At 71.1% G+C, this 49,684-nt stretch carries 48 protein-coding genes (1 of these 48 running past the window's edge); 31 read left to right on the top strand and 17 right to left on the bottom strand.

Features of this window, described 5'->3' with window-relative positions; genetic code table 11:
- The coding region (locus tag AB0K82_RS10365; RefSeq protein WP_364395044.1) for a condensation domain-containing protein at positions 1–1,428 on the top strand (1,428 nt) is incomplete at its 5' end.
- Positions 1,425–5,168 carry an amino acid adenylation domain-containing protein gene (locus tag AB0K82_RS10360; RefSeq protein ID WP_364395042.1) on the top strand — a complete coding sequence of 1,248 codons (3,744 nt, stop codon included), beginning with the start codon at positions 1,425–1,427 and terminating at the stop codon, positions 5,166–5,168. The genes AB0K82_RS10365 and AB0K82_RS10360, both read left to right, overlap by 4 nt.
- A 39-nt stretch (positions 5,169–5,207) precedes the next feature.
- Here the strand turns inward: AB0K82_RS10360 and AB0K82_RS10355 are convergent, their stop codons facing one another.
- The gene (locus AB0K82_RS10355; RefSeq protein ID WP_364395040.1) at positions 5,208–6,398 is read right to left on the bottom strand and encodes a transposase; all 1,191 of its coding nucleotides are present in this window, start codon (positions 6,396–6,398) and stop codon (positions 5,208–5,210) included.
- Between the two features lie 92 nt (positions 6,399–6,490).
- Between AB0K82_RS10355 and AB0K82_RS10350 the strand changes: the two genes are divergently transcribed.
- Genes AB0K82_RS10350 through AB0K82_RS10340 form a run of 3 tightly spaced genes read left to right on the top strand, consistent with a single transcriptional unit; the run spans position 6,491 to position 7,818 of the window.
- Positions 6,491–6,712, top strand: a complete 222-nt coding sequence (locus AB0K82_RS10350; RefSeq protein ID WP_364395038.1) for an MbtH family protein — start codon at positions 6,491–6,493, stop codon at positions 6,710–6,712.
- Between the two features lies 1 nt (position 6,713).
- Positions 6,714–7,484, top strand: coding sequence for an alpha/beta fold hydrolase (locus AB0K82_RS10345; RefSeq protein ID WP_364395036.1), 771 nt, complete (start codon positions 6,714–6,716; stop codon positions 7,482–7,484).
- Positions 7,485–7,503: 19 nt separating this feature from the next.
- A complete protein-coding gene (locus AB0K82_RS10340) occupies positions 7,504–7,818 on the top strand; it encodes a GNAT family N-acetyltransferase (RefSeq protein WP_364395034.1) in 315 nt (104 codons plus the stop codon).
- A 49-nt stretch (positions 7,819–7,867) separates the two neighbouring features.
- On the opposite strand, the gene AB0K82_RS10335 is transcribed toward AB0K82_RS10340, so the two are convergent.
- Positions 7,868–8,758, bottom strand: a complete 891-nt coding sequence (locus tag AB0K82_RS10335) for a LysR family transcriptional regulator (protein WP_364395032.1) — start codon at positions 8,756–8,758, stop codon at positions 7,868–7,870.
- 106 nt (positions 8,759–8,864) lie between these two features.
- On the opposite strand from AB0K82_RS10335, the gene AB0K82_RS10330 reads away from it, so the two are divergent.
- A complete protein-coding gene (locus AB0K82_RS10330) occupies positions 8,865–9,407 on the top strand; it encodes a YceI family protein (RefSeq protein ID WP_364395030.1) in 543 nt (180 codons plus the stop codon).
- A gap of 135 nt (positions 9,408–9,542) precedes the next feature.
- Here the strand turns inward: AB0K82_RS10330 and AB0K82_RS10325 are convergent, their stop codons facing one another.
- The 3 genes from AB0K82_RS10325 to AB0K82_RS10315 all read right to left on the bottom strand — a co-directional run bounded on the left by AB0K82_RS10325 (position 9,543) and on the right by AB0K82_RS10315 (position 13,323).
- Positions 9,543–9,965 carry a DUF4232 domain-containing protein gene (locus tag AB0K82_RS10325; RefSeq protein ID WP_364395028.1) on the bottom strand — a complete coding sequence of 141 codons (423 nt, stop codon included), beginning with the start codon at positions 9,963–9,965 and terminating at the stop codon, positions 9,543–9,545.
- Positions 9,966–10,379: 414 nt separating this feature from the next.
- A complete protein-coding gene (locus AB0K82_RS10320) occupies positions 10,380–11,726 on the bottom strand; it encodes a sialidase family protein (RefSeq protein ID WP_364395026.1) in 1,347 nt (448 codons plus the stop codon).
- A 352-nt stretch (positions 11,727–12,078) separates the two neighbouring features.
- Complete coding sequence (locus tag AB0K82_RS10315) at positions 12,079–13,323, bottom strand: helix-turn-helix transcriptional regulator (protein WP_364395024.1); 1,245 nt, start codon at positions 13,321–13,323, stop codon at positions 12,079–12,081.
- A gap of 131 nt (positions 13,324–13,454) precedes the next feature.
- Between AB0K82_RS10315 and AB0K82_RS10310 the strand changes: the two genes are divergently transcribed.
- Positions 13,455–13,751, top strand: coding sequence for a hypothetical protein (locus AB0K82_RS10310; RefSeq protein WP_364395022.1), 297 nt, complete (start codon positions 13,455–13,457; stop codon positions 13,749–13,751).
- A 388-nt stretch (positions 13,752–14,139) separates the two neighbouring features.
- On the opposite strand, the gene AB0K82_RS10305 is transcribed toward AB0K82_RS10310, so the two are convergent.
- Positions 14,140–14,361 carry a hypothetical protein gene (locus tag AB0K82_RS10305; RefSeq protein WP_364395020.1) on the bottom strand — a complete coding sequence of 74 codons (222 nt, stop codon included), beginning with the start codon at positions 14,359–14,361 and terminating at the stop codon, positions 14,140–14,142.
- A 103-nt stretch (positions 14,362–14,464) separates the two neighbouring features.
- On the opposite strand from AB0K82_RS10305, the gene AB0K82_RS10300 reads away from it, so the two are divergent.
- From AB0K82_RS10300 to AB0K82_RS10290, 3 genes are all read left to right on the top strand, one after another.
- Positions 14,465–14,611: a hypothetical protein gene (locus tag AB0K82_RS10300; protein WP_364395018.1), complete on the top strand. Its 147-nt coding sequence runs from the start codon at positions 14,465–14,467 to the stop codon at positions 14,609–14,611.
- A 324-nt stretch (positions 14,612–14,935) separates the two neighbouring features.
- Positions 14,936–15,949: a C39 family peptidase gene (locus AB0K82_RS10295; protein ID WP_364395016.1), complete on the top strand. Its 1,014-nt coding sequence runs from the start codon at positions 14,936–14,938 to the stop codon at positions 15,947–15,949.
- 149 nt (positions 15,950–16,098) lie between these two features.
- Complete coding sequence (locus AB0K82_RS10290) at positions 16,099–16,656, top strand: isochorismatase family protein (RefSeq protein ID WP_364395014.1); 558 nt, start codon at positions 16,099–16,101, stop codon at positions 16,654–16,656.
- Between the two features lie 135 nt (positions 16,657–16,791).
- Here the strand turns inward: AB0K82_RS10290 and AB0K82_RS10285 are convergent, their stop codons facing one another.
- The 3 genes from AB0K82_RS10285 to AB0K82_RS10275 are packed head-to-tail and all read right to left on the bottom strand — an operon-like array spanning position 16,792 to position 22,317.
- On the bottom strand, positions 16,792–17,826 hold the full coding sequence (locus AB0K82_RS10285) for an alpha/beta hydrolase family protein (protein WP_364395013.1): 1,035 nt from the start codon (positions 17,824–17,826) through the stop codon (positions 16,792–16,794).
- Between the two features lie 2 nt (positions 17,827–17,828).
- On the bottom strand, positions 17,829–20,564 hold the full coding sequence (locus AB0K82_RS10280; RefSeq protein ID WP_364395011.1) for an MMPL family transporter: 2,736 nt from the start codon (positions 20,562–20,564) through the stop codon (positions 17,829–17,831).
- Positions 20,565–20,577: 13 nt separating this feature from the next.
- Complete coding sequence (locus AB0K82_RS10275; protein WP_364395009.1) at positions 20,578–22,317, bottom strand: fatty acyl-AMP ligase; 1,740 nt, start codon at positions 22,315–22,317, stop codon at positions 20,578–20,580.
- 171 nt (positions 22,318–22,488) lie between these two features.
- Here AB0K82_RS10275 and AB0K82_RS10270 point away from each other — a divergent pair, with 171 nt between their 5' ends.
- The gene (locus AB0K82_RS10270) at positions 22,489–23,616 is read left to right on the top strand and encodes a sensor histidine kinase (protein WP_364395007.1); all 1,128 of its coding nucleotides are present in this window, start codon (positions 22,489–22,491) and stop codon (positions 23,614–23,616) included.
- 73 nt (positions 23,617–23,689) lie between these two features.
- On the opposite strand, the gene AB0K82_RS10265 is transcribed toward AB0K82_RS10270, so the two are convergent.
- On the bottom strand, positions 23,690–24,058 hold the full coding sequence (locus AB0K82_RS10265; protein WP_364395005.1) for an ATP-binding protein: 369 nt from the start codon (positions 24,056–24,058) through the stop codon (positions 23,690–23,692).
- Positions 24,059–24,209: 151 nt separating this feature from the next.
- Between AB0K82_RS10265 and AB0K82_RS10260 the strand changes: the two genes are divergently transcribed.
- Positions 24,210–24,980: a transposase family protein gene (locus AB0K82_RS10260; protein WP_364395004.1), complete on the top strand. Its 771-nt coding sequence runs from the start codon at positions 24,210–24,212 to the stop codon at positions 24,978–24,980.
- A gap of 83 nt (positions 24,981–25,063) precedes the next feature.
- Here the strand turns inward: AB0K82_RS10260 and AB0K82_RS10255 are convergent, their stop codons facing one another.
- Positions 25,064–25,303: a hypothetical protein gene (locus AB0K82_RS10255; protein ID WP_364395003.1), complete on the bottom strand. Its 240-nt coding sequence runs from the start codon at positions 25,301–25,303 to the stop codon at positions 25,064–25,066.
- Positions 25,304–25,703: 400 nt separating this feature from the next.
- Between AB0K82_RS10255 and AB0K82_RS10250 the strand changes: the two genes are divergently transcribed.
- From AB0K82_RS10250 to AB0K82_RS10240, 3 genes are all read left to right on the top strand, one after another.
- Entirely contained in the window at positions 25,704–26,102 is a 399-nt protein-coding gene (locus AB0K82_RS10250; RefSeq protein WP_364395001.1) for a hypothetical protein, read from the top strand.
- Between the two features lie 10 nt (positions 26,103–26,112).
- Positions 26,113–26,589: a GNAT family N-acetyltransferase gene (locus AB0K82_RS10245; RefSeq protein WP_364394999.1), complete on the top strand. Its 477-nt coding sequence runs from the start codon at positions 26,113–26,115 to the stop codon at positions 26,587–26,589.
- A gap of 301 nt (positions 26,590–26,890) precedes the next feature.
- On the top strand, positions 26,891–27,556 hold the full coding sequence (locus tag AB0K82_RS10240; RefSeq protein WP_364394997.1) for a TMEM175 family protein: 666 nt from the start codon (positions 26,891–26,893) through the stop codon (positions 27,554–27,556).
- Between the two features lie 14 nt (positions 27,557–27,570).
- Here the strand turns inward: AB0K82_RS10240 and AB0K82_RS10235 are convergent, their stop codons facing one another.
- Both AB0K82_RS10235 and AB0K82_RS10230 read right to left on the bottom strand, forming a co-directional pair.
- Positions 27,571–29,733, bottom strand: coding sequence for a substrate-binding domain-containing protein (locus AB0K82_RS10235; RefSeq protein WP_364394995.1), 2,163 nt, complete (start codon positions 29,731–29,733; stop codon positions 27,571–27,573).
- Positions 29,734–29,969: 236 nt separating this feature from the next.
- Positions 29,970–30,368: a VOC family protein gene (locus AB0K82_RS10230; protein ID WP_364394993.1), complete on the bottom strand. Its 399-nt coding sequence runs from the start codon at positions 30,366–30,368 to the stop codon at positions 29,970–29,972.
- A 142-nt stretch (positions 30,369–30,510) separates the two neighbouring features.
- Between AB0K82_RS10230 and AB0K82_RS10225 the strand changes: the two genes are divergently transcribed.
- The gene (locus AB0K82_RS10225) at positions 30,511–30,864 is read left to right on the top strand and encodes a sigma factor (RefSeq protein ID WP_364394991.1); all 354 of its coding nucleotides are present in this window, start codon (positions 30,511–30,513) and stop codon (positions 30,862–30,864) included.
- Between the two features lie 278 nt (positions 30,865–31,142).
- The gene (locus AB0K82_RS10220) at positions 31,143–31,817 is read left to right on the top strand and encodes a response regulator transcription factor (RefSeq protein ID WP_364394989.1); all 675 of its coding nucleotides are present in this window, start codon (positions 31,143–31,145) and stop codon (positions 31,815–31,817) included.
- A gap of 26 nt (positions 31,818–31,843) precedes the next feature.
- Here AB0K82_RS10220 and AB0K82_RS10215 read toward each other — a convergent pair whose 3' ends face one another.
- Both AB0K82_RS10215 and AB0K82_RS10210 read right to left on the bottom strand, forming a co-directional pair.
- Positions 31,844–32,545, bottom strand: coding sequence for a hypothetical protein (locus AB0K82_RS10215; RefSeq protein ID WP_364394987.1), 702 nt, complete (start codon positions 32,543–32,545; stop codon positions 31,844–31,846).
- The gene (locus tag AB0K82_RS10210; protein WP_364394985.1) at positions 32,542–33,078 is read right to left on the bottom strand and encodes an RNA polymerase sigma factor; all 537 of its coding nucleotides are present in this window, start codon (positions 33,076–33,078) and stop codon (positions 32,542–32,544) included. The genes AB0K82_RS10215 and AB0K82_RS10210 overlap by 4 nt, the downstream gene beginning before the upstream one ends.
- 309 nt (positions 33,079–33,387) lie before the next feature.
- Here AB0K82_RS10210 and AB0K82_RS10205 point away from each other — a divergent pair, with 309 nt between their 5' ends.
- Genes AB0K82_RS10205 through cydC form a run of 4 tightly spaced genes read left to right on the top strand, consistent with a single transcriptional unit; the run spans position 33,388 to position 39,077 of the window.
- Positions 33,388–34,554: a cytochrome ubiquinol oxidase subunit I gene (locus tag AB0K82_RS10205; RefSeq protein ID WP_364394983.1), complete on the top strand. Its 1,167-nt coding sequence runs from the start codon at positions 33,388–33,390 to the stop codon at positions 34,552–34,554.
- 13 nt (positions 34,555–34,567) lie between these two features.
- Entirely contained in the window at positions 34,568–35,443 is an 876-nt protein-coding gene (locus tag AB0K82_RS10200; RefSeq protein WP_364394981.1) for a cytochrome d ubiquinol oxidase subunit II, read from the top strand.
- Entirely contained in the window at positions 35,443–37,095 is a 1,653-nt protein-coding gene (cydD, locus tag AB0K82_RS10195; RefSeq protein WP_364394979.1) for a thiol reductant ABC exporter subunit CydD, read from the top strand. The genes AB0K82_RS10200 and cydD overlap by 1 nt, the downstream gene beginning before the upstream one ends.
- Positions 37,096–37,133: 38 nt before the next feature.
- Positions 37,134–39,077: a thiol reductant ABC exporter subunit CydC gene (gene cydC, locus AB0K82_RS10190; protein ID WP_364394977.1), complete on the top strand. Its 1,944-nt coding sequence runs from the start codon at positions 37,134–37,136 to the stop codon at positions 39,075–39,077.
- Here cydC and AB0K82_RS10185 read toward each other — a convergent pair.
- Positions 39,061–39,294 carry a zf-TFIIB domain-containing protein gene (locus tag AB0K82_RS10185; protein ID WP_364395061.1) on the bottom strand — a complete coding sequence of 78 codons (234 nt, stop codon included), beginning with the start codon at positions 39,292–39,294 and terminating at the stop codon, positions 39,061–39,063. The genes cydC and AB0K82_RS10185 overlap by 17 nt on opposite strands.
- Positions 39,295–39,423: 129 nt before the next feature.
- Positions 39,424–40,041 (bottom strand): hypothetical protein, encoded by a 618-nt coding sequence (locus AB0K82_RS10180; protein WP_364394975.1) that lies wholly within the window; start codon positions 40,039–40,041, stop codon positions 39,424–39,426.
- Between the two features lie 190 nt (positions 40,042–40,231).
- Here AB0K82_RS10180 and AB0K82_RS10175 point away from each other — a divergent pair, with 190 nt between their 5' ends.
- The 10 genes from AB0K82_RS10175 to AB0K82_RS10130 all read left to right on the top strand — a co-directional run.
- Positions 40,232–41,326 (top strand): hypothetical protein, encoded by a 1,095-nt coding sequence (locus AB0K82_RS10175; RefSeq protein WP_364394973.1) that lies wholly within the window; start codon positions 40,232–40,234, stop codon positions 41,324–41,326.
- Positions 41,327–41,480: 154 nt separating this feature from the next.
- Entirely contained in the window at positions 41,481–42,230 is a 750-nt protein-coding gene (locus AB0K82_RS10170; RefSeq protein ID WP_364395059.1) for an IclR family transcriptional regulator, read from the top strand.
- A gap of 63 nt (positions 42,231–42,293) precedes the next feature.
- Positions 42,294–43,160, top strand: a complete 867-nt coding sequence (locus AB0K82_RS10165; RefSeq protein ID WP_364394971.1) for an NAD(P)-dependent oxidoreductase — start codon at positions 42,294–42,296, stop codon at positions 43,158–43,160.
- Positions 43,161–43,250: 90 nt separating this feature from the next.
- Positions 43,251–44,360: a ferritin-like domain-containing protein gene (locus tag AB0K82_RS10160; RefSeq protein ID WP_364394970.1), complete on the top strand. Its 1,110-nt coding sequence runs from the start codon at positions 43,251–43,253 to the stop codon at positions 44,358–44,360.
- A 236-nt stretch (positions 44,361–44,596) separates the two neighbouring features.
- A complete protein-coding gene (locus AB0K82_RS10155) occupies positions 44,597–45,178 on the top strand; it encodes a septal ring lytic transglycosylase RlpA family protein (RefSeq protein ID WP_364394968.1) in 582 nt (193 codons plus the stop codon).
- 365 nt (positions 45,179–45,543) lie between these two features.
- Positions 45,544–46,656 carry a histidine kinase gene (locus AB0K82_RS10150; RefSeq protein ID WP_364394966.1) on the top strand — a complete coding sequence of 371 codons (1,113 nt, stop codon included), beginning with the start codon at positions 45,544–45,546 and terminating at the stop codon, positions 46,654–46,656.
- Positions 46,653–47,318, top strand: coding sequence for a response regulator transcription factor (locus tag AB0K82_RS10145; RefSeq protein WP_364394964.1), 666 nt, complete (start codon positions 46,653–46,655; stop codon positions 47,316–47,318). The genes AB0K82_RS10150 and AB0K82_RS10145 overlap by 4 nt, the downstream gene beginning before the upstream one ends.
- An 80-nt stretch (positions 47,319–47,398) precedes the next feature.
- Entirely contained in the window at positions 47,399–48,280 is an 882-nt protein-coding gene (locus AB0K82_RS10140) for an ABC transporter ATP-binding protein (protein WP_364394962.1), read from the top strand.
- A 25-nt stretch (positions 48,281–48,305) separates the two neighbouring features.
- Positions 48,306–49,049: an ABC transporter permease gene (locus AB0K82_RS10135; protein ID WP_364394960.1), complete on the top strand. Its 744-nt coding sequence runs from the start codon at positions 48,306–48,308 to the stop codon at positions 49,047–49,049.
- Positions 49,049–49,684, top strand: partial view of a sensor histidine kinase gene (locus AB0K82_RS10130; protein ID WP_364394958.1) — the 5' portion only. It continues 528 nt past the right edge of the window; 636 of the gene's 1,164 nt are visible here — the first part of the coding sequence; the start codon lies at positions 49,049–49,051; its stop codon lies off the right edge, out of view. Before AB0K82_RS10135 ends, AB0K82_RS10130 begins: the two co-directional genes overlap by 1 nt.

The following is a 49,684-nucleotide window of genomic DNA, read 5'->3' as shown; positions in this document are numbered from 1 at the left end:
GTCGGCGATCGCCTTGAACAGCGGAGCGAGCTCCTCGGCCTCACCGGCGGTCAGCGGCCCGCCGGCCGGGACGGCGCGGCGCCGGAGCCGGAAGGGGCGGGCGTCGGGCCGGTGCCGCTCACGCCGATCATGAGCTGGTTCGCCGGGCTGGGCGGCTCGCTGCACCAGTCGGCGCTGCTCACCGTGCCGCCCGGCCTGGGCCTGGACCGGCTGACGCGGGCCGTCGAGACGCTCATGGACCACCACGACGCGCTGCGCCTGCGGTTCGACGGGCGGCACGCCGAGATCACGCCGCCCGGTACGGGACGGCCGCACGTCGCCCGGGTCGCGGGTCTGGACGGCATCGTGGAGCACGCGGACGCGGCGCGGCGGGCCCTGGACCCGGCGACGGGCGCGACGGTGCGGGTGGTCTGGTTCGACGCGGGCGACGCGCCGGGCCGGTTGCTGCTGACGCTGCACCACCTCGTCGTCGACGGCGTCTCGTGGCGGATCCTGCTCCCCGACCTGGTGCTGGCGCTGGAGGGCCACCCGCTCGACCCGGTCCCGGCGTCGTTCCGCGGGTGGGCGCGGCGACTCGTCGCGGCGGCGAACGATCCACAGCTTGTGGACGAGCTCCCGCACTGGGCCGCGCTGGAGGACGATCCGCCGCTGGCCCGCCGGGCGCTCGACCCGGCGCGGGACACCGCCGAGACCGTACGGCACGTGCGGGCGAGCCTGCCGCCCGAGGTCACCGAACCGCTGCTGACGACCGTTCCGGCGGCCTTCCACGGCACCGTGAACGACGTCCTGCTCACCGCGCTGGCCCTGGCCGTGCGCCGCTGGCGCGGACGCGAGGGCGTGCTCGTCGACCTGGAGGGCCACGGCCGCGCCGACCTGGGCGCGGACCTGTCCCGTACCGTCGGCTGGTTCACCAGCCTGTACCCGGTGCGGCTGGCCCCCGGCACCGACGACCCGGGCCCGGCCCTGAAACGCGTCAAGGAACAGCTGCGCGCCGTCCCCGGCGAGGGCCTCGGGTACGGGCTGCTGCGCCACCTCACCCCGGCGACGCGCGGCACGCTCACCGTGACGCCGCAGGTCGGCTTCAACTACCAGGGCCGGGTTAACCCCGGACAGGGCGACTGGTCCACCGCGCCGGAGTCCGACCTGCTCGGCATGGGCCACGGCCCGGGCACGCCGCTGCCGCACGGCATCGACGTCAACGCGGTCACCCACGACCTGCCGGACGGCCCGCACCTGTTGGTGACCTGGTCGTACGCGTCCGGTCTGTACGACGAGGACGACGTGCGGGCGCTCGCCGAGGCGTGGTCGGCGGCGCTGCGGGAGCTGGCCGTCACCGAGGACGGCGGGCACACGCCGTCCGACATCTCCCTGGTCGACCTCGGCCAGGACGAGATCGACGAGTTCGAGGCCGAGCTGGAGGAGCTGTGACCACCGGACGCGGGCGGCTGGAGGACGTCCTGCCGCTGTCCCCGCTCCAGCAGGGGCTGTACTTCCACGCCGCGCTGGACGACCGGGACCTGTACGCGACGCAGCTCGTCCTGGACCTGGCGGGCCCCCTGGACGTCGCGGCGCTACGGCGCGCCGCGGCCGCGCTGCTCGCCCGGCACGCGAACCTGCGGTGCGGCTTCCGCCAGCGCAAGAACGGCGAGCCGGTCCAGCTCGTGCACCGCGAGGTGCCGCTGCCCTGGGAGGAGGCGACCGGCGACCCCGACGCGGTCGCCGAGCGCGAGCGGACCCGGCCGTTCGACCTGGCCCGGCCGCCGCTGCTGCGGTTCACCCTCGTCCCGGAGGGGCCGGAGCGGAACCGGCTCATCGTCACGAGCCACCACATCCTCCTGGACGGCTGGTCGATGCCGGTCCTGGCGGAGGAGTTCTTCACGCTGTACCTCGGCGGCGAGCCCGCTCCCGTCACGCCGTACAAGCGGTACCTCGAGTGGCTGGCCGGCCGGGACCGTACGGCGGCCCGCGAGGCGTGGGGGAAGGCCCTCGACGGGGTCGAGGAGCCGACGCTGGTCGCCCCCGCGACGGCGGCCGGGCCGCCGCTGCCGCCGCGACGGGTCACCGCGGAGGTCGACCTGGACCTGTCCGCCGTCCGGCGGCACGGCCTCACGGCGAACACGCTCGTCCAGGGCGCGTGGGGGCTGCTGCTGTCCCGGCTGACCGGCCGCGACGACGTGGTGTTCGGGGCGGCGGTGTCCGGCAGGCCACCGGAGATCCCCGGTGTCGAGCGGATGGTCGGGTTGTTCGTCAACACCGTCCCCGTGCGGGTCCGGATCGAGGAGGAGCGGTCGGTCGCGGCCCTGCTGACCCGCCTGCAGGAGGAGCAGGCCGAGCTGTTCCCCCACCAGCACGCCGGGTTGACCGAGGTCGGCCGGATGCCGCTGTTCGACACGATGACCGCGTTCGAGAACTATCCCCAGCCTGGGGATATCGCGCTCGGCGACGTACGACTGACCCGCGTGGACCTCTTCGACGCGACGCACTACCCCCTCGCGCTGGTCGCCGCGCCGCTCGGCGGCGGCCGGCTGTGGCTGCGGCTCGACCACCGGCCCGACGCGTACGACGACGCGGAGGCCGGGCTGCTGCTCGCCCGCGTCGAACGGCTGCTGCGCGCGATGGCCGCGCGGCCCGACGCCCCCGTCGCGGACCTGGACGTCCTCCTCCCTGGTGAACGCGACCGGATCCTGGGCGACTGGGCGGCCGGCCCGCCCGCCGCACCGCCCCGTACGCTCCCGGAACTGGTCGAGACCTGGGTCGAGCGCACCCCCGACGCCCCCGCCGTCACGACCGTCGGGGGGTCCGAGACGCTCACGTACGCGGAGCTGTGGGCGCGGGCCGGGGCGCTCGCCGGCGAGCTGGCCGGGCTCGGTGTCGGCCCGGAGACGGTCGTGGCGATCGCGCTGCCCCGATCGGCGGAGTTCGTCGTCTCGGCCCTCGCCGTCAGCCGGGCGGGCGGCGCGTACCTGCCGATCGACCCCGGCTATCCTCCGGACCGCGTCGCGTACATGCTGGACGACGCCCGGCCCGGCTGCGTGATCGCCCACCCCGGCGTGCCGCTCCCGTACGACGGGCCGCGCCTGCCCCCGCCGGCGACCGGACGCGACGTCCCCACCAGACCGGTACGGCCGGAGAACGCGGCGTACGTCATCTACACCTCCGGGTCGACCGGGCGGCCGAAGGGCGTCGTCGTCACGCACGCGGGTCTGGCCAGCCTCGCCACGACCGAGATCGCGGGGTTCGGCCTGGCGCCGGGCGACCGGACGCTGCACTTCTCCTCGCCGAGTTTCGACGCGTCGGTGTTCGAGCTGCTCATGGGCCTCGCCTCGGGCGGGACGGTGACGATCGTGCCCCCGGACGTGTACGGCGGCGAGGCGCTCCGCGACGCGTTGCGGCAGGTGACGCACGGCTTCGTCGCCCCGGCCGTGCTCGCCGGCGTCGACCCGGAGGGCCTGGCGAACCCGCGCACCCTCGTCGTCGGCGGCGAGGCGTGCCCGCCCGGCCTCGTCGAACGCTGGGCGCCCGGCCGCCGGATGATCAACGCGTACGGGCCGACGGAGACGACCGTGGCGGCGACGATGAGCGCGCCGCTCACCGACGACGCCTCGACGATCGGGCTGCCGATCACCGGCACGCGGGTGTACGTCCTGGACGCCAGGCTGCGGCCCGTGCCGCCCGGCGTGCCCGGCGAGCTGTACGTCGCCGGGATCGGCCTGGCCCGCGGCTACCTGAACCGGCCCGCGCCGACCGCCGAGCGCTTCGTGGCGGACCCGTTCGGGCCGGGCCGCATGTACCGGACCGGGGACCTCGTCCGGCGGCGGCCCGACGGCCACCTGGAGTACCTCGGCCGTACGGACGCGCAGGTCAAGGTGCGCGGCTTCCGGATCGAGCCGGGCGAGATCGAGGCGGTGCTCACCGAGCGGGAGGACGTCCGGCAGGCCGCGGTCGTCGTCCGCGAGGACCGGCCGGGCGACCGCCGCCTCGTCGCGTACGTCACCGGCGACGCCGACCCGGCCGAGCTGCGGGAGGCGGCGGCGCGGACCCTGCCCGGCCACCTGGTGCCCTCCGCCGTCGTCATCCTGGACGCCCTCCCGCTCAGCCCGAGCGGCAAACTCGACCGCGCGGCGCTGCCCGCGCCGGAGCTCGCCAGGGCCTCCCGGCCGCCGCTGGGCCCGCTGGAGGAGATCCTGTGCGGCCTGTTCGCGGAGGTGCTCGGCCTCGACCGGGTCGGGGTCGACGACGGGTTCTTCGAGCTCGGCGGGGACTCCCTGCTCGCCACCCGCCTGGCCGGCCGGGTCCGCGCCGAACTGGGCGTCGGCCTGCCGGTCCGCGCGCTGTTCGAGGCCCCGACGGTCGCGGCGCTCGCCCGCCGCCTCGACACGGCGGACGCCCGGACCGCCGGCGGGACGGCCGCGGTCACCGGCGGAACGGCACCGCTCGACGTGCTGCTGCCGCTGCGCGCGGGGGGTGACCGGCCGCCGCTGTTCTGCGTGCACCCGGCGGTCGGCGTGGCCTGGACGTACGCGGGCCTGCTGCGCCACCTTCCGGGCCGCCCGGTGTACGGCCTGCAGGCGCGCGGTATCGCCCGCGACGAGGAACTGCCCGGATCGATGGAGGAGATGGCCGCCGACTACGTCGCCGTCCTCCGCACCGTCCAGCCGACCGGGCCGTACCACCTGCTGGGCTGGTCGCTCGGCGGCCTGATCGCGCACGCCATGGCCGTACGGCTGCGGGCGGACGGCGAACAGGTCGCGCTGCTCGCGCTGATGGACTCCTACCCCCTCGACGGGGCCCCGGACGCCGACGTGCCGCTGCCGGACCTTCTCCGCGACCTCGGGTTCGACGTCGCCGACGACGTGACGGCGGAGGACGTCGCCGCCCTCCTGGAGGGCAGCGCGCTCGGCGGGATCGACGGCCGCCGCCTGGAGGGCCTGTACCGCGCCTACCTGAACGCCCTGCGCAACGGGCGGCGGTTCGTCCCCGGCCGGTTCGACGGGGACCTGCTGCTGTTCACCGCCGCGCGCAACCCCGAGGCGCCGCCCGCCGACGTCTGGACCCCGCACGCCGCCCGCGTCGAGCGGCACCCGGTCGACTGCGCGCACACCGAGATGGCCGATCCCGGCCCGCTGGCCCGAATCGCCGCGAAGTTGAAGGAGAGTCTGGAGACTTGACGTCCTTCCTGCTTGAAGGCAGGAATTCCAACCCGGCCCCTACCCGGAGGTGAGAACAGGTTGAGGTTCGCGGTTCACAGCCCCACCTCTTGGCTGGAGGGCTCCCCGCGCTGTCACGGCACATCCTGCCGCGATGTTCTTGGCCGCGTTTACATCCGCGTGATCGACATGCCCGCAGGCGCGACAGCGAAAAACCGCTTGGCTCTCGCGATTCTCCGCAGCGCAGTGCCCACAGGCATGACAGGTCTGGGAGGTATACGCAGGATTGACCTTTTCCACCCGGCCCGGCGCCTTCTGCTCCAGGCGGGTAGCCAGCAGGCCCCAGCCCGCCGCGTGGATGGAACGGTTGAGTCCGGTTTTGGCCCGCACGTTCGTGCCGGGTGCGGTGAGGGTGCCGCGCGCGGACCGCACCATGTTCTTGATCTTCAGATCCTCGACCCGGATCAGGTCGAAATCGCTCGCGGGACGAGTGGAGGTCTTCTCCACCCAGTCCTTACGCCGATCGACCTGGCGCGCATTGAGCCGGGCAATCGCCGTCTTAAGCTTCGTCCGGCGGTTCGACCCCCGCTTGGCGCGCGCCAGCCTGCGCTGCAGCCGCAGCAAGCGGTCGACCTCGGTGCCGCGCAAGACGGGCACCGACAACCGCTCACCGGTCGACAAGGTGGCCGAGACAGCCACGCCACGATCCACTCCGATGATCTCGCCCGCACCAGGCCCGTTGACCGGTGGCGGAATCACCGCGAACGCCACGTGCCAGCGCCCCGCCCGGTCTCGGCTGACCCGGAAGGACTTGGCCTCGGCAGGAACTGGACGGGACCAGCGCAACCGGATCCAGCCGACCTTCGGGACCCACACCTCACCCGTCTTGCGGGACAGGCGCCGTACCTCCCATTGCCGACCGCGTTGGCCCACGACTCGAAACCCCTCATGGACGCCCGCTTTGCGCCAGGTCGGCCGTCGATGCGTGCCAGAGAAGAAGTTGCTCATGGCCTGAGCGAAGTCACGCAACGCCTGTTGTTGCACCGTCTGCGATCCCGCCGCCAGCCAGGCGAACTCTTTCCTTGCTTCGGTCAACTGGCGGGACTGCTCGGCATACCCCGGCGCACTCGCCCGGCCCGACCGCCAGTGCTGATGCTGCTCAACAGCGAGATTCCACACATATCGGGCGTGGGTGCAGTGGTTCAGCAACGCCTGCTCTTGGGCGGGCATAGGCGCAAGCCGGAACCGCATGCCCGCACCCTAACCACCACCACCGACACTCGAAGGAGGGAGCGGCGTTTCGTCCCTGGCCTGACGGTCGGGCTCGGCATGCCACGCAACTGATGACCAACCCGTTCGAAGACCCCGACGGTCGTTACCTCGTCCTCGTCAACGAGGAGGGGCAGCACTCCCTGTGGCCGACGTTCGCGGACGTGCCCGCGGGATGGACCGTCGCACACGGCGAGGACACCCGGCAGGCCTGCCTGGACTACGTCACCGAACACTGGACCGACATGCGCCCGAAGAGCCTCATCGCGGCCATGGAACAGCACGAGAGGGGCTGACGTGCCGGGCTGGCTCCGCTGCTTCCAGGCCCGGCCGGCCGCGGCGACGCGGCTGATCTGCTTTCCCCACGCGGGCGGCTCGGCTGCGTTCTACCGCCCGTTGGCCATGGCGGCCACGGAGGTCGAGGTCCACATCGCGGAGTACCCCGGCCGGGCGGACCGGCTGTTCGAGCCCCTCGTCGACGACGCGGGCCAGGTCGCCCGTGCCGTCGCCGAAGCGCTCGGCCCGCTGCTGGACCGGCCGGTCGCGCTGTTCGGGCACAGCATGGGGGCGACCATCGCCTACGAGACCGCCCGCCTGCTGACCGCGCACGGGACCCCGCCGACGCACCTGTTCGTCTCCGCCTCCCACGCCGCGCACGACCGTCCGAGCAGATCGGCCAAGGACGTCCTGCACGACAAGGACGACGACGCCCTCGTCGCCGGGCTGGTCCGGCTCGGCGGCACCGACGCACGGGCCCTCGCCGATCCGGAACTGCGCGAACTCGTGCTGCCGTACGTGCGGAGCGACTTCCGGCTGCTCGAGGGCTACCGGCACGAGCCCGGCCCGCTCCTCGACCTCCCGATCACCGCCTTCGCCGCGGACGCCGACCCGGTCGTCACACCGGCCCAGGTCCAACGGTGGGCCGAACTGACCACCGGCGAGTTCACCCTGCGGGTCCACCCCGGCGACCACTTCTACGTGGTCCCGCGCCGGGACGCGGTGCTGGCAGAGATCCAGGGCCGCCTGACCGGCCGATCGACCGACACGGCCGCCGCTCATGGGTGGTGATCGTCCCAAGGCCGATCAGGTGAGGCTGCGCCCGGTCGAGGAGGGCGACCTTCGGATCCTGGAGGACCTGACGCAGGATCCGGAGAAGGCGGGGAAGTTCGCGCGGTTCGGATGGTTCGATCCCGGCCGTTACCGGCGCCGATGGGCCGAGAACGGTCTGATCGGCGAGGGCGGCGGCACGCTGATGGTCATGCGAGGTGACGAGCCGCTGGGCTTCGTGGCCTGGCGCCGCCGGCAGACCACGCCCGCCGCCCACTGCTGGAGCATGGGCATCGCGCTGCTGCCGGACGCCCGCGGCCACGGGTACACGCATATGGAGCGATCATCGTCGTGATCGGCGGCGTGGCATCGCGGCGGTAGTGGGCTGCCGCCCGTCGTCGCCGTCACAGCGCGATGGGGCCGAGATCGACGGCGATCTGGGCCAGCGCGCGGATGGCGGGGCTGTCGGCGGTGGAGCGCCAGGTCAGGGCCCATTGAAGGTCAGGGGCATCGCGCATGGGCAGGAAGACGATGTCGGGAGGGTTGTTGTAGCGGGCGGCTATCTCGCCCAGCGGGTGGACGCACTGTCCGGCGGCGACCAGGGAAAGGACCTCATGGAAGGTCCGCGCGGCGGGCCCGCGCGGGATACGGCGACCGCTCGGCGTACGCATGGGGACCATGGCGGCGACCCAGTACTCGGGGGCGTCGGGGCCGAGGTCGGCGACGTGGTCGTCGGCGAGGTCCTCCAGGGAGGCGGAACCGCGCTCGGCGAGCGGATGGTCGGCCGACACGGCCAGCACGCGGCCTCCGGTCAGCACGGTGGGGCCGACGGTCAGATCCGCTTCGACGACGGGCAGCCACAGCACGTTGATGTCGTTGTCTCCGGTGCGCAGGGAGGTGAACGCGTCGCTGCCGGTGATCTCGTTGAACCGGACATCGCTGCCGGGGTAACGCGTGCGGAACGTGTCGATGAGTGGGCGTAGTTCGTATCCGGCATGGCCGAAGACGCCCAGCCGTAGGGTCTGGCCCGCACCCAGGCCGGCCGCTTCGGCGCGGGCGAGTCCCTCCTGGAGGAGGTCGAGGGCCTGCTGCAGATCTTCGCGGAGGCGCCGGCCGACCGGTGTCAGGCTCACGCGTCGGCTGGTGCGATCGAACAGGGCCACGCCGAGACGCCGCTCTTGTTGGCCGATGGCCTGACTGACGCGGGCCTGGGACACGTGGAGTCGTTCGGCGGTGCGGCCGAAGTGCAGTTCCTCGGCCAACGTCAGGAAGATCTCGATGTCCCGAAGCTCCATCGATAACTCCAGACTTATGGATCGCTCAACGAAGCTTACATTGATCCGCCGTTGACCTGCCTCAATGCTGGATTCCTCACTCATCCTTCTCATGGGAGCGACCAGCATGGCAATCACGGCTGCGCTCGGGGAGCTGAGCGGCGACTACGCCCTCGACACCGCCCACACCCGGATCGGCTTCGTCGCCCGGCACACGATCGGCCCCAAGGTGCGCGGGCGGTTCGAGGAATTCAAGGGCGGAGGGCACTTGGACGGCGACGATCCGCCGAAGTCGCGCGTCGAGCTCACGATCCAGGCCGGCAGCATCCAGACCGGCAACGCCAAGCGCGACGACCTGTTGCGCAGCAAATTCCTGAACCTGAAGGACCATCCGACCATCACCTTCACCTCGACCGGGGTGCGGCAGGTCGACGAGACCGCTTTCGAGCTCACCGGTGACCTGACCATCCGCGGCGTGACCAAACCGGTCACCATGGCCCTCGAGCAGACCGGCACTGACCACGACCCGCAGGGCAAGGCCCGGATTCGCGTCAAAGGCAGCGCCGTGATCGACCGGGCGGACTGGGGGGTGAACTGGACCGGCGCCGCAGGCCTGGTCGGCAGGAAGGTGATGCTGGAGTTCGACGTCACCGCTGTCCGGCCGGCCTGACCGGACAGGCCCGCATCAGCCTCGGCCCGATCGCGGATGGCCGTGGCCTCGGAAGTCGGCATCAAGGGCGGCAAGAAGTACTCGACCCTGGTCCATATCTGACGGCCCGATCCAGATCATCCGGCCGGACGCGCATCAGGTGAAGTTGACGCCGTCCGTGATGGGCTGGACGGTGCCCAGGACGATGGAGTCGCAGATCGGCGGCTTGTGGTCGCCGTCCCCGGAGTACGTGAGCGGGATCCAAGAGCTGTTCCAGGCGACGCCGAGGCCGGAGGTGACCCCACCGCAGTCCGGGCCGGTATGCCACTTCAGTCCCGCGAACGCCGAGGATCCAGCGCGCAGCGCGATCGCCCTCCCCCTGCCGGGGTAGTTCACGCGCGTCGCCGGCAACGGCGTGAAGTTCGGCCCGCCTGCGCCGATCGGCGCCCACCCGGCCGGGATCAGGCACCGGTGATCCGACCGGTTGGTCAGTATCAGCATGCCGATGCCCTTCTCCTCCGAGTTCGAGTTCTGCACCTGAAGATCGGCACGGAGTTCGGCGGCCATGCAGGTCGGCATGCTCCCGTTGGTCGACGGTGCCGTCGCACGGCCCGCCGTTCCGCCCGCGTTCCGACCGCTGCTCCCCGTGGACGAGGCCGACGACGACGCGCTCGCAACGGACGACGCCTCGGGCGAGTCCGGGGCGGATGCCGACGTGTTCCCGCCGACATGGCACCCGGTGACGGAAAGGGCGATCAGACCGCCCCCACAGGCCAGAACGACGGTGGAACGCAGGCGCTTGAGCTTCATTCGGAGCCTCCCAGCGAATCGGAACTCACTGAAGGAGATGTCCGCACCCTGGCCCGGGGTTCGCCGCCCACCCCGGCTGATCAGCGCGATCGTTTTCACATGAACTTCGCGCGCGCCGCCACCGTCCCCCGGCGGAAGACGGCCCGCCGACGCCGGGAGCGCCGACGGGCCGTCACCGGTCGATCAGTTGTAGAAGGTCGCGCTGTGGACGTCCACCGGGTTGGCGGTGTCGCCGGTGGTCACGCCGTACACGGCCACGAAGGCCGAGCCGGTCGAGACCAGGCCGGTGTAGTCACCGATCATCCGGCCGGAGCTCGTCAACGGCGCCTTCCGCGCGTCGAACGAGCCCTCGATGTGCTGCTCGCGCCACGATCCGGACTTCGCGCAGTCCGCCGAGCAGGTCACGGCCCAGAAGTCGGTGGGCAGAGTGGCGGCGGACGTGTTCTTCCGGAAGTCGTAGTACGTGACCGCCACGGTGCCGCCGGGGGACACGGCGATCGCCGGTACCGCGGCCGAACCGGTGGGCGTCTTGTCCACGCGAACCGGGCTGGACCAGGTCTTCCCGTCGTCCGTGGACCGCGCGTACGCGACGTGGAAGGTGCCGTCGGCGTCCTGGCTCTGCCAGACCGCGTTCACCACTTTGCTGTTCGGCTGGACCGCCAGGAGCGGCTCTGTGGCGTTGCGCACCGGGTCACCCGAGTTGTCGGGGTCCGGAATCTTGGTAGCCACGGTGAACGGGGCCGCGACGTCCAGCGTCGGCGCCGACCACGTGTCGCCGCCGTCCGTCGAGCGGATGACCTGGGTGGCGGCGGTGGTGTCGGTCTCCTGGTGCATGCCGAGCAACAGCGTCCCGTCGGCCATCGGTGTCAGCACCGTACCGAGTGCGCCGCTGTTGGTGGGGAAGTCGTACACCTTCTTCGTGGACCAGGTCTTCCCGTCGTCGGTCGACTTCGCCAGGTAGACCGGCTGTCCCCAGTCGCCGTTCGACCCGCTGTAGGACCGGTCCCACACCGCATACACCACGCCCGGGTGGTACGGATCGGCGGTGACCGCCGGGCGGTCGTTGAAGAACTGCGGGTCGTCGTCCCGCTGCAGGGTCACCGGGGCGTCCCAGTGCTCGCCGCCGTCACCGGACCGCGACACCAGCATCGCCGTCACCTCACCGGTACGCGACAGCGAGAACGACGCGGCCACCGCCGTACCGGACGGCGTGATCGTGACCCAGTGGTCCGTCGTGACGTCGTAGTCCCCGCCGTTGGCCGCGGTACCGCCGTTGCACCGGGAGAACGCGGGCTGCGTCGCCGACCGATGCCACGTCGCGCCGTAGTCGTCGGACACGGCGGTGACGGCTCCGTTGCTGCCGTACCGGTTCCACCGGTCCTGCTGGTACACCGCGACGAGGTGCCGCGGCCGCTTCGGATCCCGCGCCACCATGGGCTGAACCTCGGTGTTCGGGTTCAGCACGTAACCGTCGCCCTCGGACAGCCCACAACCCGCCGGCAGCGCGCTGGTACCCGAGATCGGCACCACGCTGGCAGGGTCGGAACCATCCGCGAAGGCGGGCTGAGCCGAAACGGTACAGGCGGCCACGGCGGCCGCCACGGCCAGCACTGACCTTGAACGTCGTTTCAACGGTGCCTTCCTCATCCTCGATGGAGGTGTCTTAGCAGGGAACGCTGCCGCCTAGCCGGGCAGCGTGTTCCCAGCAGACGCCGAACGGCACGACCGACGCTACAGCTTCAAGATCATCTTTGTCTCCCCTCTTGACTCAGCGTGACCAAGCCCTTCACCGCGTCAACCTCGCCCTCCCCCAGGACTCCGCAGCGAGGGTCAGCCACGCTCAGCTCCGATGGCGGACGAACGCGAGTACTGAGGTAAGCACTCAGTGCTCGGTGATCTGTTCTGCGGCTTCGACGACCCATGGGTGCGTGGGCCACTTGGCGGCGATGCGCGCGTGCACTTTGGCGATCTCTCCGAGGGTTCTACTGCATCCGGTCGCCGACGCGATCGCATGCGCATGCCGCAACCTCGCCGACGCGGCGTCCGGTTCACCTCCGGCGACAAAGGCCGCAGCGGCTCGGACGCGATACCAGGCGACCCATTCGGAGTCGCGCACGGCAGCGGGCAGGGTTGTGATGGCGTCCGAGATTGTGTTCGCAGCGTAGAGGTAGGCGGTCGGACTGCCCGCGAGGTAGGCCAAGATGAGGCCCCGCTGCATCCCGAGGTATTCCGGCCCATAAAAATAGAGGGAGTCCGGATCATCGCCGGACTTCCCGCCGGTGAGGACCTGTTCAGCCTCGCCGATGGCGTGTAGCGCGCCGTCCTTGTCGCCCATGATCGCGAGTGCGCGCCCTCGCTGCTGGATCGCCACCGTCCGCGTTCCGGCGCCCATGGCCATCTCTGCGGCTGCACTCGACAGGGCGGCCATCGAGCCGATGTCACCGGTCACCCACGCCAGGTGGCCTTGCATGGACAGGGCTGTGGCCGCCAAGTCCGCTTTGCCAGCCTGGATACCGAGTCGTAGCGCCTGGTCGTACAGGGCGGCGGCGGCGTCATGGCAACCGGTTGCGGTATGAAGCCAGCCATTGAACTGCGAGGTTTCGGACGCGGTCGCGGCCAGATCGTCGGCCAGAGAACCGCGTGCTTCGCGGAGGAGTCGAACGGTGAGCTTGAGTTGTTCCCGGGCCGGTTCGATGATCGCCACGGACCCGATCATGTCCTCGATGCGGCGCTGGCCGGCGAGAGTCCCGCTCAGATCGGCGACGACGGCGGCGTCAACGCGCGATGGATTGCGCGCGGCTCGGATCAGCCGCTCTTCATCATCAGGGGTGCGCTGCCTGTCCTCGCCGTTCCCGCTTACGGCCCAGACCTCGCCTCGGCGAACCGCCCGCGTGATCGAGGCGGCCTCCTCCAGCATGCTCAACTCGACACCGAGCGCGACGGCTAAAGCGGAGAGATGAACGGTCGGGATGCGCCCACCACGCTCATACCGCGAGATGTCCCAACGAGTCAGGTTAGCTCCCGAAATCTCATTAACCCGCTTCGCCAGGTCCGCTTGAGACAACTGCGCTGCGGCGCGGAGGCGCGCGAGAAGTAGCGCGATTGGGACTCGCAAATGTTCGGTCATATCGCGGCTTTCGTTCGGTCGCTGTGGGCCCGTCATCGGCCCACAGTTAGGGCTCCTCTCATGATGCCTTGACGGATGTGAAAGTGGAACACAGAGTTACCCACTCGTCACGCATACGAGGGAGATCGCGGATGGGAAAGGAGATCCCCGCCCGCACGACCTGGAGCCATGCGCAGAAGGTCGATCGGCTGGCCGAGTTGTGCCGGGAGCTGGTCAAGAGCGGGGTCCGGGTTGAAATGAGCGACGCCCGCCCGGCCTTGTCAGTGCGTCTCAGCCTGACAGCGCCTCGCCTATCGATCGAGATGATCGATGGGGCATTCGTATGGCGGCGCGAGGACAAGGACCGGCACGCTGCCGACGATGCGGCCGGGGCAGCGCACCGGATCGCCGCATACCTGAGAGCACGTGACAGGGACGGCGTGTCATGACCGGGGCCGGCTGCGGCGGACCGGCGTCTTCGCCTTTCGACAGTGGTTCGGACGGGCGCCTCCCGCCTGGCCCCAAGCAGCTCATGGTGAGCCCCGACCCCGCCTGGGTGATCTTTCGACGGTTCCCGGGTCTTACCTTCTGGTTCGGACGGTGTACCCGATCGTGGTGGGCCCTGGTGCGGGTTCCGGCCGGGTGGCGGCTGGTCGAGGCCGCCGATACCGATCAACTCACTCGTGCGGTGCTGGAGGCGCGCACGTGGCCGTGGCCTCGGACAGCGGCGGCTGCGGTACCGGACCAAAGGCTCGGCGATCGACGGATCGTGCACCCAGCGCATCCAGATAAATGGTGAATTGCCCGAGGGTCCGGTACCCGTTGACCGAGCTTTTCTCATGCCCCTTGGGGCGGCGAACGATGTTCCAACCGTGGTGGGGCCTGATGTCCGCGTACCGAACGCAGCACGCCCAGGACGCTCACCGTGCCCAGCAGATCGGCTGCGCAGATCACCAGGTGCGGGGGGACCACGGCCGCGACGGCGCCGCCGACGGCCATGCCGCGGCCCTGCAGGGTCATGATGCCGGCGCCCAGCAGGGACATGGGCCGGCCTCGCATCTCTTCGGGTACCGCGTGGACGAACCCACCTGTCCATGCCGAGCGCGTACGCGGCGGACAGCCCGGTGAGCAGCATTAATCCGATCGCGAGCGGCAGCGGTAGATGAAGCGCGAATGCGGCCAGGGGCAGCAGCGATACGGCCGCGAGCGGCAGCGTGAGGCGCTCACGGGCGGCGGGGCCGAGAACAGCACACGGCGGGGCGGATACCGGTCGGCGATGCCGGACGGCGTGATCCCGCTGAGCGCGTAGGGCAGGAAGCCGAGGGCGAAGACGAGGGCCGTCAACGACGCCGAGTGAGTCCGCCGGAAGACCAGGACGGCCAACGAGACCTCGGCGAGGATGCCGCCTCGCACCGAAAGGATGTGAGCTACGAAGCCGATCCCCAGTGAGGGCCCCGGAGAGAATTACAGCAGGTAATGCCCGCATGGACTCAGGGTAAGGGCGAGTAACCACGCCTTACCCTGAGCCGCGGCCGGCCTGGCGCGTCACCACGCTTTTCCGGACATCAATTAAGACGATTTCGTAACAATCAGAATTTTTCGCCGCAAAGAGAACTGGCGAGGTTAAGGTTCCATGATCATCTACTTGATCATGGGAGGCGCGTTGAAGCGTCGGTTGGTCATGGCAGCCGGACTCGCGGTCGGAGCGTCGGCACTCGTCGCCGCAGCTCCGGCGGAGGCGGCGAGCTGGGCAGGACAGAGCAAGAGCGGCGTCGCGTACGAGAGCTGCACGTCCTCTCGCACCTACAACAAGGTCAGCTACGTGACCTGCATCCAGCACTCGTCGGGCTTCGGCAAGGTGCGTGTCGCGATCCGGGTGTCGACGTCGGCGAAGCGGTCCGTCACGGGTCTTCCGTACCTGAAGATCGTCGGCAGATCGCACAACGTCAGCGCGCCGAGCTGCTCGGGCACTCTGGCGAGCGGCGCCAAGAAGCAGTGCGCCACGTCGTGGCTGAACGCGACGCGGATCGTCCAGACCGGCTCTGGAACCGTCACCATCAGCGGTTCCCGGCGTCCTGAGCTGCGGGTCCGCGGGATGCACCACAACGGCAAAAAGCAGGAGAACGCCGAGAAGTACTGCGGCCCCGCCTCCGGCCAGTCCGCGATCTGGACGATGAAGGGCTCCTCGCCGTCGCAGTCCACGCTGGCGAGCAAGATGAAGACCAACACCTACGGGTTCACGCCGCCGAACAAGATCGCGCCGGCACTGAACCAGTACAAGCCGAGCTCTGTCGGCACGTACCACCTGTACGACTTCGGCTCGTCCGGACAGTCGGTGGAGCTGGCCTTCCGTCAGCTGTACCGTTCCATCGACGCGGGCATGCCGGTGGTCTACCTGGTAGACCCGAGCAAGCTGCCGTGGTCGAGCGCAGGGGGCACCAGGGTGCGGCACTACATCGAGCTGCACGGATACACCGCCGTGAAGACCAGCACTGACACGAATCTCAACGGCGGCTGGCTCGTGGACCGCTTCCAGGTCTTCGACCCCGCCAGCGGGTCGGTGCGCAACATCACGCCCCTGCAGCTGCAGAGGGCTTCGGTGGCGTCCGACTACATCGACGACGACATGGTCTTCGTCGCCAAATAGCGTCTTCCGCGCGGCGCGGCCTGCGTCCAGTCGGCGACGCGGCCGCCGCTCGCCCACGGAACAGGGAGTGAACAGCGAGGATCCGGCGCCCGTCGACCAGGCGTCGTCACGCCCCGGTGCCTCCCGCCGGGAGTTGCGATGATGTCCATATGTCCGAGCCAGTGCGCGTGGGCCCCGCGCCCGTCGAGGCCCTCATTGTGATCGATATGCAGAAGGGCTTCCTCACCGGAGACGCAGCGGTCGCAGGGGCCGACGGGCTGGTATATAACGTCTCCGACCTGCTTTTTCGGGCTCGCCAGGCCCAGGCCCTGGTGATCCATCTGCAGAACGACGGCCCCGTAGGGGCGGTCGACGAACCGGGAAGCCCCGGCTGGGAGCTCTGCCTCACGAACGCGGATGAGGCCGTCGTCCGCAAGACCTCGGACGACGGCTTCTCCGATACGCCGCTCGGCGCGCTACTCGAGCGGCGCCAGGTGCGGCGCATCGCCCTGGGCGGTCTCCTCTCGGAGATGTGTGTGAGCGCCACCGCCCGCACCGCTCTGGCGCAGGGATTCTCGGTCGTACTGCCGCGCGACGCCCACTCCACCTACCCGCTCGACGATATACCGGCGCGTGTCGTCGCACGGGTCGCCGAACACAGCCTCGGCGACGAGATAGAGCTCGCCCGCACATCCGCCGTCGTGGAGTTCGTCGCACCGCCTGCCTGACCGACTCGCAGTCGAACCGGCCGGCCACTGCGGAGGTCTTCTCAGCCGTTGCCCTGGGGCTTCGACGTCACACGCGCCGGCGGTGAGGCGGCGGGCCGCACCGGCCGGGCGTGATGACGGGCGGGGGGCGGAAGGTCAGACGCGCTTGGCGCCGATGGCGGCCATCAGCTTGGGCCAGGCGGTGTGCATCTCGCGCCTCCACGCGGGCCACGAGTGCCGGCCGTCGCCGTAGATGTGCGAGGTGATCGGTACGCCGAGCTGCTGGGCCTTCTGGAGGAAGGTCACGTTGGTGGCGCCGACCATCCGCTCGCTGAGCAGGCCGATGTCCCACGGCGCGGTCTTGGGGTTGTCGCCGGGGCCGGGCTTGCCGGTGGTGCCCGAGGAGATGTAGACGCCGGTGCCCTTGAGGCGCGTGATCAGGTAGAGCGGGTCGTGCTGGCGCCAGTTGACGTCGTCGGCGACCGGTACGCCCCAGATGCGGAACGGGTCCGTGCCGTCGCCGGCACCGACGATCGTGAACATCAGCAGCGCCGGCACACCCGGTGACCGCAGTGACAGCACGCCGCTGAACGAGGCGGCGTACCGGTACAGGCCGGGGTAGCGCTCGGCGTACGTGATCGCGCCCTCGCCGCCGGAGGAGTTGCCCATGACGGCCCGCGCGGTCCCGGCGTGGTAGGCGCGCTCCACGATCTCCCGGACCTCGAAGTTGTGGAAGGTCTCCCACTGCGGGGTGCCGTACTTCCCGTAGTTGTACCAGTTCGTATATGACCCGTTCACGCCGCCTTCCGGCATGACGACCATGAGGTTGTACTTGTACGCATAGGTCTCGATGTCGGTGCTGCGGGTCCACGACTGGTAGTGGTCGCGCCCGCCGTGCAGGGCGTACAGCACCGGGTACCGCTTGGTCGTCGAGGTCTGCCAGCCCTTCGGCACCAGGATCCGCACCTTCACCGACTGGCCGAGCGCGACGGACTTGACCGTCAGGTCGACCTCGTGGCTGGTCAGCCACTTCTGCGCGGTGACGCGCGCCCCGTCGCTCGCCTTGGCGGTACTGGGGACCTTGTTGCTCGGTTTGCTCGCCGCGGCGGCGGGCGACGCTCCCGCCATGGCGACGGCCAGGGCTGCGCCCATGGTCGACGCGACGGCGCGGCGCAGCGGAGTACCTGGCATGCTCATTCCTCCGGTGTCTTCCAGTGCCACCCGGGTCCATCCGGGTTGGGAACGATCTCTCGCTGCGGACGCGGGGCGCTGCGGCCGTCTCCCGCCTCCTCGCGTGGCTCGCGGGTTACCGGGGCACGGCCGTTGACGGCCGCCACCCGGCGCAGAATCTCGTCCGCGAGCGTGGGCTCGCCGGTGGTGCCGTACTCGACCACGGCCTCGAACTCCCCGGTCGGACCGTGCCGGACGTCGGGCTCGGCGGCGACGGCGGTGGGCTCGGCGGCCGGGCCCGCGCCATCGTGACGGCCGGGGCCGTGCCCGTGGTCGACGAGCCCGGCGGCGGCCGTACGGTCCGGGACGGTCCGCAGCGCCCGCCGCTCCGCCCTGAGTTCGGCCAGCCGCTGCGCCTGCCGCCGCGCCCTGGGCGCGGGCACGGTCTCGACGAGCACGTCCTCCAGAGCCGGAACGCCGTCCGGGACTCGTACGGGCTCCTCCTCCACCGGGATGCTCTCCGCGGGCGGGACGGCGCTCTCCGCGGACGGGGCGGCGCTCTCCGCGGACGGGGCGGCGTTCTCCGGGGGTTCGTCGTGTTCGCCGAGGTCGAGGTGGGAGTGGAGGGCGCGCAGCGGGCGGGGCAGCCACCAGTTCGCCGGGCCGAGGAAGCGCATCGTCGCCGGCACCAGCAGCATCCGGACCAGGGAGGCGTCCACGACGATCGCCACGAACATTCCGACGCCGATGAGCTTGACCAGGGTGATCTCCGCGGTGGAGAACACCGCGATCACCACGAGGAACAGCAGGGCCGCGCTGGAGATGATGCCGCCGGTGCGCTGCAGCCCGACGGCGACGGACCGGGCGTTGTCCCGTGTGCGGTCCCACTCCTCGCGGACGCGGCTGAGCAGGAAGACCTCGTAGTCCATCGACAGGCCGAAGACGGTGAGGAGGACGAGGATGATGGTCGTCGGCTCGGTCGTCCCGGTCGGGGTGAAGCGCAGCAGGCCCGCGAGGTGGCCGTCCTGGAAGCCCCACACGATCGCGCCGAACGACGCGCCGAGGGACAGCAGGTTCATGGTGACGGCCTTGAGCGGCAGCACGATCGACCCGAACGCCATGAACAGCAGCAGGAACGTGACGAGCCCGATCACCGCGCCGACCGTGGGCAGGCCGCGCCGCAGGCTGTCCATCATGTCCATCTGCGCGGCCGTGGAGCCGCCGACGTCGGCGTACAGGGCCTCCCGCCGCGGCGGGACCGCGCGGATGCGGCGGACGAGGTCACGGGCCTGGTCGGTCATCGCGCCGTACTGGTGGCGGACCGAGATGCGCACCGCGGCGTACTTGTCGGCGTACCCGGTGATCTCCACGCTGGTCACGCCGGGCAGGTGCCGCAGCCGGTCCTCGTAGTCGGTGATGAACGACGGCACCGGCCGCTTCTTCGACGGCACGAAGTTCTTCGGGATGAGGTCGCCGGACAGGACGACGTCGATCGGGTCCTTCGAGCCGGTGGGGAACTCCCGCTGGAACGCCTCGTACAGCTGGCGGTTCGGGCTGCTCGTCGGCAGCACGCGCACGTCCGTCGTGCCGAACCGTACGTGCAGGAACGGCGTGGTCAGTACGCCGAGGACGGCCATGACGGCGACGAAGTACAGGATCGGGTGGCGCATGACGCTGGTCGCCAGGCGGTACCACGGGCCGCCCTCGCGCCGGTCCTTCCGGGTCCGGCGGCGCCGCCAGGGCATCCGGCCGAACTCCACGCGGTGGCCGAGCAGGGCGAGCAGCGCGGGCAGCAGGACGAGCGCGCCGACGATCGCGACGGCGACGACCGCCATGCCGCCGAGGCCGACCGAGCGCAGGAACATCTGCGGGAACAGCAACAGCCCGCTGAGCGCGGTCGTCACCGTGATGCCGGAGAAGGCGATCGTGCGGCCCGCGGTCGCCATCGTGTTCGCCAGGGCGGTCGGCCGGTCGGTGCCGCGCGCCAGTTCCTCCCGGAACCGGTTGACGATGAACAGCGAGTAGTCGATCGCCAGGCCGAGGCCCATCATCGTGATGACCTCGGCGCTGAAGGACGAGACGTCGGTGACCATCGTCAGCAGCCGCAGCACGGTGAACGCCCCGACGATGGAGAAGGCGCCGACGACGAGCGGCAGCCAGAACGATCCGAGGCTGCCGAACACCAGCAGCATCAGGACCAGCAGCACCGGGAAGGAGATCGTCTCCGCGCGGGCCAGGTCGCCCTGCGTCTGGGTGTTGAACTCCTTGGCGAGCGGCACGCCGCCGCCGACCCGCACGCTGAGGCCGGGCGCGGCGAACATGTCCTTGATGGCGTCGTACGCCGCGGCCTTGGCCGAGTCGTCGCCGGCGAGCTGTACGGCCGCGAACGTCGCGTGCCGGTCCTTGGACGCCAGCTCGGCGACGCGCGGCGTCTGGCTCCAGTACGTCAGGACATTGCGGACCCGGTCCTGCGGCAGGCGGGCGAGGGTCGTGACGACCGCACCGCGGAAGCGTGGGTCGTCGATGGTCAGCCGATCGCTGCGGTAGATGACGAAGACGTCGGGCGTGGAGTTGCTGAAGTACTGCGCGGACAGCTTGGCGACCAGCGAGGACGAGGAGTGCGGGTCGTCGAAGCCGCCGCTCTTCAGCCGCGCGACCGCGCCCGAGCCCCACATCCCGGACAGGACCGCGAACCCCAGGCACAGGGCGAGACAGCTCAGCCGTCGTCGATGGACGAGACGTCCCAGACCGGCGAACATCGCTGCCTTTCGTCTACCGGACCACGGGCAGCGTCCCGGCGAGGTACCGCTCCCGGCAGGCGCCGCGGGCGATCTTGCCGCTGGACGTGCGCGGGACCCCGCCCGGCTCCACGAGCACGAAGTCGTGCAGCCGCAGCTCGTGGGTGGCGCTCACGGCGCTCCGTACGGCGCGGGCGACGTCCTCCACGGGGACGTCCTGGCCGCGCCGGCCGCGTTCGGCGACGACCACGACCCGTTCGCCGTCCTCGCCCGCGAGCGCGAACGCCGCCACGTGGTCGCGCCTGATCCCCTCGTGCGCCTCCTGCGCGCTGACTTCCACATCCTGTGGATAGTGGTTGCGGCCGTCGACGATGATGAGGTCCTTGATCCGGCCGGTGACGTACAGCTCGCCGTCGTGGACGACGCCGAGGTCGCCGGTGCGCAGCCAGCCCTCGGCGGGCAGCCCGTCGGCCGGGTCCTCCAGCACGGCGCCGAACACCTCGGCGGTCTTGCCGGCGTTGCGCCAGTAGCCGGGTGAGACGTTCGGCCCGTTGACCCAGATCTCGCCGACCCGCCCGTCCGGCAGCTCGGCCCGCGCCTCCGGGTCGACGATGGCCACGTGCTGGCCGGTCGGCGTACCGCAGGACACGAGGACGGTGTCGCCGCCGGGCCGCGCCTCGCCCTCGGCGAGGGCCACCCGGTCGAAGGCGGTGAACCGCGGCTCGCCGCGCGTCTTGCTGGAGACGTACACGGTGGCCTCGGCCAGGCCGTACCCCGGGGACTGCGCCTCGGGCCGCAATCCCGCCGGCCCGAACGCCGCGGCGAAGCCGCGCACCGTGTCCGGCCGGATCGGCTCCGCGCCGTTCAGCGCGACCCGTACGCCGCCGAGCCGCAGCCGGGCCTTCTCCTCCTCGGTGACGCGGGAGGCGCAGTACTCGTACGCGAAGTTCGGCCCCGCCGTGATCACGTCGTCGTGCTCGGACAGCAGCTCCAGCCAGCGCAGCGGCTCCATCACGAACGCGACCGGGTCGGTCAGGACGAGGTGGTTGCCGTGCACCAGCGGCAGGGCCAGCGCCAGGATCAGCCCCATGTCGTGGAACAGCGGCAGCCAGCTCACGCCGACCGTCTCCCGCGGCCGCGCCTCGTAGCCGGTCCACACCTGCAGCGCGTTGGCGGTGATGTTCCGGTGGGTGATCTGCACGCCGGCCGGCGCGCGGGTCGACCCGGAGGTGTACTGCAGGTACGCGACGTCGTCCAGGCCGAGCTCCTCGCCCGGCCAGGAGGCGGCGAGCGAGACGTCGACCGTGTCGGCGAGCACGATGTCCTTGGGGCGGGGCGCGCTCTGCTCGTCGAGGAAGCGTTCGACCTGCGGGAGCGCGGAGGCGACGGTCACGACCACGGACGGGTCCGCGTCGCCGTACGAGCGGATCAGCCGCTCGGCGTGGCCGGGCAGGTCCGGGGAGAACAACGGCACGGCGATGACCCGCGCGTACATCGCGCCGACCATCGTGGTGAGGTACTCCAGGCTCTGCGGCATGAGCAGCGCGACGCGCTCACCGGGTTCGGCGACCTCGCGCAGCCGGGCGGCGATCGCCCGCGCCCGCCGGTGCAGTTGCCCCCAGGTCAGGTCGCGGCGTTCGCCCGCCGGATCGGCGGCGTAGTCCACGAACGTCAGGGCCGGCGCGGAGGGCATCTCGGCCGCCCGGCGGGCCACCGACGCGATGAGGGGCTCGTCGAGGGACCCGGGTTCGAGACGACGACCGCTCAGTGCCATGTCCGCACTCCCTGCCTCGCCACGGCCGCAAGGCCGACACCACCCGTGATCATCGTGACCGCGTGAAGCTATCGCAGGGCTCGAACCCGCTGCTTCCCTCCCGAACCACATTCGCCGCCCCATCCTTGTCACCTCGGTGACAACCGGGCGCGCTGCATTACGGTGCAAGACGTGAGAAAGCCCCGGCTGCCGCGCGGGCAGCGCGCCGACGTCCTGCTCGCCGCGGTCGTCGGCGCGGTGGTCGCCTTCAGCACGGTGTGGCACGCCGGGGGCTTCCGCCCGGTCCACCCGCGGGCATACGCCATGATGGCCGTCGGCGTCGCCGCGCTCGCCATCCGTCGCCGCGCGCCGGTCCTCGCGGTCACCGTCGTCGGGGTGTCGACCGCGTACTACTACATCGGCCCGTTCCCCGACGGCGGGGAGATGCTCACGTTCGCGGTCGCCTCGTACCTGGCGGCGGCGCAGGGGCAGCGGGTCGCCGCGTACGTCGGGACCGCGGCGGGGCTGGCGGTGTTCGGCTGGGCGGAGTTCGCCGTCGGGCCGCCCCACCCCGGTCGGTTCTTCGGCGTCCTGGCCTGGGCGCTCGTCGTCGTCATCGCCGGTGAGGTGACGCGCTACCACGGGGCGTACCTGAACGAGACCCGGCGCCGCGTCGCCGAGGCCGAGCGCACCCGCGAGGAGGAGGCCCGCCGGCACGTCACCGAGGAACGGCTGCGCATCGCCCGCGAACTGCACGACGTCCTCGCCCACAAGATCTCGCTGATCAACGTGCAGGCCGGAGCGGCCCTGCACCGGCGCGACCCCGATCAGGCGTACGCCGCGCTGAGCGCCATCAAGGACGCGAGCAAGGAGACCCTCCGGGAGCTGCGCACGACGCTCGGCGTGCTCCGCCAGGTCGACGAGGCGCAGCCGCTCGCCCCCGCGCCGTCGCTCGACCACCTGGACGAACTGATCGCCCAGACGAAGAACGCCGGCCTGCCCGTCGACGTCACCGTCTCCGGCGAGCGCGCGCCCCTGCCGTCACCGGTCGACCTGGCCGCCTACCGCATCGTCCAGGAGGCCCTCACGAACGCGGTACGCCACGCCGGCCCGGCGACCGCGACCGTCCTGGTGCGGTACGACCCGGACCAGGTGACGGTGGAGGTCGCCGACGACGGGCGCGGCTCCGCCACCACCGAGGGCAACGGCATCCGCGGCATGCGCGAACGCGCCACCGCCGTCGGCGGCACCCTGACCACGACCAACCGCCCCGGCGGCGGCTTCCTGGTCCACGCCTCGCTCCCGCTGGCTCCGCCCTGAGGGCTGTGATCACTGGCGCCTACTGCTCCCTATGCACACCGATCGCCAGCGAATCCGCGGTACGGAGTCGCCTCTATCGCCGACCTACTGGTGAATCGAAGACGACGAACTCGGCGCGTACCGTCTTGCCGGTCGGGCCGGGGTGGATGGTGACGCGAGCGAGTTCTTCGGCGATCCACAGGCCGAAGTGTCCGACCTCACCAGGGAGATCCTGTACGGGGAGTACGGGCGAGGCGTCCGTGACGTCGAGGATGACGGTGGGCTCGGGTTCCGTCCGTACGGTGACGGCGAGCGTCACGGGAGCCGAGCCGTGAGCGAGTGCGTTGGTCACCAGTTCACTGATGACCAGGATCGCGTCTTCGACGAGATCCGCGTCCCACCCGGCCAGGACGGTGCCCGTCAGCGCCCGGGCGGTGATCACGGCTTCGGGGTCCTGATCCAATCGGCACACCCCCTGAGCCTTTTTCAGCACGTGTCTGAGCCGCTGTCGGTCGCAGCTTGATCACGAGTTCGCCGTACACCCCTCGGGTGTGGCGAAGCCCCTGGTAGGTGGGTTTCTCGCCAAAGTCACCCGCCCACACCAGGGGCTCCTGTTGCTGTTCTACCGTGCTGCGCTGCCGTTGTCGCGTCAGAGTCTGAACTACACCGCCGGCCTGATCCGCCGGCACCGGGCCAAGATCGGTTCCAAAGGCCGGGTGCTCAACCCCACCCAGCAAGCCCTGCTCGTCCTGGTCTACCTGCGCAACGGCGACACCTTCGCCAGTCTCGCCGCCGGATTCGCGATCTCGACCGCCACCGCCTGGCGCTACGTCAACGAGACCGTCGACCTGCTCGCCGCCCGCGCACCCCGACTCGACCAGGCCCTGCGGGCGGCCAAGACGTCCGGGCACGCGTTCGTGATTCTGGACGGCACGCTCATCCCGATCGACCGCCTGGCGGCCGACCGGCCGTTCTACTCCGGCAAGCACAAACGCCACGGCATGAACCTCCAGGTCATCGCCACACCGGACGGCGACATCCTCTGGGTCTCCGGCGCCCTGCCCGGCAGCGTGCACGACACCAGAGCCGCCCGGATCTGGGGCATCGTCCGCGCCCTGGAGCGTGCCGGGTGGATCGTGCTGGCCGACAAGGGCTACCACGGCGCCAGCGATCAAATCTGGACGCCCTACCCCGGCAGGAACAAACCGGAATCCCAGAAGATGGCCAACCGCTCCCACGCCCGGCTACGAGGCCCCGGAGAACGCGCCAACGCCCAACTCAAGACCTGGCGCATCCTGCGCAAACTCCGCTGCTGCCCCCACCGCGCCGACTTCCTCGCCAAAGCCATCCACGTCCTACAGACCCGCGAGACCCACCGATACTGAAAAAGGCTCACTGCCGCTGTTCGTAAGGGACCTGCGTCTCGCCGTCGGTGACCATGTACGACCTCCATCGATCGTGGCTGGTGTCAGTGGGTCGGACTGAGGACCTGGATGATGCGGGCGGCCGCGATGTCGAGGTTGTCGACGTGAGCGATCCGTACACCGAATGACCACCGGAACCACCACAGCCCGGCTCCGTCCGGCCCGACGGTGATGTCATCGTTCAAGGGCGGGGTCGTCGGGTTGACCACCCGTACGGACGGGGCCTTGCAGGAGCCCATGACGCGGGCGTACCAACCCTCCGCGCACAGTCTCTCGGCGAGCATCGTGAGATACGTGATCGGCTTGCCGCCCGGACTTGACGGTATTTCGCCATTAGGCACGCTTTTCACTTCCCCTCTGTAGCTAGGTCGTCGCTTCGCGTGTTCCGCCCCCTCAGGTCACATCAGCGCATCGAGGTGCAGAAGTCATCGAACGCGTGAAGGCCGTGATGGCTGGCGACACCCGGTGAATGTCGTGAACCCGCCGCACTACAGGAAGGACGCAACCTAAATCACAACGCCGCACTCCTGGACGAAACGCGACTATTGCCTATATGAGCCGTACCCGCAGATCGCTGCCGACGTTCTCTCGGCTCGACTTTGCGAGATGGTCACTCCGGAAGCGCTGTGGCCTGGCCGCAGGGTAGTGAGTTCATCGCTGAGATCGACTGATGACAATCTAGGAATGTCCTGGTCGGTCGATGACGTGATCCGGCAAATGGATGAGTTGATCGGTCACGGAACCGTCCGATACGTCGCAGCGTCGGGGAGTCGGCTCATAATCCCGGCGCTTGATGGCTTTCGAGGGCGCCCGCGACCGATCGGCGGCCTGCGTACCGACCACGTCGAGCCGCCGCTCGTGGAGCTGATCACTCGGCATATCGCCGACCGCCGCCGCCTTGACGACCGTGCCGGAGGCGGAGCACTCAGCCTCCGCTATGTGGACAACGAACTCCACGCGGTGCTGGATCTCCTGCTGGCCACTCGTGCCGCGCGTACGGTGTCCGACTCACCCGACTCCAGGATTCGCGCACTCGCTCAGGAGAGCGCGGCCAACATGGTCGGGATGCTCGCGTATTCGTGACCATGGAGACATGACTCGCGCAATCCGACCCAAGGGGATTCTCATCCGGCCTCGTCCCTACGATCACCCTGATGCCGAACAGCTCGTACGCTCCCTGTACGCCGAGCAACTCAAGCTGTACGGATTCGCCGACCCTCCCGAAGCCGACCCGGAAACCTTCACCCCGCCGGAGGGTCTTTTCCTCGTCGCCTATGTCGAGGAAGCTCCTGTGGCTTGCGGTGGAATGCGGGCCCACGAACCGCGTGTCACGGAGATCAAAAAGATGTACGTCCGGCCGCCCCACCGCGGGCACGGCCTCGGTCGGCGAATCCTCGCCGAGTTGGAGAAGGCGGCCAAGGAAGCCGAAGCGACGCGCGCCATCCTCGAAACCGGCGCCCGCAATCTCGAGGCGCTCGCCCTCTACTCCGGAGTCGGCTACGAAGCGATCGCCTCTTACCGGGACCGCGACGCTCGCATCAATCGTGCACTGGCGAAAGCGTTGCGCTGAGTCGTAATCGACGGAGAGGCAGGTCTCGTCCCGCTCCGCGTCATAGATCTCCGCGACGGAACCTGACCCCCGCGAACGGCCCCGATGGCGGCTTCCCCGTCCACGCCGTGCCCGACTTGACGTGTGGTGCCATGCCACCCGTTCTTGATCCCTGGCGCCTGCTGCTCCCTATGCACACCGATCGCCAGCGATCACGCCGCGATCCCAGGTCCGTACGGTGAGGCCTGACCTAAGATCAGCCTGGCTTGTCCGGGATTCGCCCAGAAAGTGATGGTCAGTCACTGTGTCGAGGGGGTCTTGGTTGACGATCGGGGAAGTCGACGAACGGGTCCCGTCGGCCCCGGAGAGCACGCCGGCGCCGGGGCACACGCCCGAGCGGTTGGCGATGTTCACCGACGCCATCTTCGCGATCGCGATGACGCTCCTCGTGATCGAGATCAAGCGTCCCGAGGGCGAGGCGCTGAAGGACACCGCGAGTCTCTGGCGGTTCCTGACGCATGAATGGGAGTCCTTCTTCGTCTTCGTCCTGGCCTTCGTCCTGCTGTGGACCGTCTGGCGCAGGCACCACGTGCTGATGGACCAGGTCGTCCGCCTGAATCGCGCGTTCACGGCCTGGCACGCGCCGTTGCTGCTGCTCGTCGCCTTCCTGCCGTTCCCGACGGCGCTGATCGGAGAGGCCTTCGACAACCCGCTGGCGATCTGCGTGTTCGCGTTGTCGGAGGCCGCGGTGCTCATCTGCGAGGGGGCGCTGAAGGAGATCGCGCACCGTACCCCGGTGCTGGCCGAGCACGCGGATCGAGCACAGGTACGGCGTGGCGCGAACAGTTCCTGGGCGGTCGGCGCGTTCTTCGTGGTGATGGGCGCGCTCGCCTGGTGGGTGCCCGGAATCCCCGTCGCCTGGCTGCTGGCCCCCTTCGCCGCCGCCTACGGGGGCGCGCTGATCGAACGGCTGCGCCGGCAGCCCTGAGCGGCCGCGAAGACTCAGCGGCACTTCTGTGTGGAGCAGATTCGTTGGGCGATTATCTCCTGCAGAATCCGCTGCACGTCCGATGAGTCCGTCGCGTGATACGCGGCGCCGTTGGTCTCCTCGGCGATGCTCTGCATCGTCTTCATGTCGACGGACGGGCCGAAGCCGATGGCCAGGACCGGGATCGGCCGGTCGGGGTCGTTCTCCTTCACGAGCGCGCGCCGCAGTTCGCTGAGGGAGATGCCGGAAGGGTCGTCGTTCTTGCCGTCGGTGAGCAGGAGGACGTTGTTGTAATAGCCCTGCTTGTAGGTCTTCCGCAGCGAGCGGACCGCCGCGAGCACGGTGTCGTACAGACCGGTGTCGCCGTCCGGCTTCGGTCGTACCCGGCCGAGCACGCCGAGGATCGCCTGACGGCGGGTGCTCGATCCCGTTTGGGTCGAGAGCGGCCCGATCGGCACGTCGACGCGATAGTCCCGGCTGCCGACCAGGCGAGTGGAGAACGTCCACAGGCCGACATCGGTGTCGTCGGGCAGAGTGGCCAGTGCGCCGGTTCCTATCTTCGCGGTCGCCTGCAAGCGGCTCATCCCGCCGCGGACCGGCTCGGCCATCGACCCCGACACGTCGAGAACGCACAGCGCGCGGGCGCGCAACGACAGCTTGCTCCATACCTGCATCGTCTGCGTCACGTCGTCGGCCGACGGGGTCGGCAGCGCCCGTGGGATCTGAGTGTTCAGCCCACCGGCGGCGAAGTCCTTGCCCGGACGGCCGTCCGGGGTACGGAAACCGAGTGCCTGGACGGCGGCCCGCGCCTGTCCGGTGTTCATCGCCTGCGCCAGCAGGGCCGTGGCGCTGACGCGGGTACGGTCGCCGGTGGTCACCGCGAACGGGTAGTCGAGGCTGAGCTGGCCCTCGCGGGGATAGAGCACGGCCGCCGGGTCGGTCGTGGCGTGGTTGTACTTCCACACCGCCTGCTCGGGAGCGATCAGCACGGGAGCCTTGCCGTCCTGTTTCCGGGACATGCCGGCGAGCAGGGCCTGGGTGGTCGGCGAGACGTTCTTTCGCACGTCCTGGACGAGTCGGCTGAAGATCGGGAGGGCGTTCGGGTCGCGCTGAAGCAGGACGCGGGTCATGACGATCGTGCCGATGCCGGCCGCCTGACTCGCCGGGTCGAGGATCTGCAGTCGGACGGACTTCGCCGAGACGGCGGCCTTGTTACCGGCACCGGAGGGTGCCGCCACCGACCTGAGCAGCGTCTCCCAGCTCAGCGGAACCTTCTGTCCGGACATCGCGGTGGCGAGCGAGCGCGTCGTCGCGACGACGACCGGTGTCCTGGCCACGGAGAGCGGAGCCGGACCGCCCTCGGCCGCGCCCGAGGAGACGTGGGCCATGGCGAGCCAGATGGAGGAGTCGGGGATCCAGACGTCCGGCCTGGCCGTCCCCGGTGCCGAGACCGCACCGGAGAGCATTCTGGCCACTCCGGCCGGATCCGCCGCCTGCACGCCGGCCTGGACGCACCTGCCGTCGATGGAGTGGTGTTCCTTGTTGAACGCTCGGGTGATTTCGACGATGGCCGGCGCGACCTCCGGCGCCGCGGCGACGTTCAGCGCCACCGGGCCGCCGCCGCACTCCGGCTTGCCGGACAGCGCGTACACGGCCACCCCGACCAGGAGCACCAGGACGGTGACCCCCGCGAGCAGACCCGTCAGCGCCCGGATCTTACGGCGCCGCGCGGCGCGATCGTGGGTCACGTGGTCGGGACCGAGATCCCAGGGATCCGGAGGGCGGATTCCGGCACCGGTCGCACCCAACCCGGCGGAGACCGCCGGGCGCTCGCGGGGTCCCGTGGTGGAGCGCTCGACGCCGCCGGCGGCGTCGACGCGCCCGAGCAGGTCGGGGCGCGTCACCTCCGAAGGCGCCTCGGCGGGCCCACCGTCGTCATGCTCAGCGGGATACGGAGGAGTCGCCGGGGCGTACGGAAGCCAGTCGGCGGGCCCTCCGCTGCGAGGTCCGCCCGTGGTGGCCTGGTCGTACGGCTCGTTCCGCCGGTCGCCCGGAGGCGCGTCGTCGCTGCTCGCCGCTCCGTACCCGTCCGCAGGCGGTGAGGTGAACGTGTCACGGTCGCGAGGCGCCTCACCGCCGACCGGCGTCGATTCCTCGAACCCCACATATTCCGACATACCGCCACGACCCGGCCCCTTGCGGCGGTTTCCGCGCACGACTGTCCTCATCTCGACCGTCGGAGATACGACGCGGAACTGTAGCGCCTGGGACAACTGTGGCAAAACGGGCTAATGGAATAATCAGCGCTGAGTGACAAGGCATAACACTCGGGAAAGGGGCGCGCCGCCGGGCGGTTCCTCCCGATACGGGAGCTGGTTACGGCGTCTTCACCGAGGATTACGCCGATGCCCGCCTACCGCTCGTAGCGCTTCAGGGCCTCCGGGGTGACGGGCGCGAAGAAGTTGACCAGGTTGCCGTCCGGGTCACGGAACAACAGCGACCGGTTACCCCAGGGCTGCGTGGTCGGCTCGAGCACGAAGTCGCCCTCGAACCGCTGGAGGTTCTCATGCGCCGCGTCGACGTCCTCGACGCGGAACTCGATGATCACGCTCTGGTTGGCCGCCGGACGGGGCGCCTTCGCGCCGAGCCCCCGCACCGTGCGGGTGCTCGCGATGGCGAGGGTCCCGGCCTGAGTGATGATCTCGGCGAAGTCCTCTGTGGACCGCTTCGCGGCCTGGCCCGTGGCCTTCTCGTAGAACTCGACGAGCCGGGCGACGTCCTCGGTGATGACGCGGATCGAAACGAAGTGCATGGCACGCTCCCATGGGTCTGACCTGTGATGACGCAGACTCTAGGACTGATACCGGACAAGAACCGCCCGGTATTGCGCGGGAAGTCGCGGAAGACGGTCGGGTCGGCGGCCACCAGGATGACCGTGGCCCGAAAGGAAGTCGATGGAAGCTCCCCCAGAGGCAGGCGACGTGACGGACGATGCCGAACTCGTCGCAGCGTCCTTGCGCGAACCCCACCGGTTCGCGCTGGTGTACGACCGGTACTTCGATGACATCCACCGCTATCTCGCCGCGCGGCCCGGCCGGGAGGACGCCGACGACCTCGCCGCCGAGACGTTCCTCATCGCCTTCCGCCGCAGGGCGGACTTCGACGCCTCGCGCGGCGGCGCCGTCCGGCCCTGGCTGTACGGGATCGCCACGAACCTGGTGTCGCAGCACCGGCGCACCGAGCAACGGGGCGGGGTTGCTGCCCGTGGCGGCGGCGGTCACCACGGCCGTCGGGCCCGGACGAGCTGAGCAAGGAGGGGAAGCTGCCGTTCGACCTGGGGCTGTTCTTCCAGAAGGGCCTGCGCATGGGCACCGGCCAGGCCAACGTGAAGGCCTACAACCGGCAACTGCGCGACCTGATCGCCGCCGGCAGGGCGCAGCCGTCCTTCCTCGTCAGCCACGAGTGCCGCTGGCGCAGGCGCCGGACGCGTACGAGCGCTTCGACCGCCGCGAGGACGGCTGGACGAAGGTCGTCCTCAAGCCCGCGGCGTGACCCCGCCCCGGTCCGGTGATGTGATGATTGGGGCGTGCGCTCCCCGATCAGAGTCGTCCTGGCCGACGACCAGACGCTCGTACGGGCCGGATTCCGCTCGATCCTCGACCACGAGGACGACATCAGCGTGATCGCCGAGGCCGGCGACGGGTCCGAGGCGGTACGGCTCGCGGCGGCCGAACGGCCCGACGTCGTCCTGATGGACATCCGGATGCCCGTCCTCGACGGGCTGGAGGCCACCCGGCGGATCGTCGCCGACGAACGCCTCCGGGACGTCAAGGTCGTGATCCTCACGACGTTCGACCTGGACGACTACGTCTACAGCGCGCTCAAGGCCGGGGCCAGCGGTTTCATGGTGAAGGACACCGAGCCGATCGAGCTGATCCACGCCGTACGCGTCGCGGCCCGCGGCGACGCGCTGCTCGCCCCGTCGGTGACCCGCCGCCTGATCGGGGAGTTCGCCGCGCGCATCAAGGAGCCGCCGCCGTCCGTCGAGCTGAACGCCCTCACCGACCGCGAGCGCGAGGTCCTCGGACTCGTCGCGGCAGGGCTGTCCAACGACGAGATCGCCGAGCGGCTGGTCGTCAGCCCGGCGACCGCGAAGACCCACGTGAGCCGGGTCCTCACCAAGTTGCGCGCCCGCGACCGGGCACAACTCGTCGTCCTGGCCTACGAGTCCGGGCTCGTCCGCCCCGGCTGGCTCGGCTGACCCCGGTCGGTCACCGCTCCCTCGCCCTAGTCGCCGGCGAACAGGATGTCCCCGGAGGGGCCGCCGATCACGGCGTTCTTCGGAAGGCCCGGCGGGCGGGCCGGGGTGGGCGCCGGATAGAACCGGCACGGGATCAGCCGGCCGGCCACGAGATACTCGCCGACGCCCCGATCGATGCCGTCCTTGTGCCTCGTGATGTTGAGGACGAAGACGAAGTACTGGCCCGGCTTCATCAGCCGGGTGTTGATCTGCAGACGCATGAGTTCCGGGTCGCCGGGCACGTCGATGGGGTGGCTGTAGAGGCCCTTGGGAATGTCGTAGATCTTGTGGGCGTACGGCTGGCGGCAGAGCTTCGGCCCCTCGATGTAGAAGACCCTGGCGGGCACGCCAAGCCTGCTGAGCTGCCGGGACAGCGCGTCGGCGTCGTGGAAGTCGCGGATGTCGATGTCGACTGTGCCGTCGGCGTGCTTGGTGACGGCGTAGGCCCGGTCGGTGCCGCCCAGCGATGCCACCAGCGTCGCCGTGCCCGCGGCGACCGCGACCGCGGCGACCGCGACCCACACTCGATGCCGGAGGTACCGGGCAGCGGCCCGAGCCGGAACCCATGTTCCCGCCGATGCCCGAATCCGCGATCGGCTACGGCGCGGCGGTGCGGCCGCGGCGCGAACCGCCACGATCTGCTTGAGCTCGGCCAGCCGGCGTTCTTCGAAAGCGTCCAGATCGGTCATGATGCTTCCTCCAGGGTCACAGTCGCCGGGGTGAGCAGGCGGCGGGCGCGGTGCAGCCGGACCCGCGCCGTGCCGGGCCGGATCTTCAGGACGGCCGCCGCCTCGACGACCGACAGGCCGTCCACGTCGACCAGTTCAAGGACCGCCCGGAGCCCGTCCGGCAGGTCCGCGATGGCCGCCATGAGGTGCCGGGCGGCACGTTCGGCGTCGATCCGCTCCTCCAGGCGTTCGATGTCGTCCGGGTCCAGGGGCCGGCGGCCTCCGGCACGGCGGTCCTTGTCGAGCTGCCGGGCACTGCGGCGGCGTTCGGCGGCCAGGACATTGCGGGCGATGCCCACCAGCCAGGCGGCCTCGTCACCACGCCTGGCCCGGTACCGGTCCGCCGTCTCGATGGCGGCCAGGAAGACCTCGGTGGTGAGGTCGTCCACAAGCTGTGGATCGAGCACCCGGCGGGCCACGAAGCCGGTCACCATCCGGACGTGCCGCCGGTAGAAGGCCTCGAAGGCCTCCGGGTCAGTGCCGATGTCGAACATGCATCGCCGTCCTCCCTGCCGAATCGCTTCGCCCATATTGGAAAGACGGCAGAACGGCGTTACACGCCGATGCGCCGCCAGGCCGGTGGCCCCATGCCCGGCTCGGCCGGCCTCTCCTCCTTCCGGAGGACGCCCTACCGCCCGTGCCGTAGGGCGTTGACCAGGGCTGCATCGCTAGGTGTACGGCGAATGACACGTGCAGCAGGACGCCATACGGCCACCTGATCGACTTTGCTTGCGGGGTGCCTGGCCCGGGGAGCTTCCACGGGCCCCGTCGCATGAAGACCGCGGCCGGACCTGGAGGAACCGTTGCGCACCCTGTCGCTCGCCCGAGCATTGTTCGCCCTCACGGCGGGCACGCATTTCCTGTTCGTCGCGCTGACGCTCGGCCTCGCGACACTCGTCGCGATCATCCAGACCAGAGCGGTGTTCGGGGGCGGTGCCGTACATCTACGGATGGTGCGGTTCTGGGGTCAGTTGTACGTCATCAATTACGCGGTGGGGATCGTCACCGGACTGTTGATGGAGTTCCAGTTCGGGCTGAACTGGCCGGGACTGACGGACCACGCCCGAGACGTCTTCGGGGCGCCGCTCGCCATGGAGACACTGGTCGCGTTCTTCGCCGAGTCGACGTTCCTCGGGTTGTGGATCTTCGGGTGGGACCGGCTCAACCGCTACGCCCACCTGGCGCTGCTCTGGGTCGTCGCACTGACCGCCTACGCCTCGGCGTACTTCATCCTCGTCGCGAACGGCTTCCTCAGACACCCCGTCGGATTCGTGCGGGTCGGCGGTGACCTGCGGATCGACTCCGCCGGTGCGCTGTTCACGAACCCGGCGGCGCTGCTGCCGCTCGCGCACATCGTCTCCGGAGCGTTCCTGACCGCCGGATTCCTCATGGCCGGGGTGAGCGCCTGGCACCTGCTGCGCGCGAACGAACCGGAGTTCTACCGCCGGTCGCTGCGGATCGGCCTGGTCTCGGTCATCCTCGCCGTCGTGCCGTCGGTGGCGTTCGGAATCGCGCAGTTCACCTATACGCATGGCGCCGGCGGCGTGCGGCCCGTGACCGGCATCGCCCTGGTGACGATGATGGCCGTCTGGGCGGCGATGTTCCTCGTGGCCGTCATGGCGCTGGTGAAGCTGCCCTTCACCGGTTGGCTCGCGCGGGGGCGGATCTTCCTGCGCGTCGTGATGGTCACGATCCCCCTGCCGTACGTGGCCATGCTCGCTGGCTGGATCTACCGCGAGACCGGACGCCAGCCCTGGCTGATCTACGGCGTGCTGCGCACCGAGGACGCCGTACGACCGATGGGCTATGGGGCGATGCTCGCCGCGTTCACCGGGGTGACGGTCCTGTTCGCGGCCCTCGTCGTGGTGAACATCGCGCTGCTCAGGCGGTTCGCGCGGCTCGGACCGGACGCCGCTGCCCTCGGCCGGTCAGAGCCCGCCGCCCGGCCCGAGCCCGTCCCCTCCTTCTGATCCGGAGCGCACCGTGGACACCTTCGCGTTCTTCCTGCTCGGCTTCTTCGTCGTCGGGTACTTCGTGCTGGCCGGCGCCGACATCGGCGTGGGCATGCTGCTGCCGTTCCTCGGCCGCGACCGGCGGCTGACCCTAGCGGCGATCGCTCCGTTCTTCCTCGGGAACGAGGTGTGGCTGGTCGCCTCCGCCGGTCTGCTGACCGCGCTGTTCCCCGCCCTGGAGGCCGACCTGTTCGGCCGGATCTGGGGCGCGCTGGTCGTCCTCATCTGCGCCTGGATCCTCCGGGACATGGGGCTGTGGCTGCGGGGACGTCGCGAGGAGCCGGTCTGGCGGAGGACCTGGGACGGAGCGATCGTCGCGGGCAGTTGGGGGGTCGCCGCGTCCTGGGGCGTGGCGATCGGCGTACTGCTGGGCGGCGGCGGGCCGCTGTTCGCCGTGACGACGTGCGGCCTGTTCGCGCTGCACGGCGCGGTCTTCGCCGTCGTACGGCTCGGCGGCGAGGCACCGCGCGCGGTGGCGCGATGGGTCGTCCGGGTCGCGCTCCTCGCCGGCGTGCCCTGCGCCGTCGGCGCCGGGGCCGGCGAGCTCGGGAGGACGGCGCCTGTCGCGGTCGCGCTCGCCGCGGCGCTGGCCGCCGTGTGGATCGCGCTGGCGCGGCCCGGCGGTGCGGAAGGCCGGGCGCGGGACGGGTGGGCGCTCGCCGCGTCCGCGTTGGCGATCACGGCGGTGCCGCTCCTCGGCGGGCTGAACCTGCCGGACGCCTCCCCGACGGACGGTGCCACGCTGACGCTCGCGGTCACCGGTCCGCTGGTCCCGGTCCTGGTCGCGGCGCAGGCCTGGATGTGGTGGATCTTCCGCGGCCGGGTCGAACGGCCGTCGTACCTGTGATGGCCTACATCGTCTTCGCGCTCGCGCAGGGCGTGCTCGTGGCGGCCCAGGCCGACCTGCTGTCCCGGGTGCTGGCCGGGAGCGCGGCACTGCTGCCCCTGGCCGTGGTCGTGACCGGCCGCGCCGTCCTCCTCGCCGGACAGGGCAGCGTGTTCCGGCGGACGGCGGCCCGGCGCAAGGAGGAGCTGCGCCGCCGCCTCCTGCGAGCCGGTACCGGCCCCACCCACCGGGGGCCGGCCGTCGACGTCACGCTGCTCGGCCGCGGCCTCGACGCGCTCGACGCCTTCTACGCCGGCTACCTGCCCCAGCGGTACGCCGCCACGATCGTCCCGATCGTCGTGCTCGTACGGCTTGCGGTCGCCGACTGGCCGTCGGCGCTGGTCATCGCGGTGACGCTGCCGCTCATCCCGGTCTTCGGGGCGCTCGTGGGATGGCGGACCAAGGAGGCCACCCGGCGGCAGTGGGGCTCGTTGCACCGGCTGGGCGGGCACTTCCTCGACGTCGTCGCCGGACTGCCGACGCTCCGGGCGTACGGCCGTGACGAGGCGCAGACGAATGTGGTCCGCGCCATGGCCGACGGCCACCGGCAGGCGACCGTGCGCACCCTCCGCATCGCCTTCCTGTCCTCGTTCGTACTGGAGGTCGTCGGCACGCTGTCGGTCGCGCTCGTGGCCGTGCCCACCGGGCTCCGGCTGCTGGACGGCTCGATCGGCCTGCGGACGGCGCTGCTGGTGCTGCTGCTGGCGCCGGAGGCGTACCTGCCACTGCGGCTCCTCGGCACCCGGTTCCACGCCGCCGCCGAGGGACGTGCCGTCCTCGACCAGGTGACGGAGATCCTCGCCGAACCGGATGGCGGTCCGCGCCCGTTCCTGGCGAGGGAGCAGACCGAATCGGCGGCCAAGCCCACCGGCCCGGCGACGGGGCGGACCCCGTCGGCGACGGAACCGGCCCGGACGGCGGCGGAACCGGGGCGGAGGGTGGCGGAGCGACGGGCGGCGCGGATCGAGGTCGAGGACCTGGTCGTGCGCTACCCCGAGGCCGACGCCCCGGTCCTCGACGGCCTGTCACTGACCATCGAGCCGGGCGAACGGGTCGCGCTGGCCGGTCCGAGCGGCGCCGGCAAGACGACTCTGCTGCGGACGGTGCTCGGCTTCCTCGATCCTGAGGGCGGCCGGATCCGCGTCGACGGCGTCGACCTCGCCTGGCTCGACCTGACCACGTGGCGCCGCCGCGTCGCGTACGTGCCGCAGCGGCCGCACCTGTTCGCCGGCACGGTCGCCGACAACATCCGCCTCGGCCGTCCCGACGCGGGGGGCGACGCCGTACGGGCCGCCGCGGAGGCCGCCGCCGCCCACGAGTTCATCGCCGAGCTGCCGGGCGGGTACGACGCGCCGCTCGGCGAGCGCGGTCTCGGCCTGTCCGCCGGGCAGCGGCAGCGCATCGCCATCGCCCGCGCCTACCTGATGGACGCGCCGATCGTGGTGCTGGACGAGCCGACCGCGCGACTCGACCTGGCCGCCGAGGCGGCGGTCGCGGACGCGGCCGCCCGGCTGCTCGACGGGCGTACCGCGCTGCTGGTCGCGCACCGTCCGGCGCTGTTGTCCATCGCCGGCCGCGTGGTCCACCTGACCGGGCGGGAGATGTACGCGTGATCGGCGTGCGGGCACGGCGGGACGGACAGGCGCGAAAGATGCCCGAGCCGGTCGAGGACCGGAAGGGACGCGGGCCGTTCCGGGACCGCGAGGGGAACGTGCCGGCCAGAGCACGGAAGCGACTCGGACTGATCGAGGGCCGGAAGCCACGCCGGCTGCTCGAGGACGGCCAGGGAGGCGGGTCGATCGCGAGCGGGGAGGGGAGCGCGCTGGTCGAAGCCCGGGAGGTGGGCGGGCTGATCGGGGGTCGGGAGGTGCCCCGCCTGGCCGGGGCGGTGGCCGCCGGGACGAGCGCCGAGCTGTGCGCGGTCGCGCTGACCGCGACCGCCGCCTGGCTCATCGCGCGGGCGGGACAGCACCCGGCGCTGTCCGCGCTGGCGCTGGCGATCGTCGGTGTACGGGCGTTCGCGCTGTTCCGGGGCGTCCTCCGGTACGCCGAACGGCTCGTCGGCCACGACGCCGCCCTCCGCGTCCTCGCCGGGCTGCGCGTCCGCGTCTACGAGGCGCTGCGCCGCTCCACCGACCCGGCCGAGGTGACGCCACGGCCGGCACCACGGGACGCGGACGCGGTGCAGCGGATGGTCGCCGACGTCGAGGCCGTCCAGGATCTGCTGCTGCGCTGCGTGCTGCCCGCCTCGGTGTCGTGGCTCACGGGCCTGGCGGCGATCGCGGTGACGACGCTCCTGCTGCCCGCGGCCGGCGCGGTGCTGGCCGCCGGTGTCGTGCTCGCCGGCGCGGCGCTGCCCGCTCTCGCCGCCCGCACCGCGCGGTCGGACGCCCGCCGGGCCGCCGAGGCCCGCGCCGACCTCGCGGTCCACGGCCTCGACCTGGATCGCGGTGCGGTGGACCTCGCGGCGTTCGGCGCGACCGAGCGATTCGTCGCCCGCGCCGAGGCCGCCGCCGCCCGGCTGGCCCGGCTGGAGCGGCGGGCCGGGACGGTCGAAGCGGTGGTCGCGGCGCTCGGCGCGGCCCTTCAGGGCGCGACCGTGCTCGCCGTGCTCTGGACGGCCCGCCGGAACGGCGCGGACGGTGTTCTCGTCACCGTACTGACGCTGACCGCCTTGGCGGCGGTCGACGCGGTGCTGCCCGTCGCCGACGCCGCCCGACGGCTGTCCGAGGTCCGGCCCGCCGCCCGCCGCGTGCTCGACCTGCTGCGGGCCGGGGGCCGACCGCGCCCACGCCCGGTGGTCCCCCCGGCCCCGGTCCCGGCTCTCGCCCCGGCCCCGGTCCCGGCTCTCGCGCCGGCCCCGGTCATCGAGCTGCGCGGGGTCCGGGTGGCGTACGGGTCCGTGCCGGCGCTGGACGGAGTCGACCTGCGCGTCCCGGCCGGGCGGAAGATCGCCGTGGTCGGAGCGAGCGGCGCCGGCAAGAGCACTCTGCTCGGTGTCCTGACCGGCGAGGTACGCCCCGAGGGCGCGGTCCTGCTGGACGACGCGCCGCTGAGTGCTCATGACCCGCGCGACGTGCGGGCGACCGTCCGCGGCCTCACGCAGGACGCGCACGTCTTCAACGCCTCGATCCGGGCCAACGTGACGCTGGCCCGGCCCGGTGCCACCGACGCCGAGGCGGCCGACGCCGCGCGCCGGGCCGGGCTGCTCGACTGGATCGCGGCGCTGCCCGAGGGCTGGGACACCCCGGCCGGCGGCACCCGGCTCTCCGGCGGACAACGGCAGCGACTGCTGCTCGCCCGCGCGCTGCTGGCCGATCCGCCGGTGCTCGTCCTGGACGAGCCCACCGAGGGCCTCGACCTCGTGACCGCGGACCGGATCGTCGCCGACCTGCTCACCGACCGGCGCACGGTCGTGCTCGTCACCCACCGGCTCGCCCCCCTCGCGGCCGCCGATGAGATCGTCGTGCTCGACCGGGGCCGGGTCGTTCAGCGCGGCGCCCACCGCCACCTCGCGAAAAGGCCCGGCCCTTATCGAGATCTGTGGGAGGCCGAAAATCACCCGAGCATCGGCCGCGCTATTCCACCGGCGTGAAGATCTGGTGCATGATCCCCCGCCGGTGCCGGCCGTGGTAGGACCCGGCGGCGTCGGTGTCCGCGTCGAGATTGGCCAGGTAGTCGCTCTCGGCGTCGATCAGTCGATCCAGCTCCCCACGGTCCAGGAAGACGCCGTGGCAGCCGACGCATTCCTCGATCATCACCCCATTACGCTCCCGAGCGTCCCACTCGCCGGAACACTTCGGACACGTCATCCCCGTCGCAGCCATTGCGGCTCCCCTGTGAACGAATTCGGCGATCAGCAAGACTAATAACGATCGCCGTAAGAGGGAACGTTTTTCGCGCGACGCCTATACGATCATGAGGTTTTCGGAAGGACGGCTTCAGCGAGTCGGTCCCAGCGTCTTCGGCCGGACCGGCCCCGCCGGGTCCGGTCCGGCTTCCGTTACCGGCCTCCGTTCCCGACTCCGTCTCCGGAGCGGCAGCGTGATCTGATCCCGCCGCACGATCACCAGACCGGCGAGCCACAGCAGGAGCGCCTCCGTGACCACGGCGATGCCGAGCACGGCCGTCCAGGACCGCCGCCCCTCCCGAAGCGAACCGGCCGGCGTGACGGCCGTCAGCTCGGACGTCCCCTCGGACCGGGGGGCCATCGCCGTCGGGGTCAGCGCGACGTTCGGCAGCACCGGCGTCGTGGGGCCTGCGGACGGCCGCCCGCCCGCGCCCGCCACCGGAGCGGCGGGAGCCGCCGGCCCGTCCTGGGGCCCGAGTCCGGCCCCCGCGCCCGCCGCGCCGATCGGACCGCCGAGTTCGGCCGGTCGAGCCGGCGGAACCGCGGGTCCGGCCGCCGCGGACGGCTGCGCGTGCCTGGCGGACCGCGGGGACTTGGCGGACGGGCCGCCCTTGGTGGACGGCCGTGCCGCTCCGCCTGCGGCCGGCTCGCCCTGAGGCCGGCCGGGAACCGGTGCGGAGGCCGAGGTCCGAGCCTGACGGGGGACCACGGCGAAAGCCGGGGTTCGAGCCTGACCGGGGGCCGGAGGCCGGGCCGGGGAGGCGCCGGTGGCGGATCCTTCGGCGCCGTGGCCCCCGGCCGGTGTCCCGGGCCCGGGACGCGCTCCATGTCGAAGGCCCGCCCCGGAGAGCCGTGGCGTCCGCCCGGCCGCCGTCTTGGGCGCGGCGTTCGGTGTCCCCGTGCCGCCGGTCGGCCGGGAAGCGCCCGGAACGCCCGACGGCCCGGCGGCTACCGGTCCGGCCGGTGACCCGGCGGTCATCGAGGCGCCGGGCGAAGCGGCGATCGATGGGGCTGCTGGGCCGGACGCCGAGCCAGGGGAGGCTGATCCGGAAGGCGCGGTCCGCGGGGACGCGGACGCCGAGACGGTCGCCGGGGCCCGTACGGACGGGGTGGTGCCCGCCTTGGCCGGCGCCGATGGTGACACCACGCCCGCCACACCGGGTGACCCGGCCTGCCGCCCTGGCGACACGGCGGTGGGGACCGTCTTGGCCGACGCCGCCGGTGACACCGCACCCGCCACGCCGGGAGACGCGGTCTGCCGTGGCGATACGTCGGGAGACGCCGCGGTCCCGCCGGCCGAGGGGGCCACGGAGGCCGACCCGGCAGCGGGGGCGTACGGGCTCGCGGCCGGCGCGGCACCGGACGAGACCGCCGGGGGCGAGGCCGGCCGGGTACGGCCGGACGGCGGGACGGTCCGCAGCAAGGTCACCGACCGCTGCGAGGCGTTGCTCGCGCTCGCCTCGACGGTGACGGGCGGCTCTCCCCGAGAGGACTCGCCCGTCCGTACCCGCACGCGGAGCGTTCGCGCCGTGGTCAGGTCGCCGAGGTCGCAGCGGAGCACGGTCGTCGACCCGCTCGTCGCGCAGGACGTCGCGGGCGGCTCCCAGCTCGCGGGTGCCTCGGTCGTCAGAACCAGCCGTACTCCGAGCGCCGGACCGCCGACCGGCCTGACCAGCACGGTGTACTCCACCGTTCCGGGCGTCACCGCGGCGACCGCGACGGAGGCGTCGACCCGTACGTCCCGCACCGGCACCGCCGACGCGCTCAGCGCGGCGGGTCCGAGCAGGGCGGAGGCGGGCACGGCCGACTCCGGGAGCGGGATCTGCCACGCGACCGCCGGAACGGTCAGCGCGGCCGTACCGACGGCGGTCAGCACCGTCCTGGACACCGCCTTCACAGCTGTCCCCTCACAAAAGCCTGTCGGCCTCCGGGGGGACGGGCCGGGAGCCCGTGAGGCGATCTCCCCACTACTACCGCACGATCGCGGAGCGTAACCACGGCCGGTGGGCGTTTCGGCGAAGCCGAACCTTGTTTCTACACTTCCGTCAGGTGTCGAGAGGAGTCCGCGTGGCGACCGAGGAGCCGGTAGTGCCGTCCGCTCACCCGCCGACCGCGCTCCCCGGGGGAGAACCGGCCGCCGAGGCGCCGGTGGAGCGGTCCGCGTCGGGCGTGCGCTCGCTGGAGCGCGCGTTCGAGCTGCTCGAGCATCTGGCCGACGCGGGCGGTCAGCTGGCCCTCACCGAGCTCGCCGAGGTGTCCGGGCTGCCGATGCCGACCATCTACCGGCTGATGCGGACGCTGGTGAACCGCGGGTACGTCCGGCAGGGGCCGTCCAAGCGGTACGCGCTCGGTCCGCGGTTGATCCGGCTCGGGGAGACCTCGGAGCGCCTGCTCGGCTCGTGGGCCCGCCCGGCGCTCGCGCAACTGGTCGACGAGGTCGGCGAGACGGCCAACATGGCGCTGCTGGAGGGCGATGAGGCGGTGTACGTCGCGCAGGTGCCGTCGCGGCACTCGATGCGGATGTTCACCGAGGTCGGCCGGCGGGTCCTGCCGCACTGCACCGGGGTGGGCAAGGCCCTGCTGGCGCAGTTGCCCGAGCCGGTGGTCCGGGAGATCATCGCCCGTACCGGCATGCCCGCGTACACGCCGCACACCATCACCGATCCGGCGGCGCTGCTGGAGGAGCTGGCGCGCATCCGGCAGCGCGGTTACGCCCTCGACGAGCAGGAGCAGGAGATCGGGGTGCGCTGCGTCGCCGTGCCGGTGACGGACACGCCCGCCCTGGCCGCCATCTCGGTGTCCGGACCGCACGGCCGCCTCACCCACGAGGTGATCGAGGACGTGGTGCCCATCATGCGCCGCACCGCCGGGCAGCTCGCCCGGCGCCTCTCCGCCTGAACCCGCTGTAACGATGCCGGGCCGACTCGGATCGTGCGCCACGGCCCGGGTAGAGGAGACGCCATGGAGAATCTCACCGTCGCCGTACTCGGAACCGGAATCATGGGCGAGCCGATCGCCCGCAACCTGCTGGGCGCCGGACACGCCGTACGCGTGTGGAACCGCACCCGGGCCAAGGCGGAGCCGCTCGCCGCCGACGGCGCCCGCGTGTGCGACGAGCCCGCCGAGGCCGCCGACGGCGCGGACGTCGTGGTCACGATGCTGTACGACGGCGAGGCCGTCGAGAACGTCATGGCCGGCGTGCTCCCGGCGATGGAGGAGGACGCGGTCTGGGCGCAGATGAGCACGGTCGGGGCCGAGGCCGCCGACCGTCTCGCGGACCTGGCCCGCCGGCGCGAGGTGCGGTTCATCGACTGCCCGGTGCTCGGCACCCGCAAGCCCGCCGAGGACGCGGCGCTCATCGTCCTGGCCGCCGGTCCCCGGGACGAGCGCGCGGAGCGGGTCTTCGACGCGGTCGGCTCCCGTACGGTCTGGGTGGGCGAGGGCACCGAGGCGTCCCGGCTGAAACTGGTCCTCAACAGCTGGGTGCTCGCGCTGACCACGGCCACCGGCGAGGCGATCGCCCTGGCGAAGGCGTTCGGCCTGGACCCGCGGCTCTTCCTCGAGACGATCGCGGGCGGATCGCTCGACTCGCAGTACGCGCAGCTGAAGGGCAGGGCGATCCTGTCCGGGGAGCTCCAGCCGAGTTTCAAGGCGGTCGGCGCAGCCAAGGACGCCGGTCTGGTCGCGTCGGCCGGGCGGGCCGCGGGGGCGGAGCCTCGTCTGGCCGAGGCCGTACGCGATCAGATGCGGCGGACGGTCGAACTCGGTCACGGCAACGAGGACATGGCCGCCGTCTACTACGCCGCTCTTCCCTCCTATTCGGAGTGAATATCGGGAGATGACCTTCACGGGGCCTGCTTTACGTGCTACCAACAAATGTAAAGCCGATCCCCCTCGGGTCCCTCGGGAGGTTCCCCGATGACGATGCGCGACCGCTACACGATCCCCGTTCCCGACGGCACCTGGGACGTACCCGCCGCGGGCGCGGCGCGGTTCACCTGGGAGTACGACGACGCCCGGGACCGCCTGCTCGCCCTGTACCAGAAGGGCAAGGACAAGCAGTGGGACGCCCAGAAGCGCATCGACTGGGACATCCCCGTCGACGTCAACAACGTCGCCGGGTTCCCTGAGGAGTTCAACCCGCTCGTCGGCTCCGACATCTGGGAGCGCATGCCGCAGGAGGCCCGCGACGAGTTCGGCCGGCACCAGGGCGCGTGGCTGTTCAGCCAGTTCCTGCACGGTGAGCAGGGCGCCCTGACCGTCTCCGCGCGGATCGTCGAGTCCGTTCCCGACCTGGACTCCAAGTTCTACGCCGCGACCCAGGTCATGGACGAGGCCCGGCACGTCGAGCTGTACAACAAGTTCGTCAACGAGAAGCTCGGCATGTACTACCCGATCAACCAGGACCTGGCCAAGCTCCTGGAGGAGTCGCTCACCGACGGCCGCTGGGACCTGCCCTACCTCGGCATGCAGGTGCTGATCGAGGGCCTGGCCCTGGCGTCCTTCGGCCTCTACCGCGACATGTCGACCAATCCGCTGGTCAAGCAGCTCCTCGCGTACGTCATGCAGGACGAGGCGCGGCACGTCGCGTTCGGCCGGCTCGCGCTGAGGGACTACTACTCCGAGCTCACCGAGAAGGAGCGGGCCGAGCGCGAGGAGTTCGTCGTCGAGGGCTGCTACCTGATGCGCGACCGTTTCAAGGGCAAGGAGATCTTCGAGACGCTCGGCATGCCGGTGAAGGAGTGCATGGCCTACGTCGACAACGGCCCGGTGTACCAGCTCTACCAGTCGCTGCTGTTCAGCCGGATCGTCCCGTGCGTCCGCGACATCGGTCTGTGGGGCGACAAGGTGCAGAAGGCGTACGCCGACATGGGCGTGCTCGACGCCGCCAAGGGCGACCTCGTCCAGCTCATGAAGCAGGACGAGCAGATCGCCGAGGACCTGGACCGGGCCAAGCACGAACAGGAGCTGGCCGAACGCCACGCCGAGGTGCACGCCGCGATCGCCGAGGGCGCCGCGACCGACTAGGGCCACTCCGTGGGCGGCGGGCCGGAGCCGTCCCGGGCACCGGCTCGGCCGACCGACCGAAGTGACGAACCCGTCGGCGGAACACCCACCGAAAACGGCGAGTTACGCGCGGTCACGGTCCGTCGCCCCCTATCGTCGGGGACTTGCGCGTGGGACCTCGGTGTCCCGCGCCGTCCGGGCGCCGGGCGGAACTCCGGTCGGCGCCCGATGTCCTGTCCCCTACCGAAGGACGATCTGTGGGTGGTTCCGGCCGACATCGCCAGACTCGCCGATCCGCACACCTCCGTGCCGGTCTGCTCGCGGCCGCCGGACTGGCCGCCGCGACGCTCGCCGCGACCGTCGCGACCCTGATCGGGTCCGCCCGATCCGCGCCTCGGGCGGACGTCGGCGCGGCGGCCGTCCCCGCGGCCCCGCCGCAGGCCCCCGGACGGGTGAGCCGGGCCCTGCGCCGCGGCCCGGTCCGGGCCCGGCCCGCACGGCACCGGGCGGCTCGGAAGCGGACCCGCCGCGCGCCGCGGCCCACGGTCCTGGACCGCGGAAGCTGCGAGGCGTCGTTCTACGGAGCGGGCCCGGCGACCGCGAGCGGCGCGCCGTACGACCCGGAGGCCCTCACGGCGGCACACCGCACCCTGCCGATGGGAGCACGGGTCCGGGTGGTCAATCTGAGCAACGCCCGCTCCGTCATCGTGCGGATCAACGACCGGGGGCCTTTCGTCCCGGGCCGGTGCCTGGACCTGTCCACGGCGGCGATGCGCGCGATCGGCGGGGTCCTCTCCGGGGTCATCCCGGTCCGGTACGAGGTGCTGGCGGGCGTCTGACGGGCCCTGAGAATGAGTGAACGCCCGCGACCGGCCCCTTCCCCCAAAGAAGCGCAGCTCGCGGGCGTTCACCTTCGCAGCCTGGACGGGTACAGATCCAAGGCCTGCGGATCCGGCCGTAACGTCGTGTCCCCCGTTGAATCCCCCAATTCATCACGACGCGTCGGCCGTTAAGGTGGTCCGTGTTCTCGCACTAGCTACGCTATGTGAGAGGGACAGGGCATTCCGTCCACCCTTGGTTGACACTTCCGCGTACACCCCCGGTTGACCTGCGGCTTTGCCGTTTTTTGGGGTTGCCGAGACAAGTATCGACCGATGATCGGAATGTGGCTGTGAGGGGCTCCACCGTGCGGGCCGGGAGATTCGTGACTCCGGCCGACGTCATCCTGTCGGTCGGGATCTTCGCTGTGTCGATTCTGTTCATTTACGGAAACAGGGATCTGAGACTCGAGATACCCCTGAACGGGGCCAGCGCGACCCTGCTGCTGGCGAAGAAACGCCTCCCCCTGGTGACACTCGCCGGCACTCTGCTGCTCACCGCCGTCCTCGCGCTGCTGCTGCGGTGGTCGTACCCGATGACCCCGGCGACCTTCGTCGCCCTGTACGCGGTCGGCCGCTACTGCTCCCGTGGCACGGCGCTGGCCGCGGCGGTCGGCACGATCGTCATCGGGTTCCTCGTCTCCGAGATCGCCGGCGCCATCCCCTCGTACACCCTGCACAACGCCCGGGACCTCGGCTGGATCGTCTTCGCGGTCCTCGCCGGGGCCTGGGTGCGGACCCAGAAGCTGTACGTCCGCGACGTCGAGGAGCGGGCCGAACGCGCCGAGCGGGAACGCGAGGAAGAGGCGCGGCGCAGGGCCGCGGAGGAACGCGTGCGCATCGCCCGGGAGTTGCACGACATCGTCGGCCACGCGCTGATGTCGATCAACGTGCTCTCGTCGGTGAGCTCCCGGATCATCGATCGGGACCCGTCCGCGGGCCGGGACTCCCTGAAGCAGATCAGCGAGATCAGCAACTCGGCCCTGCAGGAGATCCGCAGCACGTTGAACCTGCTCCGCGAGGGCACGGCGCCGCTCAAGAACCCCGAACGCGGCATCGGGGACCTCGAGCCGCTCATCGAGCAGTCCAGGCTCGGCGGCCTGCCCGTGACGTACAAGTGCCAGGCATGCGACCGGCAGATCCCGACGATCGTCGGCTTCACGGTGTACCGGATCGTCCAGGAGAGCCTGACCAACATCAGCCGGCATGCGAAGGACGTCACCAAGGTCGTCGTCGCGGTCGCCTGCGCGAACGATCATCTGGACGTCTCCGTCGTCAACGACGGCGCTCCGGTCGCGCCCGGCGGGGGCGGCGGAATCGGCATCCAGGGCATGCGCGAACGCGTCACCGCCACCGGCGGCCGCCTGGACACCACGGCGCTGCCCGGCGGCGGTTTCCGCGTGCACGCGCGTCTGCCGCTGAAGGAGGCATCCGCATGACGATTCGCGTCCTGCTGGCCGACGACCAGACGACCGTACGGGCCGGGTTCCGCATGCTGATCGACTCCACCGAGGACATGCACGTCGTGGCCGAGGCGGCCAACGGCACCCAGGCCGTCGAGTTGGCCCGTGCCACCGTGCCGGACGTCGCCCTCATGGACATCCGGATGCCCGGCATGGACGGTATCGAGGCCACCCGCCGGATCACGTCCGACCCGACGCTGCCGAACGTGCACGTCCTGATCCTCACGACATTCCAGCACGACGAGTACATCTTCGGCGCCCTGCGGGCGGGGGCCGGCGGATTCCTCCTCAAGGACACCGACCCGGACGACCTCCTGGAGGCGATCCGGGTGGTCGCCTCGGGGGAGGCGCTGCTGGGCCGGGGCCTGACCAGCCGGGTGATCAAGGAGTTGGTCGCGCAGCCGCAGCAGCCGGAACCGGGCGGCAAGGACCTCGAGGTGCTGAGCGAGCGGGAGCGGGAGGTCCTGCTGCAGATCGCGTACGGCCTCACCAACGAGGAGATCGCCGCCAAGCTGCACCTCAGCCCCGCCACCGCGAAGACCTACGTCCATCGGATCATGACGAAGCTGCACGCGCGCGACCGGGTGCAACTGGTGATCTTCGCCTACGACCAGGGACTCGTACGGCCCCGGCCCTGAATCGGCGATGACAAATGTCATCGTGAAGCCAGGATCGAGCACACTAGGGCGCTGACCGGCGCGAACCTAACGTTCTTGACATGAACGCCATCGCCTTCACCGGGGTCGCCAAGAGCTACGGATCGGTCCGCGCCGTCGATGGGCTGGACCTCACGATCGAGGCCGGCAGCACCGTCGCGCTGCTCGGCCCGAACGGAGCCGGCAAGTCCACCTCCATCGGGATGCTGCTCGGTCTCGTACGGCCGTCGTCCGGCGAGATCCGCGTCTTCGGCGACACACCCGACGCCGCGGTCAAGCGCGGCCAGGTCGGCGCGATGCTGCAGGACGGCGCGCTCGTCCCCGGCCTGACCGTCCGGGAGGTCGTCTCCTTCGTCCGGAGCATGTACCCCGACCCGATGCCGCTGGAGAGAATCCTGGAGCTGGCGAACCTGACCGACGTCGCGGGGCGCCGGGCCGACCGGCTGTCCGGCGGGCAGGCACAGCGGGTGCGGTTCGCGATCGCCGTCGCCGGCGCGCCTCGGCTGCTGGTGCTGGACGAGCCCACGGCGGCGATGGACGTGGAGTCCCGCCGGACCTTCTGGGCGAGCATGCGCGACTACGCCGCGGGAGGCCGGACGATCCTGTTCGCAACCCACTACCTGGAGGAGGCGGACGAGAACGCCGACCGGGTCATCGTCATCGCCCGGGGCCGGGTCGTCGCGGACGGCACCCCGCAGCAGATCAAGGCGGCGGTCGGCACCGGCACGGTCCGGTTCACGATCGGCGACCAGCCCACGGCCGGTCTCGACGCGCTGCCGGGCGTGCAGGCGGTCGACATCCGCGGGCCGATCGCGCAACTGCGGACCACCGACCCGGACGCGACCGTCCAGGCGCTGTACTCCACGGGCCTGCGCGTCACCGACCTGGAGGTCAAGGGTGCCGACCTCGAGGACGCCTTCCTCTCCCTCACCCACGACCGCTGACCCGGATTCCTCGGAAAGGATCACGATGCTTCGCTACCTGGGCCTGGAGATCCGGCGCACGATCCGCGACCGGCGCTTCATCTTCTTCACCATGGCCATCCCGGTCGCCTTCTACCTCCTGTGGGCGAACGTCTACGGCAAGGGCGGCGGCACGGTTCACGGGACGGATCTGAACGCCCGGACCTACCTGCTCGTGTCGATGGCCTCGTACGGCGCCGTGGGGGCCGCGCTGACGGCGACCGGGGCCCGGCTCGCGGGCGAACGGCAGAGCGGCTGGCTACGGCAGCTCCAGGTGACCCCGCTGCGGCCCTGGGCCGTGATCACCGCGAAGGTCATCGCGTCGATGTGCCTCGCGCTGCCGGCGATCATTTTCGTCGCACTCGCGGGCGTGCTGACGCAACACGTCCACCTGTCGGCCGGTGAATGGGCCGGAATGATCGGCCTGATGTGGCTCGGCACCCTGCCGTTCGCCGCGCTCGGCACGCTGATCGGCTCGCTCGTCGGCGCCGACGCCGCCCAGCCGGTGACGCTGGTCTGCTACTTCACGCTGTCCATCCTCGGCGGGCTGTGGATGCCGGTCAGCACGCTGCCCAGCGCACTGCGCCACATTTCACACTGGTTGCCGTCGAACCGGTTCGCCGGGCTGGGCTGGAGCGTCGTCGGCGGGCATGCGCCGTCCGCCTCGGACGGGCTTGTACTGGCCGGATGGGGCCTGCTCCTCGGCGTCCTCGCCATCGCGGCGTACCGCCGCGCTACCGTGCGGTCCTGATGAGCCTCTTCCTCCCGTTGGGCGCCGACGCGACCGCCAGGGTGTCCCAGGTACGCCGCCTCGTGTGGATGTCCTTCGGGCTGGTCTACCTGTTCGTCTGGCCCCTGGCCGACCTCCTGCAGCACGAACGGTCGACGGCGCGCATCGCCGTGTCGGTGGCCGCCCTGGTGGTGTTCATCGGGTTCTTCCTCACCCTTGCCATGGGCAACAAACTGGGGAGCAGCGAGACCAGCCGCCGCACCTGGATCCTGCTCGGGATCGTCACGGCGATGACGATCGGCTTCCCACTCCTGCTCGGGGGGCAATGGAACGGCCTGCCGATCTACCTAGGTGTGGCCTACGCGATGACGCTGCCGCCCGCGTGGGCCCTGCGCGGCCTCCTGGCCGCCACCGTCCTGACGGCGACCCTCTGCCTCGCAACGCACGTGCCCGGCACGACGCTGGCCTTCCTGACCTTCCAGACGCTGAGCATCGGCCTGATCCTGCTGGGCTTCCGGGGCAGCCGAATGCTGATCGTCCAGCTGCAGGAGGCGCGGAGCGAGGTCGCCCGGCTGGCCGCGAACGAGGAGCGGCTGCGGATCGCGCGCGACCTGCACGACCTGCTCGGCCACACGCTGTCACTGATCGTCCTGAAG

This window comes from Actinoallomurus sp. NPDC052274 (assembly GCF_040679475.1).
GTDB lineage: Bacteria > Actinomycetota > Actinomycetes > Streptosporangiales > Streptosporangiaceae > Actinoallomurus > Actinoallomurus liliacearum.
This window is presented reverse-complemented; position numbering and strand designations above follow the sequence as displayed.

Bases quoted from the DNA above. Each gene is read 5' to 3' on its own strand.
- AB0K82_RS10355 (WP_364395040.1), bottom strand. From the start codon at position 6,398: ATGCGGTTCCGGCTTGCGCCTATGCCCGCCCAAGAGCAGGCGTTGCTG.
- AB0K82_RS10350 (WP_364395038.1), top strand. From the start codon at position 6,491: ATGACCAACCCGTTCGAAGACCCCGACGGTCGTTACCTCGTCCTCGTC.
- AB0K82_RS10335 (WP_364395032.1), bottom strand. From the start codon at position 8,758: ATGGAGCTTCGGGACATCGAGATCTTCCTGACGTTGGCCGAGGAACTG.
- AB0K82_RS10330 (WP_364395030.1), top strand. From the start codon at position 8,865: ATGGCAATCACGGCTGCGCTCGGGGAGCTGAGCGGCGACTACGCCCTC.
- AB0K82_RS10325 (WP_364395028.1), bottom strand. From the start codon at position 9,965: ATGCCGACCTGCATGGCCGCCGAACTCCGTGCCGATCTTCAGGTGCAG.
- AB0K82_RS10315 (WP_364395024.1), bottom strand. From the start codon at position 13,323: ATGACCGAACATTTGCGAGTCCCAATCGCGCTACTTCTCGCGCGCCTC.
- AB0K82_RS10310 (WP_364395022.1), top strand. From the start codon at position 13,455: ATGGGAAAGGAGATCCCCGCCCGCACGACCTGGAGCCATGCGCAGAAG.
- AB0K82_RS10305 (WP_364395020.1), bottom strand. From the start codon at position 14,361: ATGCGAGGCCGGCCCATGTCCCTGCTGGGCGCCGGCATCATGACCCTG.
- AB0K82_RS10300 (WP_364395018.1), top strand. From the start codon at position 14,465: ATGAAGCGCGAATGCGGCCAGGGGCAGCAGCGATACGGCCGCGAGCGG.
- AB0K82_RS10295 (WP_364395016.1), top strand. From the start codon at position 14,936: ATGATCATCTACTTGATCATGGGAGGCGCGTTGAAGCGTCGGTTGGTC.
- AB0K82_RS10290 (WP_364395014.1), top strand. From the start codon at position 16,099: ATGTCCGAGCCAGTGCGCGTGGGCCCCGCGCCCGTCGAGGCCCTCATT.
- AB0K82_RS10285 (WP_364395013.1), bottom strand. From the start codon at position 17,826: ATGCCAGGTACTCCGCTGCGCCGCGCCGTCGCGTCGACCATGGGCGCA.
- AB0K82_RS10280 (WP_364395011.1), bottom strand. From the start codon at position 20,564: ATGTTCGCCGGTCTGGGACGTCTCGTCCATCGACGACGGCTGAGCTGT.
- AB0K82_RS10275 (WP_364395009.1), bottom strand. From the start codon at position 22,317: ATGGCACTGAGCGGTCGTCGTCTCGAACCCGGGTCCCTCGACGAGCCC.
- AB0K82_RS10255 (WP_364395003.1), bottom strand. From the start codon at position 25,303: ATGCTCGCCGAGAGACTGTGCGCGGAGGGTTGGTACGCCCGCGTCATG.
- AB0K82_RS10250 (WP_364395001.1), top strand. From the start codon at position 25,704: ATGTCCTGGTCGGTCGATGACGTGATCCGGCAAATGGATGAGTTGATC.
- AB0K82_RS10245 (WP_364394999.1), top strand. From the start codon at position 26,113: ATGACTCGCGCAATCCGACCCAAGGGGATTCTCATCCGGCCTCGTCCC.
- AB0K82_RS10235 (WP_364394995.1), bottom strand. From the start codon at position 29,733: ATGTCGGAATATGTGGGGTTCGAGGAATCGACGCCGGTCGGCGGTGAG.
- AB0K82_RS10230 (WP_364394993.1), bottom strand. From the start codon at position 30,368: ATGCACTTCGTTTCGATCCGCGTCATCACCGAGGACGTCGCCCGGCTC.
- AB0K82_RS10225 (WP_364394991.1), top strand. From the start codon at position 30,511: ATGGAAGCTCCCCCAGAGGCAGGCGACGTGACGGACGATGCCGAACTC.
- AB0K82_RS10215 (WP_364394987.1), bottom strand. From the start codon at position 32,545: ATGACCGATCTGGACGCTTTCGAAGAACGCCGGCTGGCCGAGCTCAAG.
- AB0K82_RS10210 (WP_364394985.1), bottom strand. From the start codon at position 33,078: ATGTTCGACATCGGCACTGACCCGGAGGCCTTCGAGGCCTTCTACCGG.
- cydD (WP_364394979.1), top strand. From the start codon at position 35,443: ATGGCCTACATCGTCTTCGCGCTCGCGCAGGGCGTGCTCGTGGCGGCC.
- cydC (WP_364394977.1), top strand. From the start codon at position 37,134: ATGCCCGAGCCGGTCGAGGACCGGAAGGGACGCGGGCCGTTCCGGGAC.
- AB0K82_RS10185 (WP_364395061.1), bottom strand. From the start codon at position 39,294: ATGACGTGTCCGAAGTGTTCCGGCGAGTGGGACGCTCGGGAGCGTAAT.
- AB0K82_RS10165 (WP_364394971.1), top strand. From the start codon at position 42,294: ATGGAGAATCTCACCGTCGCCGTACTCGGAACCGGAATCATGGGCGAG.
- AB0K82_RS10160 (WP_364394970.1), top strand. From the start codon at position 43,251: ATGACGATGCGCGACCGCTACACGATCCCCGTTCCCGACGGCACCTGG.
- AB0K82_RS10145 (WP_364394964.1), top strand. From the start codon at position 46,653: ATGACGATTCGCGTCCTGCTGGCCGACGACCAGACGACCGTACGGGCC.
- AB0K82_RS10140 (WP_364394962.1), top strand. From the start codon at position 47,399: ATGAACGCCATCGCCTTCACCGGGGTCGCCAAGAGCTACGGATCGGTC.
- AB0K82_RS10135 (WP_364394960.1), top strand. From the start codon at position 48,306: ATGCTTCGCTACCTGGGCCTGGAGATCCGGCGCACGATCCGCGACCGG.